Origin of the sequence: uncultured Streptomyces sp. (genome assembly GCF_947488945.1) — a bacterium.
Classification (GTDB): domain Bacteria; phylum Actinomycetota; class Actinomycetes; order Streptomycetales; family Streptomycetaceae; genus Streptomyces.
Genome location: NZ_CANLBS010000010.1, coordinates 173,014 through 230,118, shown reverse-complemented (window position 1 = coordinate 230,118; position 57,105 = coordinate 173,014). Strand labels below are relative to the sequence as shown.

Here is a 57,105-nt window from a genome sequence, read left to right as displayed (position 1 = left end):
TCATCTACGCCAACGACAACTTCGGCCAGTGGCGCTCCCACCACGGGGAGATCCTGGACCAGGCCCTCGCCGGGGCCCGCCCGGACCTGGTCGAACCGCTCCGGCCCGACGACGCCTCGCTGTTCGTCGTCAAGGCACGCCACTCCGTCTTCTACGAGACACCGCTGCACTACCTCCTCGGCCAACTGGGCGTCGACCACGTCGTGCTGTGCGGTCAGGTGACCGAACAGTGCGTGCTCTACTCCGCACTGGACGCCCACATCCGGCACCTGCGGGTCACGGTCCCGTCCGACGCCGTCGCCCACATCCACCCCGAACTCGCCGACGCGGCGCTGACGATGATGCGGCGCAACATGGCCGCCACCATCTGCCAGGCCGATGACGTGGACTTCGGCGGAGCCCCGTCCTCCTGACGCCTGCCACATGGTGGGATTCGACGTGAACATGCGGGGAACGCGGAGATTCACCCGAAGGGGTGAAGGAATCCGTACTGAGGAGGGCTTTGTGTCGACGACCCCGGACAACGGCAGACGGGAGACCGAGGAGGAGCGGGCCGACCGGCAGTGGGCGGAACTCCTCCAGGAGTTGCGCGTGGCCCAGACCGGCGTGCAGATCCTGTTCGGCTTCCTGCTCGCCGTGGTCTTCCAGCCGCGCTTCGCCGACCTGTCCACCGTGGACCGCAACATCTACGTCGTGACCGTGCTCGTCGGGTCGGCCACCGCCGCCGCGCTCATCGGCCCGGTCTCCTACCACCGGCTGCTGACCGGCCGCCGGATGAAGCCGCAGACCGTCGTCTGGGCCTCCCGGCTCACCGTGCTCGGTCTGGTCCTGCTGTTCTGCACGATGTGCAGTGCCCTGCTGCTGATCCTGCGGGTCGCCCTGCACAACCAACTGGCGCTCTGGCTGGTGGGCGGGATGGCGCTCTGGTTCGCCCTGTGCTGGTTCGTCTTCCCGCTGTGGGCGCTCGCTCGCGAGAAGCTCACCGGCGAGGGGACGACGAAGGAGGACGCGAAGTCCGGGAGCGGTCAGGACTCCTGACACCCGCACAACGGCCGGGGGGCCGGGAGCAGACCGCTCCCGGCCCCCCGGCCGCCGGTCCGGCACTGCTCCCCGGCCCGCGCAGTCCGTCTCCGTCAGTCGCCGGAGCCCTCGGGGGTGCGGACGTCGGTGACGGTGAACAGCGCGCCGTCCGGATCCCGCACCACCGCCTCCCGGCCGCCGAGCACCTCGTCCAGGGCGGCGAACGTGCCGCCCGCCCGGCGCACCGCCTCCACCGTGCCGTCCACGTCGTCCACCGGGAACTGCACCTGCCAGTGCGGGCGCGCCACCGGGTCGGCCGCGGCCTCCACGGCCCCGGAGCTGATCCGGGCCAGCGGACGGCCGCCGCACCGCACGATGACCTCGTCCCGCTCGTAGGCGACCTCGCAGCAACCGGGGCGCCCGCTCGCCCAGTCCAGCACCTCGCCGTAGAAGATGGCCGCGTCGAACGCGTCCCGCGTCCGCAGCCGCAGCCAGGCGTGCGCGCGGTCGTCGGACGCCGGGGGAGTGGTCGCCGGTTCGACGCGCTCCCACAGGCCGAACGACGCCCCGTCCCGGTCCGCCGCCAGCACCCCGCGCCCCCTACCGAGCGCGAGGGGCCCGACCGCCACCGTGCCGCTGCGCTCGCGGACCCGGCCGGCCGCCACGTCCGCGTTCTCCACCGCGAAGTACGGCATCCAGTTCACCGCCACCTGGTACGCGGACGAGACGGCGCCGATCCCCGCCACCGGCACCTCGCCGCGCCGTGCGACGGAGAACTCCCGGCCCAGCTTCCCCGGGCGGAAGGTCCACCCCAGCACCTCGCCGTAGAAGCGCTGCGACGCCTCCAGGTCGCGGGCCACCAGGTTCACCCAGCACGGCGCCGCCGCACCCGTGAGGGGCGCGGCGGCCCTGGTGCTTCGGGAGTCGCTTCCGGTCATCGTGCCCACGCCCTCATCGGTTCCGGGGCCCGCCGGCGGCTGCGCGCGGGCCACGACCAGACTCGGCCCCCCCGGCGGGTCCCGCAACACGCGGCCGCCGGTCATCCGGCACCGGGCGGCGGCGCGTGGGTGACGTCGAGGAAGCACCGCCCCGCCGCCACCCCGCGCCGCCCCCGCCACGACGGACCGCGCCGCCGCCCAGGGCTGCTGGGCTGCGGCGCGGACAGGTCGTTCCACCGTCGTCCGTGGCGGACGACGGGCAGGGTCTCGGTTCAGTCACGCGGGCGGTCCGACTCCGGCGGAAGCTTCTCGTTGCCCCGGTCGCCGAGTTCGTAGGGGGAGAGCCCCTTGCGGTCGTCCGGGAACTCGTCCGAGCCGTGCACGTCGTGCTGCTGGACGTGGGTCCGGTGGGCCGGGGGGACCGGCTGCTCGTCCGGGCGCGGCGGTGGGAGTTCCTTGTCCTTGCGGCGCATACCCAGCCAGAACGCGCCGATCAGCAGGGCGACCACCGCCACCCCCGCGACCGCCATGACCACCCCGACAGCGCCCGGCCCATCAGCGAGCGTCGCGGCGGAAAGTACCTGGGCTCCGTTCGTAACATCCATGCAAGCCGCATACCCCGGTCGAGCGCCCGCAGACAGCTGCTGATCGCAATTCATGTTTTGTAGTCATATGAGCGGAAAGGCGTTTTGTATGGCGAAAATCGGCTACGTGGCGACCGGGCGGACGCATCCCCGGCGACCCGTCAGGGGCGCGGCCACCGCCGAACCGCGTGGACCGGGAGGCCGCGTCCTCCTCGACGGCGGGAGCGTCAGCCACGCCGCTACCCACTTCCGGGGGTACGACGCCGCACTCCGGGACCCTTTCCCGGTCACCGGGGCCCGTCGGCCTCCGTCCCGGCCACCGGGCGCCGTTCGCAGCGCGGACGGAGAAAGAGCCGCTGACGCCGCTGCGGACGCCCTGACCGGGTACTCGGCCGACTGACCCTCCCCGTGTCGCCGCCGACGGCGCGCCGCGCGAGCCTGAAGAACAACACCCGTCGCGGAGCACCCGCTCCGATGGAAGGAACCACCGTGAACAGCTCGGACCAGTCCCACGCCCACGAGCCGGCCGCCCACCAGGAGCGGGGCGACATCGTGGTCTCGCTGAGCGACTGCGGCCCCGCCGACGCGCGGGCCGTCTTCGACGTGCTGAGCAGCCTCTTCGTCTCCGACCGCTCCGCCGAGGACGTCCCCGCCGACGGCAACGGGCCCCGCCCCACCGTCTGGACGGCCAACGTCGACGTCACCGAGGACAAGGGGACCGCCGGGCCGGCCACGCTCACCGCCCCCGTCACCGTCGACGCGCAGGGCGGCTACTGGGCCGTCGACCGGCTGCGCACCCGGCTGGCCGACGCCTTCTCGGTGAACGTCGTCGGCAAGGCGGCGGGCGACCAGGAGCAGGAGATCCGCCTGGAACTGCGCAGCCACTGAGACCGGCCCCGCCCGCCGCCGCCCCGCGCGAAAACCGTGCGGAGCGGGGGTTCGAGGTGTAGTGATCAAGGGCACGACCGACGCGGGGCCCCGGCACGTCCGGCGGCCCCGCCCCCGACCCCGGAACGGAAAGGCGCCCGCGCATGGACCCCCAGCCGCCCGCCGAGGACCCCGACGCGGAGGCCCTCGGCCTCCCCGACCGGTCCTCCGTCACGCTCCACGTCAACGGCGAAGCCACCACCGTGACGCTCGACCACCGCACCACCCTGCTGGACACCCTGCGCGACCACCTGGGCCTGACCGGCGCCAAGAAGGGCTGCGACCACGGTCAGTGCGGCGCCTGCACCGTCCTCGTCGACGGCCGCCGCGCCAACAGCTGCCTGCTGCTCGCCGTCGCCCAGGACGGATGCCGCGTCACCACGGTCGAAGGACTCGCCGAGGGCGGCCGGCTGCACCCCCTGCAGCAGGCTTTCCTCGACCGGGACGCCCTCCAGTGCGGCTACTGCACCCCCGGCCAGCTCTGCTCGGCCCTCGGCGTGCTGGCGGAGGCCGCCGACGGCCACCCCTCGCACGTGACCCCGCCCGCCACGCCCGCCGGGGCCCCGGTGGTGCTCGACGCCGGAGAGATCCGGGAGCGGATGAGCGGCAACCTCTGCCGGTGCGGGGCGTACCCGCACATCGTCGAAGCGATCGAGGACGTGACCCCGTGAAACCCTTCGGTTACCTGCGGCCGTCCTCCGTCACCGAAGCCGTCCGCGCCCGCGCGAGCCACCCCGGCGCGTACTACCTCGGCGGCGGCACCAACCTCGTGGACCTGATGAAGCTCGGCGTGGAGAGGCCCGCGCTCCTCGTCGACGTGTCCCGGCTGCCCCTGGACACCGTCACCCGCGCCGACGACGGCTCCCTCGTCGTCGGCGCCTCCGTCCGCAACAGCGACCTCGCCGCCCACCCCGCCGTGCGCGCCGACTACCCGGTGCTCTCCCAGGCCCTGCTCGCCGGCGCCTCCGGCCAGCTCCGCAACACCGCCACCACCGGCGGCAACCTCCTCCAGCGCACCCGCTGCGGCTACTTCCAGGACGTCACCAAGCCCTGCAACAAGCGCGAACCGGGCACCGGCTGCCCCGCCGTCGAGGGCGCCCACCGCGACCTCGCCGTCCTCGGCCACTCCGAGAACTGCGTCGCCACGCACCCCTCCGACATGGCGGTCGCCCTCGCCGCGCTCGACGCCACCGTCCTCCTGCACGGCCCGGAGGGCGAACGCACCGTGCCGCTCACCGGGTTCCACCGGCTGCCCGGCGAGAACCCCGACCAGGACACCGTGGTACGCCCCGGCGAACTCGTCGTCCAGGTCACCCTCCCGCCGGCCCGGCCCGGCGCCCGCTCCCTGTACCGCAAGGCCCGCGACCGCGCCTCGTACGCCTTCGCGCTGGCCTCCGTCGCCGCCGTCGCCGAGGTGCGCGACGGACGCGTGGAGTACGCCGCGCTGGCCTTCGGCGGACTCGCCCACCGGCCCTGGCGCGCCACCGCCGCCGAGGCCGTGCTGCGCGGCGCGCCCGCCACCCCCGAGACGTTCGTCCGCGCCGCCGACGCCGAACTCGCCGCCGCCCGGCCGCTGCGCGACAACGGATTCAAGGTGGACCTCGCCCGCAGGCTCGCCGTCGACGCGCTCACCGAACTCGCCGAGCGCGCCGCCGCTCCCGCATGAGCAACCCCGCCCCCGGCCCCACCGAACGAGGACCCGTCATGAGCAACGCCCCCCAGCCGCTCGGTGCCCCGGACGTCCGCCGCGACGCCCGGGACAAGGTCACCGGCACGGCACGGTACGCGGCCGAACACACCCCGCCCGGCTGCCTCTACGCCCACCCCGTCCCGGCCGGTGTCGCACGCGGGCGGCTCACCGCCGTCCGCACCGCCGACGCCCTCGCGCTGCCCGGCGTGCACACCGTCCTCACCCCCGACAACGCGCCCCGGCTGGGCGAGCCCGACGACCCGATTCTCGCCGTCCTCCAGAACGACCGGGTGCCGCACCGCGGCTGGTTCGTCGCCCTGGTGGTGGCCGACACCCCCGAGGCAGCCCGCGCCGGCGCCGCCGCCGTGCACGTCGAGTACGAGACCGAGCCGCACGACGTCCGGCTCACCGACGACCACCCCGGCCTCTACACCCCCGAAGAGGCCAACGGCGGCCATCCGGGCGAGCGGGTGCGCGGCGACTTCGACCGCGCCTACGCCGCCGCACACGTCCAGATCGACGCCACTTACCGCATGGAGTCGCTGCACAACCACCCGATGGAGCCGCACGCCGCGACCGCGTGGTGGACCGACGGACACCTCACCGTCCACGACTCCAGCCAGGGGACCGTCGCCGTCCGGGACGCCCTCGCCGACCTCTTCGCCGTCGAAGCCGACCGTGTCACGGTGATCTCCGAGCACGTCGGCGGCGGCTTCGGGTCGAAGGGCACCCCGCGCCCCCAGGCGGTGCTCGCCGCGATGGCGGCACTGCACACCGGCCGCCCCGTCAAGCTCGCCCTGCCCCGCCGTCAGCTCGCCGCGGTCGTCGGCCACCGCGCACCGACCGTCCAGCGGGTCAGGCTCGGCGCCGACGATGACGGCGTCCTCACCGCCCTCGCCCACGAGGTCGTCACCCACACCTCCACCGTCAAGGAGTTCGTGGAACAGGCCGCCGTCCCGGCCCGCACCATGTACACCTCGCCGAACAGCACCACCACCCACCGGGTGACCGCCCTCGACGTGCCGAGCCCGTCCTGGATGCGCGCCCCGGGGGAGGCGAGCGGGATGTACGCGCTGGAGTCCGCCATGGACGAACTGGCCTGCGCCCTCGGCATCGACCCGGTGGAACTGCGGGTGCGCAACGAGCCCGCCACCGAGCCCGACTCCGGCCGCCCCTTCAGCAGCCGCAACCTCGTCGCCTGCCTGCGCGAAGGCGCCGAACGCTTCGGCTGGGCCGCCCGCGACCCCCGGCCCGCCGTACGGCGGGAGGGCCGCTGGCTGCTCGGCACCGGCGTGGCCGCCGCCACCTACCCCGTCCTGGTCTCCGGCTCCTCCGCCGCCGTCCGCGCCGACCCCGACGGCACCTTCCACGTCGCCGTCAACGCCACCGACATCGGCACCGGCGCCCGCACCGTCCTCGCCCAGATCGCCGCCGCCGCGCTCGCCGTCCCCGCCGACCGGGTCTCCCTCGACCTCGGCCACACCGACCTGCCGACCGCGCCGCTGGCCGGCGGCTCCTCCGGCACCGCCTCCTGGGGCTGGGCCGTGCACGAGGCCGCCACCGCGCTCGTCGCCCGGCTCGCCGCCCACACCGGCCCGCTGCCCGCCGAGGGCCTCACCGCGACCGCCGACACCACCGAGGCGGCCGGCGAGGAATCCCCGTACGCCCGCCACGCGTTCGGCGCGCACTTCGCCGAGACCGCCGTCGACGCGACCACCGGCGAGGTCCGGGTCCGCAGGCTGCTCGGCGTCTACGCCGCCGGCCGCATCCTCAACGCCCGTACCGCCCGCTCCCAGTTCGTCGGAGGCATGGTCATGGGCATCGGGATGGCCCTGACCGAGGGCAGCCCCCTCGACCCGGTCTTCGGCGACTTCACCGCGAGCGACCTCGCCTCGTACCACGTACCGGCGCACGCCGACGTGCCGGTGATCGAGGCGCACTGGATCGACGAGGAGGACCCCCACCTCAACCCCATGGGCAGCAAGGGCATCGGCGAGATCGGCATCGTCGGCACCGCCGCCGCCCTCGGCAACGCCGTCCGCCATGCCACCGGCGCCCGGTTGCGCGAGCTGCCCCTCACCCCCGACAAGATCCTCCCGTACCTCCCGTGACCGCCCGCCCGCCGCGACCTGCGCGAACGGGCGACATGTTGCGCATCCGGCGCAGCGGGCCCACCCTGATGAGTGACCCAGAAGTGACTACAGCTCACGCTTCGTGTTCGGGGGGCAAGGGGCACAACGGGGTGGAAGCAGTGGGCCTCGCGGTGAGGAGCCTCAACGATGACCGTTCCACTCGACCGGCACTACCTGGTCGAACTGCAGGTATCGGCGGATCGCGTTTCCCAGCTGCGGCGGATCGTCGCCGCGCACCTGCGTCACTGGAGTCTCGAACTGCACGTCGAACCGGTGTGCCGGGCGATGGACGAGCTCCTGACCAACGTGCACCGTCACGTCGGCGACGACAACGAGTGCGTGATCGAACTCCGCTGGACGGGACGCCATCTGACGGTGTCCGTCGCCGACAACGGCACCGGGATGCCCCGGCTGCTCGCGGCCGGGGGCGGCCTCAGCCGCGTCATGGCGCTCAGCGACAGCTGGGGCACCTGCCGGACCGACGACGGCAAGGTCGTCTGGTTCACCCGCTACGCCGAGGCGCCGCGCCCGACCGGCCTGCTGCCGCGCGTCCCCCTGCGCGACACCTCCGAGGCCCGGACGCAGCCGCTCGTCGTCGCGGCCTGACCCGGCGGAGCCCCACCCGGCCGGTACGGATCGGCGTGCGCGAGCACGCATGATCCGCACCGGCCGGGTACGTGTGCACGTACGGCCCCCGCGTTGCACACCCGGCCGCGGCGCGGGACGGTCGAAGGAACCGAGGCAAGGAGGCCACTGTCATGCCCATCGCGACGGTCAACCCCGCGAACGGCGAGACGCTCGAGACGTTCGACGCCCTCGGCGAGGAGGAGACCGAACGCCGGCTCGCCGCCGCGCACGCCGCGTCCCTCAGCCACCGCACCACCCCCTTCGCCGAGCGGGCGGCGCTGCTGAACCGCGCGGCCGACCTCCTGGACGCCGATCAGGACGACATCGCCCGCACCATGACCCTGGAGATGGGTAAACCCCTGGCCGCCGCCCGCGCCGAGGCGGCCAAGTGCGCCAAGGCGATGCGCTGGTACGCCGACCGGGCCGAGGGACTGCTCGCCGACGAGCACCCCTCGGACGACGACGTGCGCGACTCCGGCGCCGTGCGCGCCCGTGTCCACTACCGGCCGCTCGGCGTCGTCCTCGCCGTCATGCCGTGGAACTTCCCGCTCTGGCAGGTGGTGCGGTTCGCCGCCCCCGCCCTCATGGCGGGCAACGTCGGCCTCCTCAAGCACGCCTCCAACGTCCCCCGGACCGCGCTCTACCTGGAGGACCTCTTCCGCCGGGCCGGATTCCCGGAGGGCTGTTTCCAAACCCTGCTGGTCGGCTCCGCCGCCGTCGAGGCGATCCTGCGCGACGACCGGGTGGCCGCCGCCACCCTCACCGGCAGCGAACCCGCCGGCCGTTCCGTCGCCTCGACCGCCGGCGACACCATCAAGAAGACCGTCCTGGAACTCGGCGGCAGCGACCCCTACGTCGTCCTCCCCTCCGCTGACGTGGCGAAGGCCGCCGGCACCGCCGTCACCGCCCGCACGCAGAACAACGGCCAGTCGTGCATCGCTGCCAAGCGCTTCATCGTCCACACCGACGTGTACGACGAGTTCGCCGCCCGCTTCACCGAGGGGATGCGGGCGCTGAAGGTCGGCGACCCGCTGGAGGAGGGCACCGACATCGGTCCGCTCGCCAGCGAACAGGGCCGCACCGACCTGGAGGAACTGGTCGACGACGCTCGCGCCCGGGGAGCCGAGGTGCTCTGCGGCGGCGGGCGCCCCGAAGGGCTCGGCGGCGGCCTGGAGAACGGCTGGTTCTACGCCCCGACGGTCCTCGCGGGCATCACCTCCGAGATGCGCGTCCACCGCGAGGAGACCTTCGGCCCGGTCGCCACCCTCTACCGCGTCGCCGACCTCGACGAGGCGCTGTCGATCGCCAACGACTCGCCGTTCGGCCTCAGTTCCAACGTGTGGACCCGCGACCACGCGGAGATGGACCGCTGCGTGACGGAACTGGCGGCGGGCGGCGTCTTCTTCAACGGCATGACCGCCTCCCACCCGGCACTGCCGTTCGGCGGGGTGAAGCGCTCCGGCTACGGCCGTGAGCTCGCCGGCCACGGCATCCGCGAGTTCTGCAACGTCACCACCGTCTGGTACGGCCCCGGCTCCGACGACGCCTGACCGCCCCGGCCGCACCCCCGCACCGCCCCGGCCGCACCGCCGGCCGGGGCGGCCCCGACGCCTTGGCCCGGCCGTCCCCGGCCGTCCCCCACGAGGAGAAGACGCCCCGATGAGCACCGCCACCGTCCGCCCCGCCGACCTGCCCGACGACGAACTCGCCGCGCTCGACGCGCACTGGCGGGCCGCCAACTACCTCGCCGTCGGGCAGATCTACCTGATGGACAACCCCCTCCTCAAGGAGCCGCTCGCCCGGGAGCACGTCAAACCCCGGCTGCTCGGCCACTGGGGCACCTCGCCCGGCCTCAACCTGGTCCACACCCACCTCAACCGGGTGATCACGGCCCGCGACCAGCAGACCCTCTGCGTCTGGGGACCCGGCCACGGCGGCCCCGCCGTCCTCGCCAACTCCTGGCTGGAGGGCAGCTACTCCGAGACCTACCCCGACGTCTCCCGGGACGCCGCCGGCATGGGACGCCTGTTCAAGCAGTTCTCCTTCCCCGGCGGTGTGCCCAGCCACGTCGCCCCGGAGACCCCCGGTTCGATCCACGAGGGCGGCGAACTCGGCTACGCCCTCACCCACGCCTACGGGGCCGCCTTCGACCACCCCGACCTGCTGGTCGCCTGCGTCATCGGCGACGGCGAGGCCGAGACGGGTCCGCTCGCCGCGTCCTGGCACTCCAACAAGTTCCTCGACCCGGTGCACGACGGGGCGGTGCTGCCGATCCTGCACCTCAACGGCTACAAGATCGCCAACCCCACGGTCCTCGCCCGGCTGCCCGAGGACGAACTCGACGCCCTGCTGCGCGGCTACGGCCACGACCCGCTGTACGTCACCGGCGACGACCCCGCCCTCGTCCACCGGCAGCTCGCCGCCGCCATGGACCAGGCCCTGGACCGCATCGGCGAACTCCAGCGCGCCGCCCGCGCCGGCCGCAGCGGCGACCGCCCGCGCTGGCCCGTGATCGTGCTGCGCACCCCCAAGGGCTGGACCGGCCCGGAGGAGGTCGACGGCCTCCCCGTCGAGGGCACCTGGCGCGCCCACCAGGTGCCGCTGCCCGGCGTCCGGGACAACCTCGACCACCTGCGGCAGCTGGAGGCGTGGCTGCGCTCCTACCGCCCGGACGAACTCTTCGACGCCGAAGGCCGCCCCACCGCCCAGGTGCTCTCCGCCGTCCCCTCCGGCACGTACCGGCTCGGCTCGACCCCGTACGCCAACGGCGGTGCCCTGCTGCGCGAGCTGCCGGTGCCGTTGCTCGACGACCACGCCGTCGACGTGGAGCGGCCCGGCGCCACGCGCAGCGAACCGACCCGCGTGCTCGGCGGGCTGCTCGAAGCCGTGATGGCGGCCACCGCCGACCGCAGGGACTTCCGCCTCGTCGGACCCGACGAGACCGCCTCCAACCGCCTCGACGGCGTCTACGGCGCCACCGGCAAGGCCTGGCAGGAGAAGATCCTGCCCACCGACGAACACCTCTCCCGCGACGGCCGCGTCATGGAGGTCCTGTCCGAACACCTCTGCCAGGGCTGGCTGGAGGGATACCTCCTCACCGGCCGGCACGGCCTGTTCTCCTGCTACGAGGCGTTCGTCCACATCGTGGACTCCATGGTCAACCAGCACATCAAGTGGCTGCGCACCTCCCGCCGACTGCCCTGGCGCCGGCCCATCGCCTCGCTCAACTACCTGCTCACCTCGCACGTCTGGCGCCAGGACCACAACGGCTTCTCGCACCAGGACCCCGGCTTCGTGGACCACATCCTCAACAAGAGCCCCGAAGCGGTCCGCGTCTATCTGCCGCCGGACACCAACACGCTGCTCTCCGCCGCCGACCACGTGCTGCGCAGCCGCGACTACGTCAACGTGATCGTCGCGGGGAAGCAGCCCACCTTCGACTGGCTCACCATGGACCAGGCCCGCGCGCACTGCGCGCGGGGCGCCGGCGTCTGGGAGTGGGCCGGCACCGAGGACGGCAGCCGTGAACCCGACGTGGTCCTCGCCTGCGCCGGTGACGTGCCGACGCTGGAGACCCTGGCGGCCGCCGATCTGCTCCGCCGCCACCTGCCGGAACTCGCCGTCCGGGTGGTCAACGTCGTCGACATCGCCCGGCTGCTGCCGCAGAAGGACCACCCGCACGGCATGCCGGACTCGGAGTACGACGCGCTCTTCACCCGCGACAAGCCGGTCATCTTCGCCTACCACGGCTACCCGTGGCTCATCCACCGGCTCGCCTACAGCCGTACCGGGCACGCCAACACGCATGTGCGCGGCTACATGGAGGAGGGCACCACCACCACGCCGTTCGACATGGTGGTCCGCAACAACCTGGACCGCTACCGCCTGGTCATGGACGTCGTGGACCGGGTGCCGGGGCTCGGCGTGCGGGCGGTCGCGGTCCGCCAGGCCATGTCCGACGTGCGCACCCGCCACCACGAGTGGATCCGGGAGCACGGCGAGGACCTGCCGGAGGTCCAGGACTGGCGCTGGGGCGGCTGACGCGGCGGCGGGGGCGCGGCCTCAGGGGCGCCGGCCCCCGACCGGACGGCGCGTGGGCACGCTGCCCACGCGCCGTCCCGTCAGCGCAGCAGCCCCGCCCGGACGCGGCCGGGGCGGCAGGGGCGCGGGCGGGGCGGCGTGGGATGATCGAACCGCCGCGCGGTGGACTGCCGTCGGCGAAACGGCGTCCACATGGCCGCCGTTCCCCTGCCGTGGACGACAGTCATCCCCGTCACCCCGGCCCGTATCGTGTGACGGAGGCGAAGGTGCTGATCACCCTCGGGGACGTGGAAGCCGCGGCCGAGCGGATCACCGGGCACGTCCTGCGGACCCCGACCGTAACGAGCCCCGGGCTCTCCGCCCATCTGGGCGCGCACGTCACCGCGAAACTGGAACTCCTCCAGCGGACCGGCTCCTTCAAGGCGCGCGGAGCGACGGCGAAACTGCTCTCGCTCAGCGGTCCCGAACGGGCCGCCGGGGTGGTGGCGGTGAGCGGCGGCAACCACGGGATCGCGGTCGCGGTCATGGCCGGCGCGCTGGGCGTCGACGCGACCGTGGTCATGCCGAAGTCCGCCCCCACGCGCGCCGTGGAGATCGCCGAGGCCGCCGGGGCGAGCGTCGTCCTCGCCGACACCATGGACGCCGCGTTCGCCCTCGTGGACGACATCCGGGCCAAGGGACCCACCCTGGTCCACCCCTTCGACGATCCGGTCGTCATCGCCGCCCAGGGCACGGTCGGCCTGGAGTTGGCGCAGGACGCCGGGGAACTCACCGACGTGCTCGTCAGCATCGGCGGCGGAGGGCTCGTCGCCGGGGTCGCCACCGCGCTGCACGCGCTTCGCCCCGGCACACGCGTCTGGGGGGTGGAGACCGAAGGCGCGCGGGCGATGTCGGTTGCCCTCGCCTCCGGCGGGCCGGTGCCGGTCGCACTCTCCTCGATCGTTTCCACGTTGAGCGCCCCCAGTGCCTCGCCGCTCACCTACGAGCACGTCTCGGCGCTGGTCACCGAGGTCCTCACGGTGACCGACGCCGAGGCGGTGCAGGGCGTTCTCGACCTGGCCGAGCACGCGAAGGTCTGGGCCGAGCCCGCCGCCGGATGCCTGCTGCCCGCTGCACGCCAGGTGCTGGAGCGCGTAGGCGGGGGCGCCCGGCTCGGCCTGGTGGTCTGCGGTGGCAACGCGACGACCGCCGACGTGACCGCCTGGGCGGGCCGCTTCGGCCTGCGCTGACCGTCCGGCCTCGGGGCTCGGGCCTCGGGACCGTCCCCACCGCCGGCGGCGAAGGACCGGCGGTGGGCGGAGCCCCTTCCGGGCCGGCCCGCCGCCCGCTCCTCCCTAACCGCTAGTACCTCAGTGCCGCCGCGATCCCGTCGTACTGGCTCAGGGCGCCGTCGACGGTGAAGACCACCTCCGCACCGCTGTCCAGGGCGGCCTCGGCCAGTTCGTCGACGAAGTCCTCGTAGACGTCCGGGTCGCCCGCGGTCACGGCCTCGTCCTCGGGGACCAGCTCCACGTGGCCCCCGGTGGTCCTGGCGCTGCGGCGGAAGTGCTCCTCGACCGCGAGCAGGGCGACCCGGCCCTCCTGGACCGCGCTCCACACCTCGTCCAGGCCGCCGGCGAACAGCTTGCCGCCGCGCGCGGTGTCGAGGCGGGCGCGGACGCCGGCCGCGGCCTCGACCGTCTGCGCGTCCAGGGCGGGCCGCAGCTCGGCCGCGAGCCGGCTCGGCGAGAGGTCGGCCGGCGCGCCCTTGGCGACCCGCCCGACCGCCGCTGCGGCGCTCTCGCCCACGTCGTCGAGCAGCGACAGCGCGGGGGCGAGGCCCACCAGGTACAGCGGACGCGGGTCGGCGGCGAGGACCCCGCGCAGCTTCTCGTCGACCGTACGGAAGAAGGTGCGGGTCTCCTCGTCGGTGAAGGTCGACGGGGTGTCGCCGATCCGCTCCTCGCGCTGCGGGTTCGGGTCCTCGCGCGGGGCCGTCAGGGGGAATCCGCCGGTCTTCTCGGGGCGCAGGGCGTCGGGGGTGCCGCTCCACAGGGTGGCGTGGTCGGCGGCGACGGTGAGCACCCAGTACGGGCGGGCCTGCGCCTTCGCGGCGACCAGGTTCCGGGTGAGGTAGGTGTCGGCGAGGACCACGCGCTCGGGAACGGTGCGCGGCAGGCTCCAGATCCGGTGCTCGTCCGGCCCGGCGAAGAGGACCAGCGCGTCCAGGGCGCGCCGCGGGTCCAGCTCCGAGACGGCGAGGTCGAGCTGCCGCTTCGTCGCCGCGGCGTCCTCGCGGGAGATCCGGGGGTCGGCGTCCAGCCGGTTCGCGGCCTCGGTCACCAGATTGCGCAGCCGCACCGCGTCCTGGGCGTTCTCGGGGGCGCGGCGGTGGGTCGGCATGGTCAGGGAGAGGACCGGGGCGGGATGCGGCGCCCTCAGTTCCTTGAGCACTCCGGCGGTCAGGGCGTCCGTGTCCATCGTTCCCTCCAGGGATACGCGGGGATACGCGGGTCTGCGCGGGCGCGAGCGGGGTCCGCTTCCGATGCGGCGGCCGAGGGCGGGGCCCGCTCGGGGCCGCAGCCCCTCCGGCCTCGCGGGTGCGGACGGATGCGCTCGACGGGTCAATTCATACCGTTTGATTCTAGTATGAGCGAGTTGTTCTGCTTCGGGCACAGGAGGTAGCGATATGTCCACGCTCACCGTGTGGAAGTTCCAGACGGCCGACGCCGCCGAGAACGTCGAGACCACGCTCAAGTCGCTCCAGAAGGAGGGGCTGATCAAGATCCTCGACGCCGCGGTGGTCAGCTGGCCCGCCGACCGCTCGAAGCCGCGCACGAAGCAGCTCATGAACCTGGTCGGCGCCGGAGCGCTCAGCGGCACCTTCTGGGGGATGCTCTTCGGGCTCATCTTCCTGATGCCGCTGCTCGGCGCCGCCATCGGCGCCGCCGCGGGGGCGCTCGGCGGCAAGATGGCGGACGTCGGCATCGACGACGACTTCATCGCGGAGGTCAAGGAGAAGGTGACACCCGGTACTTCGGCGCTCTTCCTGCTGACGATGAACGAGGTGCCCGAGCGCATCAGCGCCGAACTGCCGGGCGGCGGAGCCGAACTGCTGCACTCCAACCTCGACTCCGAGCGGGAGGCCAGGCTCCGCTCGGTCTTCGCCGACGACGGCGACGACGCCGGGGGCGCCGCGTGATCCGCCCGCCCGCCGCCGCACCGGCATGACGACGGGCCCCGCCGCCGACGGGATGCCCGGCATGCTCGCCGCGACGGCCGTGACCGGCGCCCTCGCCGAACTGCGCACCCGCTTCGCGGGGGAGCGCGGCGGCGACCTCGCCACGTACATCCCGGAGTTGGGCCGGGCCGAACGCCACTCCTTCGGGCTGGCGCTGGTCAGCATGGACGGCCATCTGTACAGCGTGGGCGAGGCGCGCACGCCGTTCACCGTGCAGTCGGTCTCCAAGCCGTTCGTGTACGCGCTGGCGCTGTCGCTGCTCGGGCTCGACGAGGTCACCCGCTGGGTCGGCGCGGAGCCCAGCGGCGAGGCGTTCAACGCGATCAGCGTGGAACGCGGCACCGGCCGCCCCGCCAACGCCATGGTCAACGCGGGTGCCATCGTCACCTCGGCGCTCATCCCCGACGCGCCGGGACAGCCCGCGTTCGAACGCATCCACGGCTGCCTCAACCGGTTCGCCGGCCGCCGGCTGGAGATCGACGAGGAGGTCTACGCCTCCGAGGTGGCGAACGGCGACCGCAACCGGGCCCTCGCGTACCTGATACGCAGCGCCGGCAGCCTGCCCGTCGACCCGGTCGCGGCCGTCGACACGTACTTCCGCCAGTGCTCGGTGCGGGTGACCGCCGTGGACCTCGCCGTGATGGCAGCCACCCTCGCCCACGGCGGCGTCAACCCCGTGACCGGGCGGCGGGTGGTCGGCGACCGGGTGGCCGCCCAAGTCCTCGCCGTCATGGCGACCTGCGGGATGTACGAAGGGTCCGGCGAGTGGCTGCTGAGAGTCGGGCTGCCCGCCAAGAGCGGGGTGTCGGGCGGCCTGATCGCCGCCGGCCCGGCCCGCTTCGGGCTCGCCTCCTACAGCCCGCCGCTCGACGCCTCCGGCACCTCGGTGCGCGGCCGGGCCGCCTTCGCGGCGCTCTCCGAACGGCTGGGCCTGCACCTGATGCTCAACCCGGCGCTGCCCGGTTCCACCGTCACCCTCATCCACACCGGGACCGGCGGGGGCGCGGACGGGCGGCCGGACGCGAGGGAAACCGCCGTCGTCGCGGCGCAGGGGTCCCTCGACTTCGCCGCCGCCGAACGGGTGCTGTACGCATTGGACGAGTCCACCGCCGAAGGGGCCCCCGCCGTGGTGCTGGACCTGGAACGGGTGACCGGCGCCGACACGGTGGCGCGGGCGATGCTCGGCCAGGGGCTCGTGCTGATGGCGCGGGCCGGCCGCCGGGCCGCGCTGGCGGACCCCGGCGGACACCTCGCCCCGCAGGACGGCCCCGACGACCGACTGCCGCGCTTCGCCACCCGCGAGGAGGCCGTCGAGTGGTGCGTCCGCCGGACGGCCGACGAGCACTGAGACGGCGCGGGACCGGCTTCCCCGCACGTCCCGGCCCCGGCGGACACCCTTGTCCGCCGGGGCCGGGACGTACACCCGCCGGCTCGGCCTACCAGATGGACTCGACCCACTCGGGGTGGTCGACGAAGGGGTTGCGGTTGTGCTGGTACTGCGCGTATATGACGTCGTTGCGGCGCTTTTCGAAGGTGTCCGGCGGGTCCTCCTGGCTCCACTGCTTGAGCACCGAGAGCTTGCCGATGTACGGCGCGGAGCCGTTGCTGACCTTCTCGTTGGGCTCCAGGTCGGCCCAGGCGTCGTCGCCCTCGTAGCGGACGGCCATGTACAGGATCATCCGCGCCACGTCGCCCTTGACGGCGTCGCGCGGTTCGAAGGAGTCGCTGTCGGTGTAGTTGCCCGGCGCGCCGGAGACCGCGCTGCCGCCGTTGTCGAAGTCCTTGTTGCCACGGATCGAGTTGACCTGCACGTCCTCCGGGCGGAGGTGGTGGATGTCGGTGCCCGGGCCGGTCGCGGTGCCGAAGTCGCCGTGCGACTTGGCCCAGACGTGCTCCCGGTTCCACTGGCCGACCGAACCGCCGTTTGAGCTCTTGGACTGGGAGCGCCCGGTGTAGAGCAGGATGACGTTGTTGGCGTTGGCCGGGTCCTGGTCGGTGGCCTTGAGGGCCTCCCAGACCGCGCTGTACGAGATCTTGGTCTGGACACTGATGATCGTGTGCAGGGCGTCCTTGAGCGCGGTTCCGCTCAGGCCGAGGGCGTCCTCGTAGTAGGTGTCGTCCAGGACCGCGGTGCGGTCCGCGGGGGCGGTGGCCGCGCCGGCCGGCGCGGCCACCGCGAGCCCCGACAGTACGGCGACGGCGGCTGCGGCGGCCACGAGTGGACGCGCGTAGATGGAATGACGACGGGACATGTGGGGTGTCCTCTCCGGGAGCGCGTGCGCCAGGGCCCTCCGGTGTGTGGGGGGTGGGAGCGGCCGTGGCGTTCGTCTGACGATCGGTCAGGCGGGAGCCTCCCACACGCCCCGTACCAGGGGCGTGAACGCTGCGTGATTATCATGTGCAGGTCAAGTGGCGGTGCGGTGCGCACGCCGTTCCGGTCCGCCGCCGCGCGCTCCCGGCGGGGCGCCGACACGGCTCCGCCGCCGTCCTGATGCGATCCGTGCCGCGCGGCGCGAGAATTGCCGGACGACGAGGCAAGAGGAGACGGCATGAGCCAGGACCCCGCATCCGCGTCCGCCGCGCAGGAACCGGTCACCCCGGACCACCTGCTGCACACCGGATCGAGCGACGATCCCAGCCCGGAGGATCTGGTGCTCGCCTCCGGCCGCGACATGACCCCCGAGAATCTCGAATGGGCCCGCCGCACGATCGAGGCGGAAGGCCGCTCGGCCCTGGACAAGCGGCTGCCCTGAACCCTCCCGTGCCGGCGGTCACGACGGGCCTTCAGCGACCGGTGCCACCCCTCGCCCGAGCGCGGTGCGCACCGGCCACCGGGCCCTGGCCGAGCGACGGCGGATCCGGGTGCCGCGCCGTGCCCGCAGGTCGGCGGCCGGGAACGGTGCGAGGCGGCCCCGCCACTCGGTTAGCCTGAGAGCACGATGAACCGTTTGACGACGTCACGAGGTGGGTTCGACCTCACCCGATTCCCCGAGCACCCGCGCGACCCGTTCCGGGCGTGGGATGCCGCCGACGAATACCTGCTGCGACGCCTGGAGGGGTTCGAGGACGGCGCGCCCGCCGATCCCGTCGACCTGTCCGGCACCGTGGCGGTGGTCGGCGACCGATGGGGCGCGCTGACCACGGCACTCGCCGGCGGCCACGACCTCGTGCAGATCGCCGACTCCCACCTCGCGCGCCTCGCCACCGGGGCCAACCTCGCGCGCAACGACGTCGACCCCTCCTCGGTACGGCTGCTGACGACGCGCGACACCCCGCCCGGCCGGATCGACGTGCTGCTCGTCCGGATCCCCAAGAGCCTCTCGCTCCTGGAGGACCAGCTGCACCGGCTGGCCCCCGCCCTGCACGAGGACAGCGTCGTCATCGGGACCGGGATGGTCAAGGAGGTCCACACCTCCACCCTCAAGCTCTTCGAACGCCTCGTCGGTCCCACCCGCACCTCCCGCGCGGTGAAGAAGGCCCGGCTGATCTTCGCCACGCCGGCCCCGGCCGCGTCCCGGACGCCCAGCCCCTGGCCGTTGCGGTACGAGCTGCCCGACGACGTCGGCGTCACCGCCGGGCACACGGTCGTCAACCACGCGGGGATCTTCTGCGCCGAACGGCTCGACCTCGGCACGCGCTTCTTCCTGAAGCACCTGCCCGCCCGCACCGGCCCCGACCGGGTCGTCGACCTCGGCTGCGGCAACGGAGTCCTCGGACTCGCCGCGGCGCTCGCCAACCCCGAGGCCACCGTCACCTTCCTCGACGAGTCGTACCAGGCCGTCGCCTCCGCGGAGGAGACCTGGCGGGCCAACGGAAAGCCCGGCGCCGGCGCGGAGTTCACCGTCGGTGACGGCCTCGCGGACGCCGGACCGGGCAGCGCGGACCTCGTGCTGAACAACCCGCCCTTCCACTCCCACCAGGCCACCACCGACGCGACTGCCCGCACCATGTTCGTCGGCGCGCGCGCCGCGCTGCGGCAGGGCGGCGAACTGTGGGTGGTCGGCAACCGCCACCTCGGCTACCACACCCAGCTCCGGCGGATCTTCGGCAACTGCACCACCGTCGCCGGCGACCCCAAGTTCGTGGTGCTGCGCGCGGTCAAGCGCTGACCGGCCGGCCCGCGCCCGCCCGCAACGGCGGCCGCGGTCCGCGTCGCTTCCTCCGTACCCCCCGGCACCGGACCGCCATACTGTAAGGGCCGGGGCAGGCGGAGCGACGGGGGCGGCGGGCGATGGCGGACACCAGGCTGATCCAGGGCCGGTACGAGCTGCTCACCCTCATCGGACGCGGCGGCATGGGCGAGGTCTGGCGAGCCCGGGACGCGGCGCTCGGACGGCACGTCGCCGTCAAGTGCCTGAAGCCCATGGGCCCGGAGAAGGACCCGTCGTTCACCCGCATCCTGCGCGAACGCTTCCGCCGCGAGGCACGGGTGGCCGCCGCGCTCCAGCACCGGGGCGTCACCGTCGTCCACGACTTCGGCGAACACGACGGCGTCCTCTACCTCGTGATGGAACTCCTCGACGGCCGCAACCTCAGCCAGCTCATGGAGGACGCCGCCCGCCGGGCCGGCGGGGCAACGGCCCAGAGCCCGCTCGACGTCGACGACGTGGTCGAGATCGCCGACCAGCTCGCCGACGCCCTGCGCTACACCCACCAGCAGGGCATCGTGCACCGTGACCTCAAGCCCGCCAACATCATGCGGCTGACCGACGGCACGGTGAAGATCTGCGACTTCGGGATCGCCCGCCTCGCCCACGACATCGGGTTCACGTCCCAACTCACCGGCACCGGCATCGCGATGGGCACCCCGCACTACATGTCGCCGGAGCAGATCGGCGGCGGCGGCGAGGTCGACCACCGCACCGACCTGTACTCGCTGGGCTGCGTGCTGTACGAGATCGCCACCGGGGCGCCGCCGTTCGACCTGGACGACCCCTGGTCCATCCTGGTCAGCCACCGGGACACCGCGCCCGAGCCGCCGCGCGCCCACCGCCCGGAACTGCCCGGATTCTTCGAGCGCGTGGTGCTGGACCTGCTCGCCAAGGCGCCCGCCGAACGCCCTGTGGACGCCGCCGAACTGCGCCGCCGCATCGCGCTCGGCCGCACCGGCGGGCAACCGCTCCCCCCGCCGCGCGTGCACGCGGTGGGTGCACCGGACGCGCCGGCCCGTTCCGAGCAGATCCGGTCGGAGCCCGCGGGCCGCGACGCGGCGGCGCACGCCCCCGCGACCGCCGGCGAACCACCCGCCTGGATGCGGCGGGTGACCTCGGGCCACCGCGCCCGCGGACCGCACCGCGGGCTTCCCGCCGGCACCGAAGCCGTCGCCGCCCTCACCGGGGCCTGGACCACCGGGGCCCCTGCCGCCGCACCCGACGACGGCTTCGCCGACGGGCTGGCCCTGCTGCGGGCCGGACGGGCCGAGGAGGCGCTGCGGGCGTTCGGCCGGGCCGCCGCGGCCCGCGAACGGGCCCTGGGCGCCGACCACCCCGACGTGCTGGCCTGCCGCCACCACTTGGCGGTCTGTCTCGGGCGGCTGGGACGGGCCGAGGAGGCCCACCGGACCGGCCGCGCGGTGGCCGACGACCGGGCCAGGGTGCTCGGCCCCGCCCACCCCGACACCCTCGCCACCCTGCACGAGGTGGCGTACACCGCCGGGCTGCTGGGCCGGTGGACGGAGGCGCTGCGCGTGTACGGGCAGGTGGCCGACGACCGTGCCCGGATCCTCGGCGCCACCCACCCGGACGCCCTGTCCGCCCGCTACGAGACCGGCATCTGCCTGGGCCGGCTCGGGCGGAGCGTCCAGGCGCTGGAGGTGTACCGCGCCCTCGTCCGGGACCGGACGGCGGCCGAGGGGGCCGAGCACCCCGAGACGCTGCGGGCCCGCCACGGCCTCTGCGTCAACCTCGGCAGGCTCGGGCACTGGCCGGAGGCGCTCGCCGAGTCGCGCGAGGTGTGCGCCGCCCGGGAACGGGCGCTCGGACCCGACCATCCCGACACGCTGGTCAGCCGCCGGGAGATCGCGGTGGGCCTCGGCTGGCTCGGCCGCTGGGCCGAGGCGCTCACGGTGCACCGCGCCCTCGCCGACTCCCTGACCCGGCTCCTCGGCCCCGGCCACCCCGACACGCTGGCCGCCCGTCAGGACGAGGCCCGCTGCCTGCAGCACATCGACACCGCCCCGCCGGGGGCCTGACGGCCGGTCCGCCGGGCCGGTGGGAGGGGTGCGCGCCCCGCGGCGCGGGGGCCGGCGGGGTCCCCGGCCACCGCGCCCCAGGGGCGGCACCGGGCCGGGGTCCCCTCCCGCTACTGCCCGAACTCGCCGCGCAGTGCCGTCAGTTTGCGCGGCAGGTCGTACTCCGCGCCGCCCTCGTGGCCGTTGTACGGGAACACCTCGATGCGGGCCGGGCCCGCGTAGCGGTGGTACGCGGCGAAGACCGTGGAGGACGGGCAGATCTTGTCCATCAGCCCCACCGAGAACCACGCCGGAGCGGTCGCCCGCGCGGCGAAGTTGACGCCGTCGAAGTACGACAGCGTCTCCATCGCCTCCTCGACCCGGAAGCGGTGCCCGGACAGCCAGCGGGCGATCTCCGCGTACGGTCCGGCGTCGGTGATCTGCGAGGCGCGCCGGTAGTGGCAGAGGAACGGCACGTCGGCGACGGCCGCCACCAGGTCGTCGCGCAGCCCGGCGACCGCGAGCACCAGGCCGCCGCCCTGGCTGCCGCCGAGGACCGCGACCCGGTCCGCGTCCACCGCCTCGTGCGCCTTGGCCGCGTCGACCGCCCGCACCGCGTCGGTGATCAGCCGCCGGTAGTAGTGGCGGTGCGGGTCCTCGATGCCCCGGGTGAGGAAACCGGGGGAGGAGGAGCCGTGCCCGTCGGGCCCGATGTCGGGGGTGTCCGCGGTGTGCTTCCCGCCGCCGCCCTGCCCCCGGTTGTCCATCACCAGATGCGCGTAGCCGAGCGCGCTCCAGGTCAGCCAGGCGTACGGGATGCCCCGGCCGCCGTTGTACCCGATGTACTGCACCACGGCCGGCAGCGGCCCCTGCCGGACCTTCGGCAGCAGCAGCCACGCCTTCACCGGCTGGCCGCCCCACCCCCGGAACGTCACGTCGAACACCTCGACGGTGGCGAATCCGGCGTCGTACGGGACGAACTCCGCGTCCAGGTCGTGGCGGGCGGTCTCGGTGAGGGTCTTCTCCCAGAAGGCGTCGAAGTCGGCCGGTTCCTCCGGCTCGGGACGGTACTCGCGCAGTCGGTCCAGCGGCATGTCGAACAGCAAGGTTCTAGCTCCGGTTCAGGGTGAGGTCGAGGGTGGCGCCGTGCAGTCGGGCGGTGTCGGCGGTGATCCGGGCGCCCGTCGCCGTAGGGGTCACGCGGACGCCGGGGTCGGCCGAGAGCACGGTCCGGGCGGGGCCGGTCAGCTCGACCGTCACCGAGGCGCGGGTCTGGGTCGGGTCCGAGAGCGCGATCTTCACGGTGCGGCCGTCGGGGCGCACCAGCACCGAGGCCGGTCCGTCGGCGGTCAGCTCCTGGGCGGTGCCCGCCGCCCAGAAATTGGCGGCCAGCAGCCCGTCGGAGAGCCGCCGCACCGCGTGCACGGCGGTGGATCCCTCGACGAGTGCGAGCGGCGGCGCGGCGGCCAGCTGCCGGGTGCGGGCGGCGGACGCGGCGGGCGCCTGGAGGTAGAAGTACCCGGCCCCGTCCGGAGCTTCGCCGTGGTCCTGCCACAGCGTCAGGTACGTCCGGGTGACGGGGGTGTCGGTGCCGTACTTCAGATTGATCTCCCGCCAGGTCGCGGTCCGCTCCTCGCGCAGCGCGCGCAGGTCCGTGCCGCCGGGGAAGACCCAGCCGCCGGTGCCGGCCAGGTGCGCCCAGCACACCCCCGGCAACGACTCCTCCCAGCCGGGGGCGGTGGGGGCGGCGATCCCGTCGATCAGGAGCGGGGCCGCCGGATCGGCCGGCTTGCGGTTCTCCAGCACCGTCTCGGCGACGCCCGCGCCGGCGGAGATGCCCGAGCCGACGTACGCGATCACGTCGTCCAGGCAGAACCAGCTCTTCAGCGCCCGCAGCGAACTCCCGTAGGCCCGCAGCTCCATGCCGTACGCGCCGAGCGTGGTGCCCGCCAGCACGGTGCCGCCCGCCCAGTCCGCCGTGCTGGTGGTCCGCTGCCCGGCCGCGTCGGCGGGGACGCCGGCCAGCACCGTCGTCCCCGGCAGCCGGGTCGCGTCCACCGTCGGCCAGTAGTCCTCGCTGTAGTGGCCGAGGTCGTCGGTGTACAGCAGCACCATGCCGTCCGAAAGGTGCCAGCCGTGCAGGTTCTCGTTCTGGATCGACTCGTAGTTGTAGATCCGGCTGGAGTACGCCGAGATGCCGAGCGAGAACGCGGGGCGGTGGTGCGCGGCCTTGTCCATCCGGGGGTGCTGCTTGTGCGTCAGCAGCGGGCCGCGCGCCGGGACTGCGGAGGCCAGCACCCGCTGCGCGGCGACCAGCGACGCCAGGTCGGTCACGGCCAGGAAGTCGCGGTAGGTGTCCTCCGCGATCCACTGCTTGACCAGCGAGGCGAACCGGTCGCCGGTCTCGCCGGGGAAGCCCGGGATCAGTCGCAGCACCGCCTCGATCACCGTCTGCGCGGAGACGTGCCCCTGCTTGCTGGGGCGGGCGATCTCCCGCCCGCACACCGACGCCATCACGTCGCCGCGCACCATCAGGGGGTCGAACCCCTCGTCGACCCAGCCCCGCACGTGGTCCAGATCGGGGTCGGTGACCGTCCATGCGGTGCCCGCCAGCAGGTTCAGCAGCCGGGAGAGGCTGTTCAGCAGCTCCTTGCCGTAGCCGCCGCTGTAGGGGTGCTTGTAGTGCTGGAGGAAGGAGCCGTCGGAGTAGAAGCCCTCCCCGGTGCCCTCGGCCGCCGCGCCCGTGTCGTTGTACGCCAGCACGCTGTTGGCGCCCGCGCCCGCGACGTCCGAGAGCGCGTCGCGTACACCGGCCAGCGCGTCGCCGTCGTCGCGCAGCACCGCGTTGACGGCGGCCACCGTCGACACCCAGACCCGGTTGGCGCCGGTGGCGGTCTGCCGGTCTGCGCGCCACAGGTTCGGGTCGGGCGTGTAGTGGTGGACCGCCTCGGTGATCCGGGCGAGCCGTTCGGCGCCCAGCACCTCGTACAGCAGCACGGCGGTGTCGTTGAGGGCGAGCGCGGCGCCGATCTCCCAGTCCCAGTCGTTGTCGAACCGGGTGTGCGCCGGTCCGTAACGGTGCGTCAGCATCCAGTCGACGCCGCCCAGCAGCAGGTCCCGCAGCGCCGCGTCGCCGTACTGCGGCGTGCCCGGCACCGCCCACGCGGTCGCCGTCGTCGCCAGTCGCTTGAACGAGGTGGTGACGTGGTTGGAGAGCGTGGTGCTGGTCAGGTCGGGGAACAGCCCGTCGGTCGCGGTGGGGTCGAGGCCCTTCGCGGCGGTGGTCGCGGCCCGGCCGACGCGCGCCACGGCGGCGGCGATCCGCTCGTCGGCGAGGTCGAGGCCGGGGCCGCCGGTGAGCAGGGTGTGCCAGCGCACGCGCAGCGCCGACGCGTCGCCCTCGGCGGCCCGTGCGGACGCGGCCGGGCCGAGCGGCAGGGCGACGGCCGCGCCGGCGGCCGCCGCGGCGGCCAGGACGGTGCGGCGGGTGGTGGTCGGTTTCATGCGGGCCCTCACAGAAGGTGTCGGCGGTCGACGGCCGCCGCGAGCGCGGCGTGACCGGAGGGATCGGGGTGCAGACCGTCGCCGCTGTCGTACGCGGGCAGGATGCGGGACGGGCGGGACGGGTCGCGCAGGGCCCGGTCGAAGTCGGCGACGGCGTCGAAGACGCGGCCGGTGCGCAGCGCCGCGTTGACCGACTGCCGGACCGTTTCGAGCGCGGGGGTCCAGCGGGTCCACCCCTCGAACGGGGTGATGGTGGCGCCCACGATCCGCAGCCCCGCGTTCCGGGCCCGCAGCGCGGTCTGCCGGTAGGCGGCCAGCAGCCGGGCCGGGTCGGTCTGGCTCGGTGGCTGCTGGAGGTCGTTGACGCCCAGTTGCAGCAGGACGGTCCGCAGCCCCGGCAGGGACAGCACGTCCCGGTCGAAGCGGGCCTGCCCGCCGGGACCGAACCGGGCGTCGTCCAGCAGCAGCCGGTTGCCGCTGACGCCGAGGTTGGCGACGGCGGAGCCGGGCAGCCGGCGGGCGAGCTGGTCGGGCCAGCGCAGGTCGGCGTCGTCGGGGGTGCCGACGCCCTCGCTGACGGAGTCGCCGAGCACCCCGACCACCGGGCCGCGCGCGCCCGTCGTCTCGACGCCGGTCAGCAGGAACACCGAGGCGGTGCGCCGCCCGTCCACGGTGTGCGAGGCATGGGTGTTGCGGTGGAAGGAGAGCGGGCCGGTCGGCCCCGGCAGCCGGGTCTCCACGGTGAGCCGTGACCCGTCGGCGGCGGTGAGGCCGTCGACGGGGTCGCTGGTCAGCGATCCGCCGGCGGCCAGCCACTCCCGGCGCGCGCCGCCGAACGTCACCGGCCGCCCGCCGGCCGTCACCGGGCCCACCAGCACCGGGACCGCGCCGAACGCGTGGGCGTACCGCAGCCGGACCCGGCCGCCCGCCGACAGGCGCACCACCGAGGTGCACACCCCGTCGGTCAGCCCGGCGTACGCGACCGGGTCGGTGGGCGTCGGCGCGGTCTGCGCCGTCGCCCACGACGTGGTCCAGGGGGCGCGCGGGGTGCGGCCGGCCGCCGCCGCGCCCGGTGCGAACGCCAGCGCGGTCGCACCCGCGGCGGTCGCGGCCCCGGCGCCCAGCACCGCCCGTCTCGCGGGTTCCCGCCCGGTCACTGGGGGCACGCGCCGGTGGGAGCGTACTGGGCGCCGTAGGTGCCGACCGCGTCGCCACCGGTGTTGCCGCTCATGGTGTTGGTGCAGACCGGGCCCTGCGGGGTGCGCATGAACTTGATGCCGCCGCCCGCGTTGCCGGTGATGGTGTTGCCGTAGACGCTGGTGTCGATGCCGTCGGTGGCGGTGTCGCCGCCGAGCCGGATGCCCGCGCCGGTGTTGTCGTGGATGGTGTTGTACCGGAAGATGTTGCCGCTTCCGCGCGCGTCGAGTCCGCCGGAGCTGGAGTCCTTCTGCTCGCCGCAGTCGTTGTACTCGACGTAGTTGTTGGTCGCGTTCTCCTTCACGTCCACGCACTCGTTGCCGCGGGTGGCGATGGTGTTGTGGTGGATGCGGTTGTTGCGGCTGACGTCGGGGGCGGCGTCGGGCGCGCCGTTGGCGCCCTGCTGCTCGGGGGCGGTGCCCAGGTAGATCCCCTCGCCGTTCTTGCCGCCGCCGCCGTACCTGAAGTCGGCGACCCCGCAGTCGGTGATGGTGTTGTCGTTCACCTCCGCGCCGGTCACCAGATAGCGCAGCCGCAGGCACTCGTCGGCGGCGTTCTTCAGCGTCATCCCGGTGATGTGCAGCGCGCCGACCCCGTTACCGGGAGTTGTGCTCATGACATAGATGAGCTTGAGGCGGTAGCTCGACACGGCGTCGGCGGAGGCGAACCGACCGTCCACGGTGAAGCCGCTCAGCGTCGTGGAGTCGTGCCGCACCTGGATGATCCGGGAGTCGCCCGCCCCCTTCACCACGGCGTTCGCCGGGCCGGTGATCGTCACCCCGGCGCGCGCGGTCACCACGTCCTGCAGATACGTGCCGGCCGCCAGGTGCACCACCGCCCCGGCCGGCGCCAGGTCCACGGCCTTCTGGATGGTGGCGAACGGGGAGCCCGCCGAGGTGCCGGAGCCGGAGTCGCTGCCGGACGGCGAGACGTAGTACGCGGTCGCGGCCGCGCCCGTGGGGGCCGCCGACGAGACGGCGGGGAAGGCCAGCGGCGCGGAGCACGCGACGAGGGCGGCGGCGAGGAAGGTTCGTGATGCACGGCTCATGGGGTGTGCCTCCTGGGATCGGTGAAGGACAGAGCGAGCAGAACGGGAACACTGGGGCCGAACAGCAGCGGACCCAGTGGTACGACGAGGGAGAGCAGCGCGGCGGAGACCACCGCGCCGAGCAGGGCGGTGCCCCGGGCCGGCGACCCGAAGCCGAGCGCCAGCGCCCCCGAGGACCAGGAGCGGACGGTTCCGCCGGGCGCCCGGCCCGCCTCCGCGGCGAGCGCCACGTGGTGGACGGCCAGGGCCGCCGCGATGCCCACCTGCGCGGCCAGCACCACGAACGTCCAGGGCTCCGGGCGCCCCAGCAGATGGACGATGTTGGCGGCCAGCACGCCGGCCGCCGCGGTGGACGCCAGGCCGTGCGGCCACAGCGCCCGCCAGTAGTGCGGGAAGGCGCGCAGCGTCCGGGTGAAGCAGGCGCTGTCCCCTTCCGCCCGCCACCGCTGCAGCCCGTGCGCCATCGCCGCCAGGGCCGGCAGCCAGGTCACCACCCCGAGCGCCAGCAGGGCGAACGCGGCCCCGGCCTGCGCGGGATGGGCGACGAACTCCAGCCGCCGCAGCAGCGTCGGCCACCCCGAGGAGGCGGCCACCGGCTCCGGCGCGGTGGACGTGGCGGACGTGGTGGACGTGGTGGTGGCGCTCATGAGCGGTCCGCCTTCTCGGTGGTGGGCGTGTCCGGCGCGTCGAGCACGCCGGTGTACGGGGCGGCGGCCTCCAGCAGGACCCGGCCGCCCACCTCCACCCGGGTGGCCGCCACGGCGTACGCCGGCCTGCCCCCGGCCAGCAGCACGGCCGCGGCGTCCGCCACGACGAGCTCCGAGCGGATCCGGCGGGACACGGGGGAGAGGTACACGCGCTCCTCCCCGAACCCGCGCCCCTCCCCGTGCTCCGCGCCGCCGGTGAACACCACCCCGTGGCCCTCCTCGCACGCCGCCCGCTCCGCCGCGCAGGACGCGCCGGGGACGATCGCGGTGAGGAACAGCCCCTCGGGCGACCGGTCGGTCGTCACCCGCAGCGTGTGCAGCGTGCGGGTCAGCGCGAGCTCCGGAGTGCTGGAGGTGGGGTTGGCCGCCACCTCGGTGACGCCGGAGGTGACCGAAGCGGCCTGCGGAGCGAGGCGCCGCACGTGCGCGACCGCCCCGCCCGAGCGGATCAGCCGGTCACCGTCCGCCAGTTCCTCGGTGGGGTGGTCGGTCTGCAGCAGGAACGTCCACGCGCGGGGCGCGTCGGCCTCCGCCAGGTCCAGCAGCACCAGCCGGCCGGACGGGGTGAACACCAGCGTCCGGTCCAGCCGCCGCACCCCGAGCTCCGGGGCGTACATCGCGGCGATCTCCGCCGTGGCGTGCGCCCAGCCGTCCGCCGCGCCCACCAGCACGTCACGCTGCCGGGCCTGCCGCTCGAACGGGATGTCCCGGTAGACGTGGTAGCGGTCCTCGTCCGCGTACCCCTGCCCGTCGACCAGCAGCAGATTGTGGTGTGCGGCCTTCTTCCGGTTGCTGTAACCCTCGTCGACGGCGAGGAACGCACCCTGCGACACCAGCACGAACGACCCCGAGTCGGGGTGGTGGTGCCCCTGGTTGAGCGTCTCGTGGCCCCGCTCCGCGCGGTGCTCCGCACTGGCCTCCCACGCCCCGTGGCCGCCGCCCGGACTGGCCTTGAACGACACCAGCGTCGCGTCGTCGTCCCAGCCCGTCCGGGCCGCCAGCAGCCCCAGATCGGGGAAGTACGCCCGCGTCGCGGTGGGCCGGGCGGCCGGCACCGAGGGGTCGTACCAGAGGTGTTCGAGGTACGCCTCCGGCAGGATGCCGGGCCGCACCCCGCTGTGCTCCGCCTCCGCCCGCAGCAACGGCCCCGACGCCAGGTCGCCCATGAACTGCGCCTGCGGGATGCCGTACTGCGCGGCGAGCCGGTAGTACAGCGCGGCGCTGTGGCCGCTGCGCCGGTCGTGGCAGTCGCCGTGGTCCACGTTGAACGCGAAGCCGGGCGCGGTCTGGTGCAGCCGGTAGTCGAAGGTGTGCGCCATGAAGCCGCCGCGCTCCCACCAGTCCACCCCCTCGGCCTCCTGGAGCAGGTCGAGGTGGATGGCGAGGAACGGCACCCCGTACCGCCAGTACACGACGCCCTCGGCGTGCGAACCGTCGGCCGGCATCAGGTCGAGGACCGTGCCCAGGTTCTCGCGGGCGCGCTCGGTCCACTCCTCCTTGCCGAGCACGTAACCGGCCGTCGCCAGGCCCGCGTAGCAGATCCAGTTGTGGTTCTGCCAGTACGAGGACGACCACCAGCCGCCCTCCGACGCCACCGCGAACTCGTACAGCCGCCGCCCCTGGAGCAGCAGCTTGTACCGCAGCAGCGAGGCGGTCTCCTCCGGGAGTTCGCCCTCCGTCCAGCGCAGTGCGAGGGAGAGGTGGTGCAGCAGCCAGCCGGCGTCCAGGTCGTGGTCGGGCATGTGCGCCCGGCCCCAGTGCGGCAGCCGGGCGGCCGCCTCGATCCAGCGGACGCTCTCCGCCAGATGGGCCGGATCGCCGCTCACCCGGTACGCCAGCGCCGGATTGGACGCCGCCGGGCCCAGCCAGGTGATGCTGGCGAGCGGATGGCTGGCCGGCGGAGTCAGCCCGCGATGGCGGACCGCCTCCTCCAGCAGCCGTGCCTCCTGCGCCGGGCGCGGGCCCGGCGGTGGGGTCGCCGAGAGCAGCATCTCCTCAGCCCTCCGTACCGAAACGCGCCGAGGCGCCGTTCGCCAGCTCCACCGTCAGCTCCTCGCCGTCCAGCCGTACCGCGGTCACCGCGGGGCCCGCGGCCGACGCCTGGTACACCGACGCGAACACGATCCGTTCCGACTCGGCCGTGAAGTCGACGTGGGTGCACATCCGTTGGGGGTCGTCCGCCGGACCCGGACCCGGCCGCGCGGCCGGCCGCACCGGAACCCCCGCGGTGTGGGTGTGCCACCCGTGCAGCGTCTGTTCGCCGTACCAGGTGGTGCGCACCGGACCGCCCGCCTGCGCCTGAACGTCCAGCGCGGTGCCGGGGCGCAGATGCGCGGCGAAGCGGTGCGGGCGCTCGCCGGAGACGGTCAGCAGGTCCACCAGGTAGCAGTCGCCGAGCACCACCCGGCGCACCGCGCGCACCCCCTCGTACGCCGTCGTCACCTCGGCCGTCACCGACACCGCGTCCGCGGCGAGCGGCGCACCGGTGCACTCCGCCTGTTCGCCCCCGTCCGCCGAGAACGCCGGATGGGCTGCCGTGGAGGCGTAGTGGTCCCGGAACACCGCGTGTGCGTAAGGCACTTGACCGGGGTCGGGCTGCCAGGCGGTGGTCTCGCCGTAGAGGTACAGCGACAGCTTGTCCCGGTGGCCGTGCGAGCCGCCGTGCGGACCGAAGTCCAGCAGCGCGTGGATGCCCGCGCCCCGCAGCACGGCGTAACCGGCGGCCCCGAACACCGTGACCGGCGCCGCAGGGGCGCGCCGGGCGAGCGGCGGGCCCGCGAACCAGCCGCCGAGCAGCCCGTCCAGCCCGTCGTCCGCCGCGCCCAGCTCCCGCCGGGCCCGCTCCGCCACCGCCACCAACGGCTCCGAAGGCACCAACTGCTGTGCCAGGGAGACCAGTTCCAGCCACTCCAGGGCGAGCGGGTGACGGGCGTACGGACCGTCGTGCAGCGCCGGCAGGATGCCGCCCGCGGTGGTGATCGTCGCCAGCACGTCCGTCATTGCGGCCAGCACGTCCACCACGTCCGCCGGCAGTTGCGCCGGGTCCGTCCCCCGCAGCGCCAGCAGCGCCGCACGCAGCACGAACCCGTGGTAGTAGGTGCTGCCCTCCCACTCCCAGCCGTCCTCGGCGACCGCCACCCGCAGATGCGCGAACAACCCCTGGTCGCCGTCCAGCCAGCGCTTCGCGCCGTCCCACTCCAGCCCTCGCACGGCGGCGGCCGCCCGGCCCGCGGCGACGCCCGCGGCGTTCAGCCACGCCGTGTAGTTCGAAGCGAGCTGCCCCCGGCCGGTCAGCACGTCCCGCGCGTCGGACGCAGCCCGCTCCAGCTCGTCCAGGAACGGCCCCAGCGGCGCCAGGTCCGCCGTGCCCTCCGCGGCCAGGGTGATCACGGCGTGGCCGATGTTCACCGCCCAGATCGCGTCCGTCAGCGCCTGGTGGAACATCCTGCCGCGCAGCATCCAGGCCTGCGCCTCGCCGTGTCCGTCGGCCGCCAGCTCCGCGTACAGGGCGGCGAACTCCTCCAGCCCGGCCACCGCCTCCGCGCGCTTGCCGCGATGGGCGAGCACCCGCAGGTGACGCGCCCACGCCTGGTGCGACAGCACCGTCCAGGCGCCGCGCACCGCCTCGTCGTCCACCCGGCAACCGTGCGCGCACCGCGCGCCGCCCGCCGGGAAGACTCCGGAGAGCAGGTCGCCGTGGTCCAGCTCGACCCCGTGCACCGGGCAGACGTACGCGTGCCACCAGCCGCCGCGCTCCCGCGCCATGCCCGTCAACGCGGCCACACGCCACCGTCGATGTCCACCGTGGTTCCGGTGAGGAAACCGGAGGCGGGCGAGGCCAGGTGGACGACGGCCGAGGCCACGTCCTCGGGCGTGCCGGCCCGGCCCACCGGGATGCCCGCCGCCATCGCCTCCTGCGCGGCGGGGGCGGTGAACGTGTCGTGGAAGGCGGTGCCCCGGATGAAACCGGGGGCGACGCTGTTCACGGTGATCCCCGCGGAGCCCAGTTCCTTGGCGAGCCCCTTGGTGAAGCCCCGGACCCCGGCCTTCGACGCGGCGTACGCGACCGAGCCCGGCCCGCCGCCGTTGTGCGCGGCCAGCGAGGACATGGTGACGACGCGGCCGGCCGACGACCGCTTCAGGTGCGGCAGTGCGGCCCGCACGGTGCGGAACGCCGACGTCAGGTTGACCTGGATCACCTGGTCGAAGTGTGCGTCGGACATCTCCTCGACGGTCGCCCGGCCGACCAGGTGCCCGGCGTTGCAGACCAGGACGTCCAGCCCGCCGAGGAAGGAGGCGGCCTCCTCCACCAGCCGGTCCACGTCGGCGGTGACGGTCACGTCGGCCCGGAACGCCTTGGCCCGGCGGCCCAGCGCCTCGATGGCGGCGACGGTCTTCGCCGCCTCCTCGCCGGAGGAGTGGTAGTGCACGGCGACGTCGGCGCCCGCTTCGGCGAGTCCGACGGCGATGGCCCGGCCGATGCCGTGGCCGGAGCCCGTCACCAGCGCGAAGGAGCCGTTGAGTTCAGCAGACATGGGGAGTGCCCTTTCGTTGCCGGCCATGAGGGGGCCGGGATCGGCCGCCCGGCCGGATGTGGTCGCGGGAAACCGCGGTCGTGCGGGCCCGGCGCCGCGCACGGTCACTTGAGACCGGCGGTCGCGAAGCCCTGGACGAAGTAGCGCTGGCCGATCAGGAACAGAACGACCATGGGGAGGGTGGCCAGCGTGGTGCCGGCCATCAGGAAGTGCCACTGGGTGCCGTTCTCCGTCTTGAAGACGGAGAGCCCGACCTGGATGACCCGGAGACTGTCGGTGTGGGTCACCAGCAGCGGCCAGAGGAAGTTGTTCCAGGACGACTCGAAGGTCAGCAGCGCCACCGTGGTGAGGGCCGGCTTGACCTGCGGCGTCATGATCCGGGCGTAGATCCGGAACTCGCCGAGCCCGTCCAGGCGGGCCGCCTCCTCCAGCTCCACCGGCAGGTCCAGGTAGAACTGCCGGAAGAGGAACACGGCGAACGGCGTCACCGCGCCCGGCACGATCAGCGCCCACCAGCTGTCCAGCCACCCGCTGCCGCCCTGTCCGAAGAGGTCGTTGCCCCCGGCCAGCGGCATGAAGCGGACGATCAGGAACTCGGGCAGCACCTTGGTGTACGTCGGGATCATGAGCGCCGCGATGAAGAGGTAGAAGATCACCTCGCTGCCCCGGAACCGGATCCGGGCCAGCGCGTACCCCGCCATGGACGCCACCAGCACGTTGATCACCGTGTGGCTGATCGCGATGACGAAGCTGTTGCGGGCGTACGTCGCGAACGGCGCGGCCTTCAGCGCGTCGACGTAGTTGCCGAACGCCCAGTGCTCCGGGAGCAGTCCGGCGTCCTGCGACGCGATCTCGACCGGCGTCTTCAGCGAGGTCAGCACCATCCAGACGAACGGCACCACCATCAGCAGCGAGATCACCGACAGGGTCACGTAGAGCACGATCCGGCCGGGGGAGACCGGGGCGCGCCGGGGGCGCGGCGCGGGGGCCTTCGGCCTGCCCGCCACCGGGGGCGCCGGGGCGGTCAGGGACGGTTCAACTGTTGCCACGGGTGCCTCCCATGATCCTGCGGTTGACCAGGGTGAAGCCCATCAGCAGCACGAAGAGCACCAGGGACTGCGCGCAGGCGTAGCCGATGCGGAACTCCCGGAAGGCCGACTTGTAGATCTCGTACGTCATCATCGTGGTGCTGTTGGCCGGACCGCCGTCGGTGAGGATGTAGATCTGGTCGAAGGACTGGAAGGCCGAGATCATCGAGGTGATGAGCACGAAGAAGGTGGCCGGCTTCAGCAGCGGCAGGGTGATCGAGAAGAACTGCCTCACCCGGGACGCGCCGTCCACCGACGCCGCCTCGTACAGCTCTTTGGGCAGGGACTGGAGCGCGGCCAGATAGATGAGCATCTTCATGCCGATGCCCTGCCAGACGCCGACCAGGATCACCGAGGGCATCGCCCAGGCGGTCGAGGACAGCCACGCCGGGCCCTGCACGCCGAGGAACGACAGCAGCGCGTTGAACAGTCCGTTGCCGGGGTTGTAGATCCACAGCCAGACCAGGGCGATCGCCACCGTGGCCGTCACCTGCGGCAGGAACACCGCGGTGCGGAAGACGCCGCGGGCCCGCAGCCCGGTGTTGAGCGCCAGCGCCAGAAGCAGCCCGAGCACCATGCCGAACGGCACGGTGAAGAACGTGTAGACGACGGTGTTCACGATCGACTTGCGGAAGACGGCGTCGTCCAGCATGTCGCGGAAGTTGTCCAGCCCCACGAACTCGGGCGCGGTGAGCACGTCGTACTTGGTGAAGGCCAGCACCACCGAGGCGAGCACCGGCAGGCCGATCCAGAGCGCCGCGTGCAGCAGGGCAGGCGCCACCATGAGCATGCCCGCCCGGCGGCGTCGTCGTCCCGGACCCGTCGGGGTACGCCGGGTGCGTACCGGCGCCGGCGCCGGGCCGTTCGAAGGCGGCCGGGCGGGCGGGGACTTGAGTGCGGATGTCAGTGACACGGTGACGACCTCACATCCGGCCGATGGCGGCCTCGGCGAGCCGGCCGAGCTCCGCGACGGCGTCCTTCGCGGACTGGTCTCCCACGATCGCGGGCTCCAGCGTCGGCTTGATCTTCTCGCGGATCTCCATCCAGGCGGGGGTGCCGCCCTCGGAGACGGCGTGCTCCAGGTTCTGGAGCGAGAGGTCGACGAACCGGTTCTCCTTGACGTAGCCGGTGTCGTCCAGGTCGCGCAGACCGGGGACCGAGCCGCGCTGCTTCGCCGCGCCGAGGATCGACTCCGGGGTCGCCAGGTACTCCACCAGCGCGCGGGCGGCGGCGGGGTGCTTGGAGCGCGCCGACTGGGTGACGAGGGTGCCGCCCTGGAGCATCGCGGGCCGGCGGTTGGCGAGGACGAACGCGCCGAGCTTGTCGCCCTCGATCAGTTCCGGGTTCTGCTGGGCGACCTGCACCCACAGGGCGCTGGTGGTCATCATCATCGACGCCTCGCCGGTCTGCACGTTCGACGGGGCGCCGGCGTCCGTCTTCTTCGTGTAGTCCGCGGAGCCGTCGGCGATCAGGTCCTTGAAGAACTGCAGCGCCTCGACGCCGCGTTCGCCGGTGAACAGCGCCTTCTTGCCGTCCGCGCTGAACAACTGGCCGCCGTTGGCGAACAGGAAGGTCTCCCAGCACTGCCGCAGGTCGATCGAGAACGGGTCGAAGCCGACCCGGTCGCCCTTCGTGAGCTGCTTGGCGACCGCGCGCAACTCGGCCCAGGTGGCGGGGGTCTTCTTGATGCCCGCCTCGGCGAAGTGGTCCTTGCGGTAGACGACGATCCGGGTGTCCAGCACGACCGGCAGCGCGTACAGCTTGCCCTCGTACCGCGACGGGTCCAGCACCCGTTCCTCGTACTGGTGGGCGGTCGCCAGCCGCTCCGGCAGTTCGGCGATGGCCTTCTTGGCGGCGAACGGCGGGATCCAGCCGACGCCCATCATCAGCACGTCGGGCAGCAGACCGCCCGCGAGCCCGGTGGTGATCTTCTCGTTGAGCTGCGCGTACGTGGTGTAGTCCACGTTCACCTTGACGTCCGGGTACTTCTTCCGGAAGCCGCCGAGGATCTCCTTCTCCAGCAGGGTCTTGCCGTTGCTGCCTTCGTAGATGGGGGTGAGGAGGGTGATCTCGCCCTCTGCGGGGCCGTCGGCAGAACCGGCGGAGGCCGAGCCGGTGCCGGTGCCGCATCCGGTCAGGGCTGCGGCGCCGCCGACGCCGATGGCTGCGAGCATCGACCGTCTTGTGAGTTCCATGGGGCACCCCTCTTGAGGTGAAGTCTGTGGATCGATCCACCGGAAGGCACCCAGCAGTGGCTGGGAAGTGCTGGTAAATCGATGCACTGATGCTAGGAACGGCTCAGGAGGAACGTCAACACGTGAAGCACAAGAACTTTTCAGGGAAGTTAACGTCCTGGCAGGTATGGTGACTTCACTAAATCGATACACTAAAACAGTCGTGTGTTCCGAACCGGAGGTGGCATGAGCGGGGTTACGATCCATCAGGTCGCGGAGGCAGCCGGGGTCTCCGCCAGTACGGTCTCCAACGTCCTCAACGGCCGTACCAACCGGATGCAGCCGGCCACGCTCGCCCGCGTCGAGCAGGCCATCGAACGCCTCAGCTACCGGCCCAACCGGGCCGCCAGGATGCTGCGCACCGGTCGCATCAAGGTCATCGGGCTCATCGTGCCGTCCGTCGCCAACCCCTTCTGGGGCTCACTGGCACGGGAGCTGGAGGCCATCGCGCTGGCGGAGGGGTACCACGTCCTGCTCTGCAACAGCGAACGCGACCCCGCACGCGAGCTGAGATACGGTGAGGAACTGCTCGCGGACGGGGTCAGCGGGGTGGTGCTGTGTTCCTCGCTGCCCTCCCTCGACCACGTGACGCCGCTGCTCAGCCGCGGCCTCAAGATGGTGGCGTTCGACCGCACCGCGCAGGCCGGCGACCCGCCGTCGCTCGCCAGCATCAGCGTAGACAACGCCATGGGCGCCGAGATCGCGACCCGTCACCTCCTTGAACTCGGCCACCGCAGACTCGCGTTCGTCTCCGGCTCGGTCGGCAGCGTCAACCGCCGCGAGCGGTTGCGCGGATTCCGCGCCGCACTGGAGGAGGCGGGCCTCGACCCGGCGGACGCCGTCGTCTGGCCGGGAGCCGCCATGACGGAGTTCGGCGACAAGGACGCCGCCGAACTCGGCCGCAACGCCGCACGCGAACTCCTCTCCGGACCCCGGCCGCCCACCGCCTTCGTCGCCATCAACGACATGTGCGCGATCGGCATCTGCCGGGGCGTCAAGGACGCCGGACTCACCGCCGGCCCCGACGTCTCCGTGGTCGGCTTCGACGACATCCTCCTCGCCGACCTCTTCGAACCGCCCCTGACCACCGTCCGCCAGCCGCTGCCGGAGATGGCCGCCGAGACCTTCCAGCAGCTCCGCGCCCGGATCGAGGCCGAACCGGGCGCGGGCCGCTCCCTGCTGATCAGACCCCGGCTGGTGGTCAGGCAGTCCACCGGACCGGTGCGGCAGGAGCGGGGCCACTTTCCGGCCCAGGGGACGGCGGCCCCGGCGGAGAGGTGAGGGGGCGGGGGCGGCCTACCGGAACGCGCAGGCCAGGTTCGAGCCGCACACTCTGCGCCCGGCAGGCCGGACGCGGCCGTGCGGAACTGCCGGTGGCACCGCCCCCGGCGCGGGGCCGGACCCAGCGGGTGCAGCGATAGTCACGTCGTGATGCAACCGCCTCATCGAGGCCCGGATACTGGGTTGTGGCCGAACCATCTCGGAGACGCTCTACGAACGGCCAGGCATACCTTCACGGCAGGCCCAGTGGGTATTAGCCTCTCGCCATGAGTCATGGGGAGGATGAGGGCGCGTTGGTTCTGGCGGCGCAGGAGATGCTCGCCGGAGGGCAGAGCGGCGAGGAGGTCTTCGCCGAGCTTGCCACGAGAACCGGCAAGTGGGGTGTCTGCGTGTTGGCCGTGTGCCTGGCCCTGGGTGTGCCCGAGACTGACGCCGAAGCCCGACTCCAGGAGTTCGAGCCGCTTTTCGCAGACTTCGCGGTGGGTGAGGAGGAGGACCTCGCCTTCGCTCTCAGGTTCGGGCACGTCTTCATCGTGGAGCGCGTGCTTGGCGAGCACGAGAAGCACATCCGCGACCTACTGGGAATCGCCGCCGGTGCCCGCGGAGGCTATCCCGGAGGTCTGCTCGCATGGTTTCGCACCGGGGAGCTCACAAAGATCTTTCTCTACTTCGCCAAAACCCAGTTCCGGGACGAGCGGGGCTCACCGCCCGCCTTCTGGGCCGCGATGACCGCGGCCGGCGAACTCCTTGCCCAGAACGGCCCGGACCACGAAGAGGTGACTGCGGGGCTGGCGCTGTGCCGCGCGCAGACTGCGGCCATCGGTGCGAAGTAGCATCGTCATCCGCCTTCGCTTGATAGGGGGTCCCGGCAGCGACCGCCAAACGGCCGCGAGCAGGCCCGCCTTGTGTTTGGAGGCGCTGGCCTCCAGTTTGGTGCCGTCCAGCGCGACGCGGCCCATCTTGACCATGTCCAGTTTCTGCGCCAGGTGCGGCGGCTGCAGGAACAGGCCGGCGAGCGCGTCCAGGGGGCGGCGGCGGAGCCGGGAGATCGAGCGTCGTCGATTACAGGCACAACAGCGTCGGACAGTCGTCGGGCGAGCCGTTGCCGCACCGGCAACGGCTCCTACGGCGACTGGTTCACGAACTGCTGCGTACCCTGCATGTTCCCGTCCGGCAACCGCTCGGCCATCGGCTGGATCGACTTACACCGCCCGTCCAGCATCAGACCGTGCAGATGACAGGCACCCCACCGGCGCTGATCCTGCCGTGGCAACGACCGGAACACATCACCCACGAACTCCGCCAACTCACCCCGGAGCCGCTCGACATCCCCAGTCTCCCACGTTGAAGATGCCCATCACCAGGCAAGATCACTCAAGGTAAAGAAGCACTACTAGGACGTTTCCTGTGGATCATGACGCGAGTCAGTCGAAGCGTCGCGCCGTCCGTCTCCAGCTCGTTCTCGACCGAGGCGCTGTGGAATGATCGGCAGATGTTGGGGACCGGCAGTGAGGATGGGCGAGCGCTTCGGCGTGAAGCCGAGCAAGTTGTCAACGAGGTAGCCCAAGAGCTCCGCACGTTGGACGAGGGGACCTCCTGGTTCTCCGTCCTTTCCCCGGCGAGACGGCAGGCTGTACTCCAGGAAGTCGCCGGCTACGTGATGCAGGCCCACATCACGGCGGCAGACGGACGGGAAGGTGTTGCCCGGTCCGGCGTGAAGGCCACGGCAAATCCCTCAGTGATGATTTCCATGGATCCACCTCGCTACGGGTTTGCAGCCCTCCCGGCCGACGAACACGTCAGAGCGTTCCGTGTCCTCGTCTCGGTGTTCGCCATCGCCGATGCCCGCCGCAAGCAGACGTACTGCAAAGGTACTTGCGGACACGCATGGCACAATTTGCCCGCCTGGTGAGACGCCGTGGCGGGGCACACGCCTACCCGAGGAAGGTTCTGTCGAGTCCTGTCCCGTGATTGGTCCCTGCGTAGTGTGGACGTGGTCGGTGGCGAGCCCGACCGCTCGTTTGTCCGGCGAGGTTGAGGTTGTGCAGGCGGGTGATTCCGCGCACGGCGTGGCGGGCGCCGTCGCCTCTGAGACCGCAGTCGCGAAGGACCTGCCATGTCTTCATGCGGGCGAAGACGTGCTCGACGCGGTCGCGGACCTGCTTGGGGGACTTGGTGTGGGCCTTCTTCCAGCCAAGCAGTTCGTCGCCTTTGCGGCGACGATGGGGCGTCACGAGCCCGGTGCCCGGATAACCCTGTAGGCCGCGGCAACCAGCACCCGGTCTTCCAGCGGAGAGGGACCACCGGAGGCCCTCGCGGGCCGCATCCGCACCCTCGCGGCGCGGCGCAGTCACCAAATTGCAGAAGACACGCGGGCTCTGGCCCGTGAAGGGGCTATCCAGGACGTCCGAAGCCGTGATCACACCAGGCACCACAAGATCGTTTCAGGATGCCCAGTACAACGTCGAGAATGCTTAGGGGAGCCTTGTGTGGGCAATCCTGGGAAATCGGGACCGCCCCCGGCGTCGGTGTCGGCCCCGAGAGCGCGGTCCGCGTCGTTCTCGCCACCACGGACCGCACCCTCGAACCGCCCCCTCAGTCCGCCGCCCGTGCCCACCCCAGTGCCGTCACGCGGTCCGCGTCGCCCGGCCGGCGCTCGTCGAACAGGGTCCGGGCCCCGTCCTCCACCCGCAGCCCGTCCACGTACACGCCCCGGCCCACGTACAGCCGGTCGGTGGTGTAACGCCAGCGCAGCGTGAGGTGCTGCCCCCGCCAGGCCCCGAGCCCCGCCCGCACGTCGTGCCACACCCGGCCCGACCAGCCGGTCACCGACCCGTCCGGGTGATCCGCCGGGGCTGCGGCGTGGCGCTGCCCGGTGGTGGTCACGGTCGTGGTGAACGGCACCGGGAGCCAGGTCGCCCCCGCGTCGGCGGACGCCTCCAGGACCAGCGTGTCCGCGTCCGGTTCGACGTCCCACCACAACGCGCAGCGCAGCACCGCCCGTTCGGAGGCGGGCCGCAGCTGCGGAAGGCCGAGCGTGACGGACGCGGCGCTCGCCATGCCCGCGTACCACGCGGTGCGTCCCCGCTCCGGCCGCACCGCTACCGCCCGCGCCATCCGGTTCGCGGCGGCGACCCTCGGGGTACTGCCCGACCGCCAACTGCGGACCGGGTGAACCGAGTTGGCCAGCACGATCAGGAACGAGTCGGTGGACGGGTCGAGCACCAGGCTCGTCCCGGTGAACCCGGTGTGCCCGGCGGTCCGCGGGGTCGCCATCGCGCCCATGTACCAGTGCTGGTAGAGCTCGAACCCCAGCCCGTGCGCGTCCCCGGGGAACGCGGTGTTGAAGTCGGTGAACAGCAGGGACACCGACTCCGCGGAGAGGATCCGGGCCGGACCGTACGCGCCGCCGTTGAGCAGGGTGCGCGCCAGCACCGCCAGGTCCCACGCGGTGGAGAACACGCCCGCGTGGCCGGCGACCCCGCCCAGCGCGTACGCGTTCTCGTCGTGCACCTCGCCCCGGACCATGCCGCGGTCCAGCCCCGACCACGGCAGCCGGGCGTCCTCCGTCGCCGCGATCCTCGGCAGCCAGGATGCGGGCGGGTTGTAGCGGGTGTGCTCCATGCCGAGCGGCCCGGTGATCTCCTCGCGCAGCAGCACGTCCAGCGTGCGGCCGGTGATCTTCTCCAGCACCAGTTGGAGCGAGATCAGATTCAGGTCCGAGTAGAGGTACGCCGTGCCGGGAGCCCCGACCAGGGTCTCGTCCCACAGCAGCCGCAGCTTCCCCTCGCGGGTGGGCTCCTTGTAGAGCGGGATCCACGCACGGAACCCCGAGGTGTGCGTCAGCAGCTGGCGGATCGTCACCCCGCCCTTGCCGCCGCCCGCGAACTCCGGCAGGTACGACGCCACCGTCGCCTCCAGCCCCAGCCGCCCGCGCTCGATCTGCTGCACCGCCAGCAGCGAGGTGAAGAGTTTGGAGACCGAGGCGAGGTCGAAGACGGTGTCCTCGGCCATCGGCACCTGCTGATCGGTCGGCAGCTCCACCCCGGTGTCGGTCTTCTCGTCGTACGCGCTGTAGCGCACCGCCGAGCCGATCGGCCGGTGCAGCGCCACCGTGCCTCCCCGGCCGGCCAGCAGCACCGCGCCCGCGTACCACGGGTGCGTGGGGGAGTCCTCCAGGAACGCCCGCGCGTCCCGCACCAGCAGGTCCAACTGCTCCTGCAGGAGCCCGGCCCGCGCGGCCGTGCCCCGCCGCAGCACCGTCCTCCTCGACGCCGACGCCATGTCCGTACCGGCTCCCGTCCCCGTGGCCGGCGCCCCCGTCCCGGAGGCGCCCACGGCGGGCGCCGCTGCCGCCGCCCGCCCCGCGAAGGGGACCGACGCCAGGGTGAGCGCCCCGCCCAGTGCCAGTATCCCGCCGCCCAGTGCCCGCCGGCCCAACGGCCCGCCCGTGGTGTTCCCGGTCATCCGCAGCCCTCTCCCGTCGCCCCGCAGTCCCGTGTCGAAAGTTATTTTCGGAACTGCGTACGTTCGTGAAACTTCCTGCCGAACCAGAGAGTAAGGCCCACCCCCGGATTCCGTCTCCGTGCACCGCGAACTCGGTCCCGTACGCGGCGGACCCGTGCGCGTACGCCGTCGGACTCGTCCCGCTACGGGCCACGGTGCGCCGTTGACGCCTCCCGCCGGGTGCCCGCCCCACGGAGCGTGCGCCGCGACCCTTGACCACCGGCCCCCGGCCGCACAGGATCACCGCATGACAGGTGTACGCGGCAGCACGGTCGACGGAGTCCTGACCCGGAGCGCCCGGCGCTCCCCGGACCGGACGGCCGTGCGCTACGCCGACCGGACCTGGAGCTACGCGGAACTCGACGCCGCCGTGTCCACCGCCGCCGCCGTCCTCACGGCCGACCACGGCCTGCGCCCCGGCGACCGCGTCGCCGCCTACGCGCACAACTCCGACGTCTACCTGATCGGCTACCTCGCCTGCGCCCGCGCCGGACTGGTCCACGTACCGGTCAACCAGAACCTCACCGGCGAGGACCTGGCCTACCTCCTCGACCAGTCCGGCAGCTCCCTGGTGCTCACCGATCCTGACCTGGCCGGCCGCGTCCCCGGCGGACACCCCGTGCGCGCGCTGCGCGACGCCCCCGGTTCGCTCCTGGACGCGCTCGCCGACGTCCGGCCCTTCTCGCCGGAGCGCGCCCCGACCGCCGACGACCTGGTCCAGTTGCTGTACACCTCCGGCACCACCGCCCGCCCCAAGGGCGCGATGATGACCCACGGCGCGCTCGTCCACGAGTACGTCAGCGCCCTCACCGCCCTCGGTCTGGACGGGTCCGACAAGCCCGTGCACGCGCTGCCGCTCTACCACTCCGCGCAGATGCACGTCTTCCTGCTGCCCTACCTGGCGGTCGGCGCGGAGAACACCATCCTGGACGCCCCCGACGCCGGACGGATCTTCGACCTGGTGGAGGCCGGCCTCGCCGACAGTCTCTTCGCCCCGCCGACCGTCTGGATCGGTCTCGCCAACCACCCCGAGTTCCCCGACCGCGACCTCGGCGGGCTGCGCAAGGCGTTCTACGGCGCGTCGATCATGCCCGTGCCCGTCCTGGAACGCCTCCGGGCACGCCTCCCCGCCCTCGCCTTCCACAACTGTTTCGGCCAGAGCGAGATCGGACCGCTCGCCCTGGTCCTCGGTCCCGACGAGCACGAGGGCCGGATGGACTCGTGCGGACGCCCCGTCCTCTTCGTGGAGGCGCGCGTCGTCGACGAGAACGGCGAAGAGGTGCCCGACGGCACCGCCGGTGAAGTCGTCTACCGCTCACCGCAGTTGTGCCAGGGGTACTGGGACAAGCCCGAAGAGACGGCGGAGGCGTTCCGCGACGGCTGGTTCCACTCCGGCGACCTCGCGGTCCGGGACGCCGAGGGGTACTTCACGGTTGTGGACCGGGTGAAGGACGTCATCAACTCCGGCGGTGTCCTCGTCGCCTCCCGTCAGGTGGAGGACGTGCTCTACACCCACCCGGCCGTCGCGGAGACCGCGGTGGTCGGCCTGCCCGACGACCGCTGGATCGAGGCCGTCACCGCCGTCGTCGTCCTGCGCCCCGAGGCCGCCGACGCCACCGAGGCGGACCTCGTCGCCCACGCCCGCGCCCGCCTCCCGCACTTCAAGGCTCCGAAGCGGGTGCTCTTCGTGGACGACATCCCGCGCAACGCCAGCGGCAAGATCCTCAAGCGTGAACTGCGGGCCCGGTACGCCTGAACGCTCCTGCCGGGGTGTCGGAGGCGCCCGCCGGGCCCCGCCGGAACCGGGCTCGCGGGGCCCGGACGAGCCGCCGTCGTCACCGGTGGCGGTTCAAGGACCGGCCCCGGCCGGGTGGTCACATTCCGCCCCCCGCGAGCGCCTTGCCGCCCTCCGTCATACCTCGCCCCGCAGATCCACGATCCGCCGGATCTTCCCGACGGACCGCTCCAGGGACTCCGGGTCCACGATCTCCACCTCGGCGGACACCCCCACTCCGTCCTTGACCCCGGCCGCGAGGACCGCGGCCGCCCGGCGCCGGCCCTCCGCGTCCAGGCCCGGCCGGGCCTCCGCCCGTACGGTCAGCACGTCCAGCCGGCCCCGGCGGGTGAGGCGCAACTGGAAGTGCGGGGCGACCCCGGGCGTCCGCAGGGCGATCTCCTCGATCTGGGTCGGGAAGACGTTGACCCCGCGCACGATCACCAGGTCGTCGCTGCGGCCCGTCACCTTCTCCATCCGGCGGAACGCCCGCGCCGTGCCCGGCAGCAGCCGCGTCAGGTCGCGGGTGCGGTAGCGGATCACCGGCATGGCCTCCTTGGTGAGCGAGGTGAAGACCAGCTCCCCCTCCTCGCCGTCCGGCAGCACCTCTCCGGTCAGTGGATCCACGACCTCCGGATAGAAGTGGTCCTCCCAGACGTGCAGCCCGTCCTTGGTCTCCACGCACTCCTGCGCCACCCCCGGACCCATCACCTCCGACAGCCCGTAGATGTCCACCGCGTCGATCGCGAACCGTTCCTCGATCTCCCGGCGCATCTCCTCGGTCCACGGCTCCGCCCCGAAGATCCCGGTCCGCAGCGACGTACCGCGCGGATCGACGCCCTGGCGCTCGAACTCGTCGAGCAGGGTCAGCATGTACGACGGGGTGATCATGATGATCTCCGGCCGGAAGTCCTGGATCAGCCGTACCTGGCGCGCGGTCATGCCGCCGGACGCGGGGACGACCGTGCAGCCCAGGCGCTCCGCCCCGTAGTGCGCGCCGAGTCCGCCGGTGAACAGACCGTACCCGTAGGCGACATGGATCGTCTGGCCGGGACGGCCGCCCGCGGCGCGGATCGACCGGGCCACGACGTCGGCCCAGGTCTCCAGGTCCCGCCCGGTGTAGCCGACCACGGTCGGCGTGCCGGTGGTGCCGCTGGAGGCGTGGAGCCGGCGGATCTCCGACCGGTCGACGGCGAACATGCCGAAGGGGTAGGCGGCCCGCAGGTCGTCCTTCACCGTGAACGGGAAGCGGGCGAGGTCGGCGAGGCTCCGGCAGTCCTCCGGCCGCACCCCCGCGGCGTCGAAGGCCGCGCGGTGGTGCGCGACGTTCCCGTACGCGTGCCGCAGCGTGGCTTGGAGCCGTTCGAGCTGCAGTTCCTCCAGCGCGTCGCGTCCGAGCCGCTCCGCGTCGTCCAGCAGGGCCGTCATGCGCGCACTCCTCCCACCGGGGCCGACCGATCATTCGGTTGCCGTTCCCGGAAGCAGTAATTCAGGAGTCCGGGGTGCCTGGCAAGGGGCGCGGCACGATGGATGGTCCGCGTCGGCACGGTCCGCCTTACGCACCCTGTCCCGCGCGGCGGCCGGTGGCTACCCTGGAAGGGGACGACGAGCGGGAGGAGCAGTCGTGGCGGAACGCACGGCCATCCGGAATCCCTTCGCGGGATGGGAGAAGCCTGATCTCGACCTGAGCGGCGCCGACTGGAGATCCGGCACGCGGGGAGCGGGCGACGTCCAGATCGCCTTCGTCGAGGGATGCATCGCCATGCGCAACGCGGGCAGACCCGGCAGCCCGTCGCTGATCTTCAACCCCGCCGAGTGGCGCGCGTTCGTGGTCAACGCCCGCGGGGGCGATTTCGACCGCGCCTGAGCCGGCGCGCGGCGCAGCCGGTGTCCCGGCCCTCGCCGCGGCGCCGCCGCCGTAGCCTGGAGCCATGACCGGTGAGCGCGACCTCCGCACCCTGCTGCGTACCCTGCGGCCCGAGCGGCAGCCGGGACGGTACGTCTTCACCAGCGTGCCCGGCGGCACGGCGCCCGGCGGCGTGCACCCGGTCGTGACGGTGGCCGAACGCGAGGGGCTGACGCTCGTGCTGCCCGAGGGCGAGGCGGAGGCCGCCGGGCTCGGCCACGACTTCACGGCCGGCTGGATCACCCTGCGGGTGCACTCCGCGCTGGACGCCGTCGGACTGACCGCCGCCGTCTCCCTCGCCCTCACCGACGCCGGCATCAGCTGCAACGTGGTCGCCGGATACCACCACGACCACCTCTTCGTCCCGTACGACCGGTCCGCCGAGGCCGTGGCCGTTCTGGAAGCCCTGGCCGCCGAGTCCGGCGCATCCTGCTGACCGCGCCCGCGAGCCGGGCGCGCGGGGCCGCCGCGCGGCCGGAGTGCCCCGCCGGACCGCATGCCGGGGGCCGCTCCGGAACGTGAGCCGGGCCACGTACCATGTCTGCATGTCCTTCCTCCGCCGTCGCAGCGCCGCCACTCCCGCGGGCCCGGACTTCGATGTCCTGGCCATGGACCCCGGGGACTGGCCCGGGAACCTCGGCGCCGGTCTGCTGCCCGCCCCCGACGGGACCTGCCAGGGCGTCTTCCTGCGGTACGACCTGTACGGCGGCCGCGGCCCGGCCATGATCATCGGCAACCTCCCGGAGGGCTCGCCCGCCCGCGAGACCGAGGAGGGCCAGGTCCCCTTCGAGGTGGCGCAGTTGCTCCTCGCCCTGGAGAACGACGAGCCGGTCGAGGTCACCAGCACCGAGGACATGCCGGTCATGCAGGGCGACAACCTCATGATCGTGCGCCGGGTGAAGCTCTCCGAGAGCCGGATCGCCTGCGTCCAGTTCGACCGCAGCGACGGCGTGCTCGTCACCATCGCCAGCTGGGACCGGCCCATCACCGACGACCTGTACGCGCTGCTGAAGCCGCTGCCCGCGGAGCTCTTCCAGCAGGGCTGACCCCGCGGCCCGGCCCCCGGCGACCGCGGAAACGTCCCTGCGCATCTCCCGCGGAGGTGCAGGGATACGCCGGGACGTTTCCCCGCGCCTCCGCGGGGCCGGCCGGGCCGTCGGGCGGCTCCGCTACCCCCGGCCGGCGGCCGTCCGGGCCAGCGACCGCGTCAGCTGAGCCGCCGCCGTGCCCAGCCCCGTCGGCCCGTCGAGCTGCCACGCCGTACCGCCCCGGCTCTCCCTCCGCAGGTCCTCCTCGCGGTAGCGCCGGCACTCCCGGTGCCACACGAGGATGCCCGCGAGCCAGTTCCTGAGCTCGTGCACATAACCCTCCAGGGTCGCCCTGCCCTCCGCGTCCAGGCCGAAGTCTTTGTACAGGACCGGAAGTTCGACCTGCGCCACGTGCTCGAACTGGCGCAGCCGCGACGTCATCAGGTCGTGCACCACGGCGACGCCCGTCGGATAGTCCACGCCGAAGAAGTTCTGCACCACCAGGACGCCGTTGTGCACCTCGCCCTCGTACTCGATCTCCTTCTGGTACGAGAACAGGTCGTTGAGCAGGGCCGCCCAGTCGGCGGCCGCGTTCTCCAGCGACCGCACCGGGCCGCTGCGGTAGACCTCCGGTGCCACCTTCCTCCCGTGCCCCAGTCGGCACAGGCTCATCGTGAGGTCGGAGCCGAACGTCAGCCGGCGCATCTCGACGTAGTCCACCGGGTCCGGAATCCGGTTCTGTGCCTGGTTCGCCAGCTCCCACAGCCAGCTCTCCGTCATGACCTCGACCGCGCGGCGGAAGTCGCGGCGCCCGTCCTCGTCCAGCCCTCCCGCGGTCCGCGTCCACAGGTCGCCCAGCCCTCGCTCCAGCGCGTTCACCGGCTCCGGCGTCGCGCCGGCGTCCAGCGGCATGAAGAGCGACAACCGGGCGTTGGCCGCCCTGGCGCCCGCCAGGTCGCGGGTCCGCCCGTGCACCACCGGGAACCAGTCGTCGCCGTAGGTGCCCCAGGCCAGCCAGGCCGACGACACGTCCAGTTCGTCCGGGGTGGCGTCCGGGCGGATGCCCGCCGCGCACAGCGGCAGGTCGATCGCCCGGATGCGGTCCTCGTCCCAGATGTGCGAACCCGGCAGCCCCGGCTGGGCCCGCAGGACACCCATCCGTCGGGCCCACTCCACGACCCGGACCCGGGCGCCGTCCAGGTGCGGGCTGAGCCTCGCGCGGTAGGGCAGGTCGAACGCCGGCAGCAGCGAGGGCCCCACCCGCCGGTGCGGCACATGGCTGTGGCCGCGCATCCGGGCCGCCTCCGAGCGGGGGGTGAAGCGGATCGACGCCGCCGCCATCCCGAAGCCGCCCGCCACCGGCCCGAAGCCCGGCACCGGCTCCACCCCGCCGCCGTTCATGTACCGGCTGGAGCGCAGGTGCCACTCGTGCCCGCCGGACTGCCAGTCCTGCAGCCCCTTCACGTACGCCAGCACCGCGGCGTTCTCCGCCGGGTCCAGACCGCGCTCCACGGACAGCGGGGCCAGCTCTGTCAGCGCGGTGTTCTCGAACTGTTGGAGGCGCGAGGTGAGCAGGTCGTTGACGGCCTCGGCGGCCTCCTGGGTGGTACAGCCGAGGAACTTCTCCAGCACCAGCACGCCGTTGCTGTTCTCCCCCTCGTCCTCGACCTCCCGCTGGTACGAGAACAGGTCGTTGCGCAGATGGACCGCGTCCGAGAAGGCGTCCCGCAGCACCCGCAGCGCACGGGAGTCCGCCACCCGCGCGGGCACCTCGGCACTCGCCGCGTACTCCACCAGACCCGCGGACCAGGGGGCACCGCCCACCTTGCGGCGCATCTCGATGTACTCGACCGGGTTGGCGATCCGCCCTTCGTTGATGTTCGCCAGTTCCCACAACGACTCGTTGAGCAGGTTCCGCGTCGACTCCGCGAACCGCGCCCGCCAGGCGTCCGACATGGCCGGCACCGTGCGCGCCCACAGGTCCGCGAGGCCCGCCTCCACCGGATGGGCGGGCTCCGGAACCGCCGCGCCGCGCTCCATCGGCATGAACGCGGGCAGCCGGTCCAGATACCGCTTCCCCCCGGCGCGGTCCGGGTGCCGCTTGAACAGTTCGAGGAAGTGGTCGTCGAAGAAGAAGACCCACACGTACCAGTCGGTCACCAGCGAGAGGACCTCGGCCGGGCAGTCCGGATGCGTGTACGCGCAGAGCAGCGCGTAGTCGTGGGCCTCCAGGTCCTCCTCCGTCCAGATGCCCGATCCCTCCGTCATGCCCATGCCGCGCGCCCACTCCCGGGTGTGCTGCCGTGCCTCCTCCAGGTGGGGGTTGAGCCGCGCCGGATACGGGACGTAGAAGTCGGGCAGTGAGAAGGGCTGTGCCATGTGCGTGGGTGCCTTTCCAAAGATCCGTCGCACGCGCCGCGCGCGACATGGTCCTGTCGGCGGAGCCCTACCCCTGGGCCATCCGGGTTACGCGGAACGGGCATTAGTCACATAATCGCCACGGTCGGAGCGCCAGTGGTGTGCCGGACCTGGCATCGACGGAGCGCCGGTAGGCGCGTCGACCGAGCGACGGTCCGGCCCGTGCCGGGTAAAACTCCGGTAACGCGGGCGGTGTCCGTCCCACTCCCGGCTTTCACACCGCAGGTCACAGCCGGTGCCAGTGGTCCGGTCCAGTGGCGGATGGGGCCGCATCCGTCCGCCCCTTGACGTGCCGTCACCCCGCGCAACAGAGTGTGCCGCCACCACACCATGCACGGATCGCCCGGCGCCGGCCCACCGGAACCGGACGGCAGGAGGGCTGCCCCCATGACGTCGAAGACGAAGATCAGGTTCGCGGTGGCCCTGGCCGCGGCCGGCACGCTGAGCGCCACCCTGCTCGCCCCCGCCGCCGGAGCCCGGCCCGCCGACGCGGTCCGCCCCGAATGCCCGCGCGGCCTCGCCTGCGACTGGGTGCCGGCCGCCTACCGGCAGACCGGCGACCCGGCCGACAAGGAGTCGTACGGCAACTACGACACCGCGGACCGGCCCCGCACCAACAAGATCGACTACATCGTCCTGCACGATACCGAAGTCGGCTTCGACTCCACCCTGAAGCTCTTCCAGAACCCGGCGAGCAAGACCTCCGCCCACTACGTGGTGAGGTCGTCCGACGGGCACGTGACCCAGATGGTGAAGACCAAGGACATCGCCTGGCAGGCGGGCAACTGGTACGTCAACACCCACTCGATCGGCATCGAGCAGGAGGGTTACGCCGCCCAGGGCGCCCAGTGGTACACCCCGGCGATGTACCGCTCCACCGCCCGACTGGTCGCCCATCTCGCCCGCGTGCACGACATCCCGCTCGACCGGCAGCACATCCTCGGCCACGACGGCGTCCCGCCGACCTCCGCCGCCGGGACCGGCGGCATGCACTGGGACCCGGGCCCCTACTGGGACTGGAACCGCTTCATGAAGCTCCTGCGCCAGGAGGCGAAGGCCGCGCGCCCCGCCGCCGCGAGGAACAGCCCCCTGGTGACCGTCACGGCCGGGTTCGACGCCAACCGGCAGGCGTTCCGCGACTGCGAGAAGGACACGGACCTGCCCGTCCAGGGCAGCAGCGCCGTACCGCTGCACACCGGCCCCACCGAAGACGCACCCCTGTTCGCGGACCCCGGACTGCACCCCGGCGGCGTGGGCACCGACTGCGCCGCCGACTGGGGCAGCAAGATCAGCGCCACCCAGCAGGCCGTCGTCGCCGACCGGGCGCCCGGCTGGACCGCGATCTGGTGGTACGGCGCCAAGGCGTGGCTCCGCACCCCGGAGGGCAGCCATGTGCTCACCCCCACCCGCGGCACCGTGGTACGCCCCAAGCCCGGACGCACCGACGTCCCCGTGTACGGCGTCGCCTACCCCGCGGCGGCCGACTACCCGGCCGGCTTCACCGGCGGCCGGACCGGGGCCCCGCTCCTCTACACGATCGGAGCGGGCCAGTCGTTCCCCGGCGGCGGCGAAGCCCCCACGGGCTACTACCACGCGCCCACCATCGACTCCTCGCAGCCCTACGACCACACCTACTTCACCGGCCCGGAGACGTACCTGACGGTCCAGATCGGCCACCGCGTCGGCTTCGTCAAGGCGTCGGACGTCGACGTCGTACGGGTGGGCTGACCCGGCGGGGGACCGGTGTGTCGGCACCGGCCCCCGCCGGGGTACTGCTCGCGCCGCCGCGTGCGGTCAGCGCGTGCCGACCGCCGCGCGCACGGCCCGCCGCGCCATCGCGCAGTCGTCGTGCAACCGCCGCAGCAGCAGTCGCTGCTCCTCGCCGGAGAACAACGCGCCGGGCCGGTCCTGGGTCGCGGTGGCGGGTCCGGGCTCCCGCATGGTCCGCTGCACCGCGGTCTCGTAGGTGCGGATCTCGCGGGTGAGCACCAGCATCAGGTTCACCAGGAAGGCGTCCCGGGCGGCCGTTCCCCGTGCCTGCGCGAGTTGGCTGATCTGCCGGCGCGCGCCCGGGACACTGCCCAGGACCGTCCACAGTGTGGCCAGGTCGTAGCCGGGCAGGTACCAGCCCGCGTGCTCCCAGTCGACCAGCACCGGGCCGGTCGGCGACAGCAGGATGTTCGAGAGCAGCGCGTCACCGTGGCAGAACTGGCCCATGCCCTGCCGCCCGCCCGCGTGCGCGAGACCGTGCAGCAGCTTCTGCAGGTCCCCCAGATCCCGGTCGGTGAAGAGGCCGAGCTCGTGGTAGCGGGAGATCCGCGAGGCGTAGTCCAGCGGGGCCTCGAAGAGCCCCGCCTGCGGCCGCCATTCGTTGATCCTGCTGACCGCGCCGAGCACCGCCCGCAGATCCGCGCGGGGCGGCGCTTCCACGGGGTGGCGCGTCAGGGCGGCCACCCGTCCGGGCATCCGCTCGATCACCAGTGTGCAGTTCTCCGGGTCCGCCGCGATCAGCCGGGGCGCCCGCACCGGGGGGCGGTGCCGGACGAACGCGCGGTACGCCGCTATCTCGTGCCGGAACCGTTCCGTCCACGCGGGGGAGTGGTCCAGTAAACACTTCGCCACCGCGGTCGTCCGCCCCGTCATCCCCACGATCAGCACCGACCGGCTGCTCCGCCGCAGGACCTGCACGGGGTTGAACTCCGGGCAGATGCGCTGCACCGAGGCGATGGCCATGCGCACCTGGGCCCCCTGCGGGCCCGACAGGTCGATCCGGCCGCTGACCGGCTGACCGCCCGGCCCCGCGGGGCGCCGGGGCCGGCCCGGTCCCTGCGCGGTCGCACCGGGCAGCGGGGCGAGGTACGGCCCCCCGGCCGTGCCTCTGGGGCGGAGCGGCCGGGCCGGGGCGGACACGGGGGACGAGGCTGTGTACATGGGCGAACAGATCCCTTCGCGCGCCGACAAGTGACGTGCGCCGCCCCGGCCGGCGACCGTACGGCACCCTGGGGAGTACCGAGGGCTGCCGGGCGGGGTGGCGCGTTCCTACCTGACAACGGATGCGGCCTGGCGCACGATTGGGCGCACCCTGGCGAACCCTGGCGAATAGTCGCCACGCATCTGACAGCGGGTTAGTGTCAAGTCAGCCGAGAACCTGGGGGCTTGACGTGACCGGACAACCCAACACCCGCCTCTCCGACCTGTTCGGCATGGCCGGATGGTCCAAGGGCGAACTCGCGAGAATGGTGAACCGGAAGGCGGCGGCCATGGGCCACCCCCAACTGGCCACCGACACCTCGCGGGTGAGGCGCTGGATCGACATGGGGGAATCCCCCCGCGATCCCGTACCCGAGGTGTTGGCGGCCCTGTTCACCGAGCAGCTCGGTCGTGTCGTGACCATCGAGGACCTCGGGTTCGGCCGACGCGGGCGTGCAGGAAAGCGGCGGGCCGCCGGGAAGGATCAGAATCCCGACGGCCTGCCGTGGGCGCCCGAGCGGACGGCTGCGGTCCTCACCGAATTCACGGGAATGGACCTCATGCTCAACCGACGCGGCCTGGTGACCGCGGGCGCCGCGGTCACCGCGGGCTCCGCCCTCACCGGCCCTCTGAACGAATGGCTGCACACCGCGCCCGGCACGGCGACGGGGGACGGCCCCGCCACCGCCGACCTGGCGGGCTACGACGCCTACGAAGCAGCCGCGGTGGGCTCCGAGGAGATCGCCGCCCTGGAGACCTCCGTCGAGGTGTTCCGCAAGTGGGACGCGGCCCGCGGCGGCGGCCTCCAGCGCAAGGCGGTGGTCGGCCAGCTCAACGAGGTGGGCGGCATCCTGGCCTACCGCCACCCCCCGCACCTGCAGAAACGCCTGTGGGGCGTGGCCGCCAACCTGGCCGTGCTCGCGGGCTGGATGTCCCACGACGTCGGCCTCGAACCCACCGCGCAGAAGTACTTCGTCATCGCCGCCCACGCGGCGCGCGAGGGTGGCGACCGCCCGCGGGCCGGCGAGGCGCTCTCCCGCGCGGCTCGCCAGATGGTGCACCTGGGCCGCGCCGACGACGCCCTGGAGCTGATGAAGCTCGCCAAGTCGGGCTCCGGCGAGGAGGCGCTGCCGCGCACCCGCGCCATGCTGCACACCATCGAGGCGTGGGCGCAGGCGTCGCTCGGCCGCGGCCAGGCCATGCGCCGCACGCTCGGCGAGGCGGAGGAACTGTTCGTCTCCGACCGGGGGAAGGAGGAGGCACCGAGCTGGATGCAGATGTTCGACGAGGCGGACCTGTACGGCATGCAGGCCCTGGCCTACCGCACCCTCGCCGAGTTCGAGCCGGCCGCGGCGGTCATCGCCCAGCGCCACGCCAAGCGGGCGCTGGAACTGCGCGTCGACGAACGCCAGCGCTCCCGGCTCTTCGACTACATCTCGCTCGCGTCGGCCTGCCTCATCGGGGACGAGCCCGAGCAGGCGGACCGGTACGCCCGCCTGGCGCTGGTCTCCATGGGGGAGACCTCCTCGCACCGGACCTGGCACCGGCTGCGCGAGATGTACCGGCTCTCCGCGCAGTACTCCTCGCACCGCACCATCGGGCCGCTGCGGGAGGAACTGGAGCGGGTGATGCCCCAGCAGGCGAAGAAGACGAGGAACTCGACGATCTGACCTCGGGGGCCGACGAACAAGGACGGTTGACGGGAGTCGCAGGACCGACCGGATCTCCGGCGCGCCCGCGGGAGCCTTTGCGCCCGAGGGTCCGTACGCCTACGCCCCCACGCGGGCGACCAGCACACAGGCGTCGTCGGGCCGTCCGGTGCCGCCGCACGCCGCGACCACGGTCCGTACGCACTCCCGCGCCGAGTCGGCTTCCGCCAGCCGGGGGGCCAGGGCGAGCAACCGCTCCGACGCGCCCCGGTCGCCGCCGCGGGTGAGCCCGTCGGTGTGCAGGACGAGCAGGTCGCCGGGGAGCAGGGTCACGTTCTCCTGCTCGTACCGGACGCCGGTCGCGGCGCCCAGCAGTACACCGTCGGGCGGGGTGAGCGGGTGGCCTTCGCCCGCCCGGAAGAGCAGCGGGGCGGGGTGCCCCGCCTGCGCCCAGGAAAGCACGCCGGTCGCGGGGTCGTAGCGGCAGCACAGCGCGCTGCCCAGCGCGGGCGGCATCGTCGAGCCGAGGAGGTGGTTGAGGTGGCCCATCAGGGCGGCGGGTTCGATGCCGGCGACCGCCATGCCGCGCAGCGCGCCCAGCATCATCGCCATGCCCGAAGTCGCGGGGATGCCGCGGCCGGCCAGGTCGCCGACGCTGAGCAGGGTGCCGCCGTCGGGCAGCGCCAGGGCGTCGTACCAGTCCCCGCCGGCCAGGTCGCCCGACCGGGGGGGCAGGTAGTGGGCGGCGACGTCCAGGACGCCGGGTCCGCGTCCGGGCAGCCGGAGGGAGCCGCGCCACGGGGGCAGCACCGTCTCGTGGAGTTCCACGGCCATCCGGCGTTCCGTCCGGGCGATGTGGTCCCGCCGGGTCAGGGAGTCGCGGCTCTCGGCGACCTGCCGCTGACCGTCGCGCAGTGCGCTGACGTCGCGCAGCACGGCCCACATGGAAGCGGTGCAGCCGTCGGCGTCGAGCACCGGCTCGCCGGTCATGTGCAGGGTGCTCATCCGGCCGTCGGGCCGGCGGACGCGGAACTCGCCGTCCAGCGGCTTTCCGTCGATCAGACAGCCGGTGACCATGGCGGTCAGCACCGGTTGGTCCTCGGGGATCAGCACGTAGGGCAGTTCGTCGAGCGAGAGCGGGCCCGCTGCGGGGTCGCGGCCGAAGACGGCGTACAGCTCCGGCGACCAGCTCACGTCGTCGGTCAGCAGGTTCCATTCGGCGCTGCCGGCCAGGCCGGACGCGGCGCCGGGCTCCGGACGGGCCGGCGCCTGCGCACGTGGCGCAGGGGCGGGGGCCGTCACGCCGTCGGAGGTGATGCCGTCCCTGAGCTGGCCGAGCCGGGTGCCGAGATCGTCGAGGTGGCGTTCGGCGAGATCGCAGAGCGCGCGCTGCCAGCGGAGCAGCGCGTCGTCCTCGTCGGTGCGCGCGGCGTCCTGGCGTATCGCGTCGAGGTCGCCCCGGAGTCGTCGGGCGTTCTGGATCAACGTGTCGACGGCGAGCTGTCCGCCCGGCTGGGGGGCCGGTCGGTCCGCTGACAGGGGGGACGGCATCTGGTACTCCGATACAGGCGCTGCGGCCGGGCTCTCAAAGGGTGAACCGATGACGACTGTGGCACATGCGGGAGGGGCGCGTAAGAGGTTTGGCGACACTCGACGCGTTCTTGCTGTTGGCATATGCCAGCGGCTGGGTTTAACGAGTGATCTCCCGAACACCCTTTCCTTTCTTGGTGAGTTGACGCACGCGGTGCGCCCTGTTTCCGCCGCGTGCACCCCCGCGCGTGCGCTCCTCGGCGCCGGTCGGGAGCCCTCGGGGGGCAGGGAATGTGGACGGGGTGACTCGTGTTAGCCAGACAGCATGAACACGACATCCATCCCGCCCGGGACGGGGTCGTCAGCATCGCGGGAGGTACGCATGGCACGCAACGAACTCAGGCCGGTCGTCACGCTCCGGTCCACCGCCGGCACCGGGCACGGCTACGTCACCCGGAAGAACCGACGCACCCACCCGGACCGTCTGGAGCTGCGCAAGTTCGATCCGGTCGCCGGAAAGCACGTCCTGTTCAGGGAAGCCCGCTGACGTCCGGACTCGGCTTGCCGCCCGGGACCCGGCCGAGTGCCGCGGATCACATCGCGCATCCGGGCCGTCCGGGAACAGTGGAGCTTGGTTGACCGTTCATTCATATGTGGACGTGAGGGGACAGTGTCCCCGGGCCCTACCTCAAGCCCATGGGGAAGATCGTTCGGCTGAAGCCCCATGGAGCACCCCGCCGAGAGGCGACCGCCCCTCGCGCCCACCCTGAGCCGCCCCGGCCGGATTCCCCCGATCCGGCCGGGGCTTTCCCTTGTCCGCAGGCGCACGAGCGCCACGGGCTCAGCCGCTCCGCCGCCCCCGGCCCGTTTCCAGCACCAGCGCCACCAGGGCCGGAACGACCGGCACCGCCGCGGCCAGCGGGGGACACCAGCGGGCGGCCGTCGCGGCCACCGCCGCACCCGCCACCAGGGCCACCAGCCGGGCCACCACCCAGCGCTCCCCGCCTCCCGGTTCGCGCAGGACCCTGCGCCCGACCAGCGACGTGAACGTACCCGTGAAGTAGTTGGTCGGGGTCACCCGCGTGCGCGCCTGCACCCCCATCGCCGCGGCCACCAGCGTCAGCACCTCCGGCCGGTAGGCCCCGACCGCGACCGGTCCCAGCAGCCACAACCCCGCCGCCCCGGTCAGCAGCACCACCTCGGCGAGCAGCGTCAGCGGCAGCCGGCGGCGCCACCGGGCCGTCAGCCACGCGCCGCACGCCGCCCCCACGCCGTACGAGGCCACCGCCAGGCAGGCCCGCAGCGCCACGCCCTTCTCGCCCACCCCGGCGGCCGACGCCCCGAGCAGCACCAGGTTCCCGGTCATCACCCCGGCGAACACCCGGCCCGCGCACAGGAACGCGAACGCGTCCGCCGCTCCGGAAGCCGCCGAGAGCATCACCAGCGACCACTCGCCGCGCAGGTCGGAGGGGGCCCCGGAACCGGAGGGCGGGACGGCGGGAGCGGGTGAGGGGAAGGGCAGCGCAGACGACATGGAGGCATTCTCGGCACCGGCGCTCCGGCCGTCCGCCAAGCGCCCCGGCCCGGCGCGCCCCCGGACCGTGCCGACCCCGCCTGGTGCCGTGCCGCCCCGGCACTGTCCCGCGCCGCCCCCCGGCACCGCCCCGCGCCCCGGTCCGTCAGAGCGTCGCGTCCAGATCCGCCGCGTACCCCTCGACTGCGGTCCGGTACGCGGACACGGAGGCGTCCCGGCTCGTCGCCGCGACCAGGCGCAGCAGCAACTCCATCGCCTCGTGGTGCTCGCCCATGTTGTACAGGGCCATCGACAGGAACGTCCGCAGCGCCCCGTCGTCCGGGAACTCCGAGACCCCCATGCGCAGGATCTCGACGGCCTGCCCGTACCTGCCCAGCACCCGGTAGGTGGAGCCGAGCCCCACCAGCGCCCCCCGGCGCTCCTCGTCGGACAGGCCCTCCTTCGACAGGCTCCGCTCGTAGTAGGGCACGGCCTCCGCCTCCAGTCCCAGCACGTCGTGGACCCACGCCGTCTGGTACGCCACGTCGGCGGCCTCCGGGAACGAGGCGGTCAGCGCGAGCAGGCGCTCGCGCGCCTCGTCGGTCCGGCCCTCCTCCCGCAGCTTCACGGCTTCTGCCAGCAGTTCGTCCTTGTCAGGTGCGCTCATGCGGCCATCCTCGCAGGCGCTGTCCGAGCCCCCGCGCGGCGGTCCGGGTAGGCCCTCGTCCGCCGCCCGCGGACCGCCGGAGCGGCGCGAGGGCCCACGGAGCGCCCCCGTCCGCCCCCGGCACGAAGAACATGGGTGTGACCTGGCGCGGAGCGGGCATCCGTGGGCCATGACTGCAGAGGCGAACGACGAAGGCCGCAAG

At 73.1% G+C, this 57,105-nt stretch carries 49 protein-coding genes and 2 pseudogenes (2 of these 51 cut by a window edge); 26 read left to right on the top strand and 25 right to left on the bottom strand.

The genetic code is table 11. From position 1 onward, the window contains the following. Positions 1 to 413 carry the 3' portion of a cysteine hydrolase family protein gene (locus Q0994_RS18470; RefSeq protein WP_299536113.1) on the top strand. The gene continues 139 nt to the left of window position 1, outside the view, so the window shows 413 of its 552 coding nt (coding positions 140-552); its start codon lies beyond the left edge, outside the window; the stop codon is at positions 411 to 413. Positions 414 to 504: 91 nt separating this feature from the next. Next, positions 505 to 1,038 carry a DUF6328 family protein gene (locus tag Q0994_RS18465; protein WP_299536110.1) on the top strand — a complete coding sequence of 178 codons (534 nt, stop codon included), beginning with the start codon at positions 505 to 507 and terminating at the stop codon, positions 1,036 to 1,038. Between the two features lie 95 nt (positions 1,039 to 1,133). Here the strand turns inward: Q0994_RS18465 and Q0994_RS18460 are convergent, their stop codons facing one another. After that, positions 1,134 to 1,958, bottom strand: coding sequence for a VOC family protein (locus Q0994_RS18460; RefSeq protein ID WP_299536107.1), 825 nt, complete (start codon positions 1,956 to 1,958; stop codon positions 1,134 to 1,136). A gap of 272 nt (positions 1,959 to 2,230) precedes the next feature. Beyond that, a complete protein-coding gene (locus tag Q0994_RS18455; protein ID WP_299536105.1) occupies positions 2,231 to 2,563 on the bottom strand; it encodes a DUF6479 family protein in 333 nt (110 codons plus the stop codon). 468 nt (positions 2,564 to 3,031) lie between these two features. Here Q0994_RS18455 and Q0994_RS18450 point away from each other — a divergent pair, with 468 nt between their 5' ends. The 8 genes from Q0994_RS18450 (at position 3,032) to Q0994_RS18415 (ending at position 13,188) form a co-directional block, all read left to right on the top strand. After that, positions 3,032 to 3,430, top strand: coding sequence for a hypothetical protein (locus tag Q0994_RS18450; RefSeq protein WP_299536103.1), 399 nt, complete (start codon positions 3,032 to 3,034; stop codon positions 3,428 to 3,430). A gap of 143 nt (positions 3,431 to 3,573) precedes the next feature. Next, entirely contained in the window at positions 3,574 to 4,140 is a 567-nt protein-coding gene (locus Q0994_RS18445) for a 2Fe-2S iron-sulfur cluster-binding protein (protein WP_299536101.1), read from the top strand. After that, entirely contained in the window at positions 4,137 to 5,135 is a 999-nt protein-coding gene (locus Q0994_RS18440; protein WP_299536099.1) for a xanthine dehydrogenase family protein subunit M, read from the top strand. Before Q0994_RS18445 ends, Q0994_RS18440 begins: the two co-directional genes overlap by 4 nt. Before the next feature lie 38 nt (positions 5,136 to 5,173). Then, entirely contained in the window at positions 5,174 to 7,270 is a 2,097-nt protein-coding gene (locus Q0994_RS18435) for a xanthine dehydrogenase family protein molybdopterin-binding subunit (RefSeq protein WP_299536097.1), read from the top strand. A 168-nt stretch (positions 7,271 to 7,438) separates the two neighbouring features. Continuing rightward, positions 7,439 to 7,897, top strand: coding sequence for an ATP-binding protein (locus Q0994_RS18430; RefSeq protein ID WP_299536095.1), 459 nt, complete (start codon positions 7,439 to 7,441; stop codon positions 7,895 to 7,897). Between the two features lie 152 nt (positions 7,898 to 8,049). Then, entirely contained in the window at positions 8,050 to 9,468 is a 1,419-nt protein-coding gene (locus tag Q0994_RS18425; RefSeq protein WP_299536093.1) for an NADP-dependent succinic semialdehyde dehydrogenase, read from the top strand. Positions 9,469 to 9,577: 109 nt separating this feature from the next. Further along, a complete protein-coding gene (locus Q0994_RS18420) occupies positions 9,578 to 11,959 on the top strand; it encodes a phosphoketolase (protein ID WP_299536090.1) in 2,382 nt (793 codons plus the stop codon). 269 nt (positions 11,960 to 12,228) lie between these two features. After that, the gene (locus tag Q0994_RS18415; protein WP_299536233.1) at positions 12,229 to 13,188 is read left to right on the top strand and encodes a threonine/serine dehydratase; all 960 of its coding nucleotides are present in this window, start codon (positions 12,229 to 12,231) and stop codon (positions 13,186 to 13,188) included. 112 nt (positions 13,189 to 13,300) lie between these two features. Here Q0994_RS18415 and Q0994_RS18410 read toward each other — a convergent pair whose 3' ends face one another. After that, complete coding sequence (locus Q0994_RS18410; RefSeq protein ID WP_299536087.1) at positions 13,301 to 14,419, bottom strand: chemotaxis protein; 1,119 nt, start codon at positions 14,417 to 14,419, stop codon at positions 13,301 to 13,303. Positions 14,420 to 14,627: 208 nt separating this feature from the next. Between Q0994_RS18410 and Q0994_RS18405 the strand changes: the two genes are divergently transcribed. Beyond that, positions 14,628 to 15,140, top strand: coding sequence for a DUF1269 domain-containing protein (locus Q0994_RS18405; RefSeq protein WP_299536085.1), 513 nt, complete (start codon positions 14,628 to 14,630; stop codon positions 15,138 to 15,140). Positions 15,141 to 15,201: 61 nt separating this feature from the next. Next, positions 15,202 to 16,527, top strand: a complete 1,326-nt coding sequence (gene glsA / locus Q0994_RS18400) for a glutaminase A (protein ID WP_299536230.1) — start codon at positions 15,202 to 15,204, stop codon at positions 16,525 to 16,527. 88 nt (positions 16,528 to 16,615) lie between these two features. On the opposite strand, the gene Q0994_RS18395 is transcribed toward glsA, so the two are convergent. After that, a complete protein-coding gene (locus tag Q0994_RS18395) occupies positions 16,616 to 17,431 on the bottom strand; it encodes an endonuclease I family protein (RefSeq protein ID WP_299536083.1) in 816 nt (271 codons plus the stop codon). A gap of 297 nt (positions 17,432 to 17,728) precedes the next feature. Between Q0994_RS18395 and Q0994_RS18390 the strand changes: the two genes are divergently transcribed. The 3 genes from Q0994_RS18390 (at position 17,729) to Q0994_RS18380 (ending at position 21,369) form a co-directional block, all read left to right on the top strand. Further along, positions 17,729 to 17,932, top strand: coding sequence for a hypothetical protein (locus Q0994_RS18390; protein ID WP_299536080.1), 204 nt, complete (start codon positions 17,729 to 17,731; stop codon positions 17,930 to 17,932). 186 nt (positions 17,933 to 18,118) lie between these two features. Continuing rightward, entirely contained in the window at positions 18,119 to 19,288 is a 1,170-nt protein-coding gene (locus Q0994_RS18385; RefSeq protein WP_299536077.1) for a methyltransferase, read from the top strand. Between the two features lie 122 nt (positions 19,289 to 19,410). Then, positions 19,411 to 21,369, top strand: coding sequence for a serine/threonine-protein kinase (locus Q0994_RS18380; RefSeq protein WP_299536074.1), 1,959 nt, complete (start codon positions 19,411 to 19,413; stop codon positions 21,367 to 21,369). Positions 21,370 to 21,479: 110 nt separating this feature from the next. Here the strand turns inward: Q0994_RS18380 and Q0994_RS18375 are convergent, their stop codons facing one another. The 11 genes from Q0994_RS18375 to Q0994_RS18325 form a co-directional block, all read right to left on the bottom strand. Beyond that, on the bottom strand, positions 21,480 to 22,454 hold the full coding sequence (locus Q0994_RS18375) for an alpha/beta fold hydrolase (RefSeq protein WP_299536072.1): 975 nt from the start codon (positions 22,452 to 22,454) through the stop codon (positions 21,480 to 21,482). 4 nt (positions 22,455 to 22,458) lie between these two features. Further along, the gene (locus tag Q0994_RS18370; RefSeq protein WP_299536069.1) at positions 22,459 to 24,852 is read right to left on the bottom strand and encodes a polysaccharide lyase 8 family protein; all 2,394 of its coding nucleotides are present in this window, start codon (positions 24,850 to 24,852) and stop codon (positions 22,459 to 22,461) included. An 8-nt stretch (positions 24,853 to 24,860) separates the two neighbouring features. Continuing rightward, positions 24,861 to 26,018 carry an SGNH/GDSL hydrolase family protein gene (locus Q0994_RS18365; protein WP_299536066.1) on the bottom strand — a complete coding sequence of 386 codons (1,158 nt, stop codon included), beginning with the start codon at positions 26,016 to 26,018 and terminating at the stop codon, positions 24,861 to 24,863. Beyond that, positions 26,006 to 27,097 carry a right-handed parallel beta-helix repeat-containing protein gene (locus Q0994_RS18360; RefSeq protein WP_299536063.1) on the bottom strand — a complete coding sequence of 364 codons (1,092 nt, stop codon included), beginning with the start codon at positions 27,095 to 27,097 and terminating at the stop codon, positions 26,006 to 26,008. Before Q0994_RS18360 ends, Q0994_RS18365 begins: the two co-directional genes overlap by 13 nt. Further along, on the bottom strand, positions 27,094 to 27,744 hold the full coding sequence (locus tag Q0994_RS18355; protein ID WP_299536061.1) for a hypothetical protein: 651 nt from the start codon (positions 27,742 to 27,744) through the stop codon (positions 27,094 to 27,096). Before Q0994_RS18355 ends, Q0994_RS18360 begins: the two co-directional genes overlap by 4 nt. After that, positions 27,741 to 29,795, bottom strand: a complete 2,055-nt coding sequence (locus Q0994_RS18350; protein WP_299536059.1) for a hypothetical protein — start codon at positions 29,793 to 29,795, stop codon at positions 27,741 to 27,743. Before Q0994_RS18350 ends, Q0994_RS18355 begins: the two co-directional genes overlap by 4 nt. Positions 29,796 to 29,799: 4 nt before the next feature. Beyond that, a complete protein-coding gene (locus Q0994_RS18345; protein ID WP_299536057.1) occupies positions 29,800 to 31,587 on the bottom strand; it encodes a heparinase II/III family protein in 1,788 nt (595 codons plus the stop codon). After that, a complete protein-coding gene (gene fabG / locus Q0994_RS18340; RefSeq protein WP_299536054.1) occupies positions 31,575 to 32,339 on the bottom strand; it encodes an SDR family NAD(P)-dependent oxidoreductase in 765 nt (254 codons plus the stop codon). The genes Q0994_RS18345 and fabG overlap by 13 nt, the downstream gene beginning before the upstream one ends. Before the next feature lie 104 nt (positions 32,340 to 32,443). After that, positions 32,444 to 33,388, bottom strand: coding sequence for a carbohydrate ABC transporter permease (locus Q0994_RS18335; RefSeq protein ID WP_299536050.1), 945 nt, complete (start codon positions 33,386 to 33,388; stop codon positions 32,444 to 32,446). Then, positions 33,375 to 34,211, bottom strand: a complete 837-nt coding sequence (locus Q0994_RS18330) for a carbohydrate ABC transporter permease (protein WP_299536048.1) — start codon at positions 34,209 to 34,211, stop codon at positions 33,375 to 33,377. The genes Q0994_RS18335 and Q0994_RS18330 overlap by 14 nt, the downstream gene beginning before the upstream one ends. 139 nt (positions 34,212 to 34,350) lie before the next feature. After that, positions 34,351 to 35,622 carry an ABC transporter substrate-binding protein gene (locus tag Q0994_RS18325; RefSeq protein ID WP_299536046.1) on the bottom strand — a complete coding sequence of 424 codons (1,272 nt, stop codon included), beginning with the start codon at positions 35,620 to 35,622 and terminating at the stop codon, positions 34,351 to 34,353. 225 nt (positions 35,623 to 35,847) lie between these two features. On the opposite strand from Q0994_RS18325, the gene Q0994_RS18320 reads away from it, so the two are divergent. Next, positions 35,848 to 36,942 carry a LacI family DNA-binding transcriptional regulator gene (locus Q0994_RS18320; RefSeq protein WP_299536044.1) on the top strand — a complete coding sequence of 365 codons (1,095 nt, stop codon included), beginning with the start codon at positions 35,848 to 35,850 and terminating at the stop codon, positions 36,940 to 36,942. Positions 36,943 to 37,208: 266 nt separating this feature from the next. Then, positions 37,209 to 37,775 (top strand): hypothetical protein, encoded by a 567-nt coding sequence (locus tag Q0994_RS18315; protein WP_299536042.1) that lies wholly within the window; start codon positions 37,209 to 37,211, stop codon positions 37,773 to 37,775. A 66-nt stretch (positions 37,776 to 37,841) separates the two neighbouring features. Here Q0994_RS18315 and Q0994_RS18310 read toward each other — a convergent pair. Continuing rightward, positions 37,842 to 37,997 (bottom strand): annotated as a pseudogene (locus tag Q0994_RS18310) (IS1182 family transposase); the annotation flags it as partial. Positions 37,998 to 38,068: 71 nt separating this feature from the next. Then, positions 38,069 to 38,227, bottom strand: a pseudogene (locus Q0994_RS18305) (transposase); the annotation flags it as partial. Between the two features lie 129 nt (positions 38,228 to 38,356). Between Q0994_RS18305 and Q0994_RS18300 the strand changes: the two are divergent. Then, on the top strand, positions 38,357 to 38,854 hold the full coding sequence (locus Q0994_RS18300) for a DUF5958 family protein (protein WP_299536040.1): 498 nt from the start codon (positions 38,357 to 38,359) through the stop codon (positions 38,852 to 38,854). Positions 38,855 to 38,876: 22 nt separating this feature from the next. Here the strand turns inward: Q0994_RS18300 and Q0994_RS18295 are convergent, their stop codons facing one another. Both Q0994_RS18295 and Q0994_RS18290 read right to left on the bottom strand, forming a co-directional pair. Further along, positions 38,877 to 39,374, bottom strand: a complete 498-nt coding sequence (locus Q0994_RS18295) for a hypothetical protein (RefSeq protein WP_299536038.1) — start codon at positions 39,372 to 39,374, stop codon at positions 38,877 to 38,879. Between the two features lie 163 nt (positions 39,375 to 39,537). Further along, complete coding sequence (locus tag Q0994_RS18290; RefSeq protein ID WP_299536035.1) at positions 39,538 to 41,409, bottom strand: serine hydrolase; 1,872 nt, start codon at positions 41,407 to 41,409, stop codon at positions 39,538 to 39,540. A gap of 286 nt (positions 41,410 to 41,695) precedes the next feature. Between Q0994_RS18290 and Q0994_RS18285 the strand changes: the two genes are divergently transcribed. Further along, the gene (locus Q0994_RS18285; RefSeq protein ID WP_299536033.1) at positions 41,696 to 43,204 is read left to right on the top strand and encodes an acyl-CoA synthetase; all 1,509 of its coding nucleotides are present in this window, start codon (positions 41,696 to 41,698) and stop codon (positions 43,202 to 43,204) included. Positions 43,205 to 43,360: 156 nt separating this feature from the next. Here Q0994_RS18285 and paaK read toward each other — a convergent pair whose 3' ends face one another. Further along, positions 43,361 to 44,650, bottom strand: a complete 1,290-nt coding sequence (gene paaK, locus Q0994_RS18280; RefSeq protein WP_299536032.1) for a phenylacetate--CoA ligase PaaK — start codon at positions 44,648 to 44,650, stop codon at positions 43,361 to 43,363. Positions 44,651 to 44,846: 196 nt separating this feature from the next. Between paaK and Q0994_RS18275 the strand changes: the two genes are divergently transcribed. The 3 genes from Q0994_RS18275 (at position 44,847) to Q0994_RS18265 (ending at position 46,174) form a co-directional block, all read left to right on the top strand. After that, on the top strand, positions 44,847 to 45,089 hold the full coding sequence (locus tag Q0994_RS18275) for a DUF397 domain-containing protein (RefSeq protein ID WP_299536030.1): 243 nt from the start codon (positions 44,847 to 44,849) through the stop codon (positions 45,087 to 45,089). Between the two features lie 64 nt (positions 45,090 to 45,153). Then, a complete protein-coding gene (locus tag Q0994_RS18270; protein WP_299536027.1) occupies positions 45,154 to 45,564 on the top strand; it encodes an ACT domain-containing protein in 411 nt (136 codons plus the stop codon). A gap of 109 nt (positions 45,565 to 45,673) precedes the next feature. Beyond that, positions 45,674 to 46,174, top strand: a complete 501-nt coding sequence (locus Q0994_RS18265) for a hypothetical protein (RefSeq protein ID WP_299536025.1) — start codon at positions 45,674 to 45,676, stop codon at positions 46,172 to 46,174. A 123-nt stretch (positions 46,175 to 46,297) separates the two neighbouring features. On the opposite strand, the gene Q0994_RS18260 is transcribed toward Q0994_RS18265, so the two are convergent. Further along, positions 46,298 to 48,535, bottom strand: a complete 2,238-nt coding sequence (locus tag Q0994_RS18260; RefSeq protein WP_299536023.1) for a germacradienol/geosmin synthase — start codon at positions 48,533 to 48,535, stop codon at positions 46,298 to 46,300. Positions 48,536 to 48,961: 426 nt separating this feature from the next. Between Q0994_RS18260 and Q0994_RS18255 the strand changes: the two genes are divergently transcribed. Further along, a complete protein-coding gene (locus Q0994_RS18255; RefSeq protein ID WP_299536020.1) occupies positions 48,962 to 50,302 on the top strand; it encodes an N-acetylmuramoyl-L-alanine amidase in 1,341 nt (446 codons plus the stop codon). 66 nt (positions 50,303 to 50,368) lie between these two features. Here Q0994_RS18255 and Q0994_RS18250 read toward each other — a convergent pair whose 3' ends face one another. Then, positions 50,369 to 51,505, bottom strand: a complete 1,137-nt coding sequence (locus tag Q0994_RS18250) for an aminoglycoside phosphotransferase family protein (protein WP_299536018.1) — start codon at positions 51,503 to 51,505, stop codon at positions 50,369 to 50,371. 230 nt (positions 51,506 to 51,735) lie between these two features. Here Q0994_RS18250 and Q0994_RS18245 point away from each other — a divergent pair, with 230 nt between their 5' ends. Next, complete coding sequence (locus Q0994_RS18245; protein WP_299536016.1) at positions 51,736 to 53,214, top strand: hypothetical protein; 1,479 nt, start codon at positions 51,736 to 51,738, stop codon at positions 53,212 to 53,214. A 99-nt stretch (positions 53,215 to 53,313) separates the two neighbouring features. On the opposite strand, the gene Q0994_RS18240 is transcribed toward Q0994_RS18245, so the two are convergent. Further along, entirely contained in the window at positions 53,314 to 54,744 is a 1,431-nt protein-coding gene (locus Q0994_RS18240) for a PP2C family protein-serine/threonine phosphatase (RefSeq protein WP_299536014.1), read from the bottom strand. A 361-nt stretch (positions 54,745 to 55,105) separates the two neighbouring features. Between Q0994_RS18240 and rpmG the strand changes: the two genes are divergently transcribed. Beyond that, positions 55,106 to 55,270 (top strand): 50S ribosomal protein L33, encoded by a 165-nt coding sequence (gene rpmG / locus Q0994_RS18235; RefSeq protein ID WP_299536011.1) that lies wholly within the window; start codon positions 55,106 to 55,108, stop codon positions 55,268 to 55,270. 294 nt (positions 55,271 to 55,564) lie between these two features. Here rpmG and Q0994_RS18230 read toward each other — a convergent pair whose 3' ends face one another. Together Q0994_RS18230 and Q0994_RS18225 are read right to left on the bottom strand one after the other, a co-directional pair. Continuing rightward, positions 55,565 to 56,257 (bottom strand): YoaK family protein, encoded by a 693-nt coding sequence (locus Q0994_RS18230; RefSeq protein WP_299536009.1) that lies wholly within the window; start codon positions 56,255 to 56,257, stop codon positions 55,565 to 55,567. 145 nt (positions 56,258 to 56,402) lie between these two features. Next, entirely contained in the window at positions 56,403 to 56,903 is a 501-nt protein-coding gene (locus Q0994_RS18225; RefSeq protein ID WP_299536007.1) for a tetratricopeptide repeat protein, read from the bottom strand. Between the two features lie 169 nt (positions 56,904 to 57,072). On the opposite strand from Q0994_RS18225, the gene Q0994_RS18220 reads away from it, so the two are divergent. Next, positions 57,073 to 57,105: the 5' portion of a VanZ family protein gene (locus Q0994_RS18220; RefSeq protein ID WP_299536005.1), read on the top strand. It continues 723 nt past the right edge of the window; the window shows 33 of its 756 coding nt (coding positions 1-33); its start codon is at positions 57,073 to 57,075; its stop codon lies beyond the right edge, outside the window.

Coding starts and splice junctions, on each gene's coding strand:
- Q0994_RS18460 (WP_299536107.1), bottom strand. CDS start 1,958: ATGACCGGAAGCGACTCCCGAAGCACCAGGGCCGCCGCGCCCCTCACG.
- Q0994_RS18455 (WP_299536105.1), bottom strand. CDS start 2,563: ATGGATGTTACGAACGGAGCCCAGGTACTTTCCGCCGCGACGCTCGCT.
- Q0994_RS18445 (WP_299536101.1), top strand. CDS start 3,574: ATGGACCCCCAGCCGCCCGCCGAGGACCCCGACGCGGAGGCCCTCGGC.
- Q0994_RS18435 (WP_299536097.1), top strand. CDS start 5,174: ATGAGCAACGCCCCCCAGCCGCTCGGTGCCCCGGACGTCCGCCGCGAC.
- Q0994_RS18430 (WP_299536095.1), top strand. CDS start 7,439: ATGACCGTTCCACTCGACCGGCACTACCTGGTCGAACTGCAGGTATCG.
- Q0994_RS18425 (WP_299536093.1), top strand. CDS start 8,050: ATGCCCATCGCGACGGTCAACCCCGCGAACGGCGAGACGCTCGAGACG.
- Q0994_RS18420 (WP_299536090.1), top strand. CDS start 9,578: ATGAGCACCGCCACCGTCCGCCCCGCCGACCTGCCCGACGACGAACTC.
- Q0994_RS18410 (WP_299536087.1), bottom strand. CDS start 14,419: ATGGACACGGACGCCCTGACCGCCGGAGTGCTCAAGGAACTGAGGGCG.
- Q0994_RS18405 (WP_299536085.1), top strand. CDS start 14,628: ATGTCCACGCTCACCGTGTGGAAGTTCCAGACGGCCGACGCCGCCGAG.
- glsA (WP_299536230.1), top strand. CDS start 15,202: ATGCTCGCCGCGACGGCCGTGACCGGCGCCCTCGCCGAACTGCGCACC.
- Q0994_RS18395 (WP_299536083.1), bottom strand. CDS start 17,431: ATGTCCCGTCGTCATTCCATCTACGCGCGTCCACTCGTGGCCGCCGCA.
- Q0994_RS18390 (WP_299536080.1), top strand. CDS start 17,729: ATGAGCCAGGACCCCGCATCCGCGTCCGCCGCGCAGGAACCGGTCACC.
- Q0994_RS18385 (WP_299536077.1), top strand. CDS start 18,119: ATGAACCGTTTGACGACGTCACGAGGTGGGTTCGACCTCACCCGATTC.
- Q0994_RS18380 (WP_299536074.1), top strand. CDS start 19,411: ATGGCGGACACCAGGCTGATCCAGGGCCGGTACGAGCTGCTCACCCTC.
- Q0994_RS18370 (WP_299536069.1), bottom strand. CDS start 24,852: ATGAAACCGACCACCACCCGCCGCACCGTCCTGGCCGCCGCGGCGGCC.
- Q0994_RS18360 (WP_299536063.1), bottom strand. CDS start 27,097: ATGAGCCGTGCATCACGAACCTTCCTCGCCGCCGCCCTCGTCGCGTGC.
- Q0994_RS18355 (WP_299536061.1), bottom strand. CDS start 27,744: ATGAGCGCCACCACCACGTCCACCACGTCCGCCACGTCCACCGCGCCG.
- Q0994_RS18350 (WP_299536059.1), bottom strand. CDS start 29,795: ATGCTGCTCTCGGCGACCCCACCGCCGGGCCCGCGCCCGGCGCAGGAG.
- fabG (WP_299536054.1), bottom strand. CDS start 32,339: ATGTCTGCTGAACTCAACGGCTCCTTCGCGCTGGTGACGGGCTCCGGC.
- Q0994_RS18330 (WP_299536048.1), bottom strand. CDS start 34,211: ATGGTGGCGCCTGCCCTGCTGCACGCGGCGCTCTGGATCGGCCTGCCG.
- Q0994_RS18325 (WP_299536046.1), bottom strand. CDS start 35,622: ATGGAACTCACAAGACGGTCGATGCTCGCAGCCATCGGCGTCGGCGGC.
- Q0994_RS18320 (WP_299536044.1), top strand. CDS start 35,848: ATGAGCGGGGTTACGATCCATCAGGTCGCGGAGGCAGCCGGGGTCTCC.
- Q0994_RS18315 (WP_299536042.1), top strand. CDS start 37,209: ATGAGTCATGGGGAGGATGAGGGCGCGTTGGTTCTGGCGGCGCAGGAG.
- Q0994_RS18300 (WP_299536040.1), top strand. CDS start 38,357: ATGACGCGAGTCAGTCGAAGCGTCGCGCCGTCCGTCTCCAGCTCGTTC.
- Q0994_RS18290 (WP_299536035.1), bottom strand. CDS start 41,409: ATGACCGGGAACACCACGGGCGGGCCGTTGGGCCGGCGGGCACTGGGC.
- Q0994_RS18285 (WP_299536033.1), top strand. CDS start 41,696: ATGACAGGTGTACGCGGCAGCACGGTCGACGGAGTCCTGACCCGGAGC.
- paaK (WP_299536032.1), bottom strand. CDS start 44,650: ATGACGGCCCTGCTGGACGACGCGGAGCGGCTCGGACGCGACGCGCTG.
- Q0994_RS18270 (WP_299536027.1), top strand. CDS start 45,154: ATGACCGGTGAGCGCGACCTCCGCACCCTGCTGCGTACCCTGCGGCCC.
- Q0994_RS18265 (WP_299536025.1), top strand. CDS start 45,674: ATGTCCTTCCTCCGCCGTCGCAGCGCCGCCACTCCCGCGGGCCCGGAC.
- Q0994_RS18260 (WP_299536023.1), bottom strand. CDS start 48,535: ATGGCACAGCCCTTCTCACTGCCCGACTTCTACGTCCCGTATCCGGCG.
- Q0994_RS18255 (WP_299536020.1), top strand. CDS start 48,962: ATGACGTCGAAGACGAAGATCAGGTTCGCGGTGGCCCTGGCCGCGGCC.
- Q0994_RS18250 (WP_299536018.1), bottom strand. CDS start 51,505: ATGTACACAGCCTCGTCCCCCGTGTCCGCCCCGGCCCGGCCGCTCCGC.
- Q0994_RS18240 (WP_299536014.1), bottom strand. CDS start 54,744: ATGCCGTCCCCCCTGTCAGCGGACCGACCGGCCCCCCAGCCGGGCGGA.
- rpmG (WP_299536011.1), top strand. CDS start 55,106: ATGGCACGCAACGAACTCAGGCCGGTCGTCACGCTCCGGTCCACCGCC.
- Q0994_RS18230 (WP_299536009.1), bottom strand. CDS start 56,257: ATGTCGTCTGCGCTGCCCTTCCCCTCACCCGCTCCCGCCGTCCCGCCC.
- Q0994_RS18225 (WP_299536007.1), bottom strand. CDS start 56,903: ATGAGCGCACCTGACAAGGACGAACTGCTGGCAGAAGCCGTGAAGCTG.